This window comes from Streptomyces sp. 142MFCol3.1 (genome assembly GCF_000424945.1).
Classification (GTDB): Bacteria; Actinomycetota; Actinomycetes; order Streptomycetales; family Streptomycetaceae; genus Streptomyces; species Streptomyces siamensis.
In genome coordinates, this window is record NZ_AUKV01000011.1 from 1 (window position 1) to 56,372 (window position 56,372).

The window sequence follows — 56,372 nt, forward strand, 5'->3', positions numbered from 1 at the left end:
GTTGATGCGGTAGAGCGACTGGAACTGCAGCCAGGTGCAGAATCCGACGCCGAAGAGCGTGCCGGCGTTGAAGGTGAGCCAGTACCAGCGCGGGAAGGTCGCGCGGGCGAGCAGGCTCATGCCGACGCAGACGACGATGCCGTACGTCACCAGTCCCAGCATCGGGTTGGGGAACCCGAAGGCGGAGGCCTGCTCGCTCTTCATGATGTTGCCGCAGGAGACGACCGGGTTCAGGCTGCACCCGGGCACGAAGTTCGGGTTCTCCAGCAGTTTGAACTTGTCGATCGTGATGACCCAGGCGGCGAGCAGCCCGGCGGCTCCGGTGATCACCAGCATCAGGGCGAACGCGCGGCTGCCGCCGGTCGTGCGGGGGGCGACGCTGTCTTCCCGGCCGGTCGAGACGTCCTTCACTGTCGTCTTGCTCATCACGCCGTTTCCGTAGTTCGAAGGGGGCCTGCGGGCACGGTCATTGTGCCGCACCCTCCCCCGTGTCCACCGTTCGATGGACATAAGGAGGTACGCGCGGAGGTCCCGGAACGTTCGGTTCGGGGGGAGGCTCGTCGGCATGCCGGCACACGCGAAGCACCCGCCGGCCCGCGGACGCCGGAGGGGCCGGTGCTCGGCTCCTCCGGCGTTCCGGGAGCGGGGTCCGGGGCCGGGGTCCCGGAAGGAGGTTCAGCCCAGCCGGGACGTCAGCTCGGCGACGAGGTCGTCGAGGCCCACCGCGACCTGCTCGCCGGACTCCATGTCCTTGAGCTGCACGACGCCCTCGGCGAGATCGCGCTCACCGGCCACGACCGTGTAACGGGCCCCGGACCGGTTGGCGTTCTTCATCGCGCCCTTCAGCCCCTTGCCGCCGTACGAGAAGTCGGCGGCGACGCCACGCCTGCGCAGTTCCGTCACCTTGGCGAAGAGCACCCGGCGGGCCTCCTCGCCGAGCGGCACCGCGAACACACTGGTCGACGCGGGGAGTTCGAGCGAGACGCCCTCGGCCTCCAGGGCGAGGACCGTGCGGTCGACGCCCAGCGCCCAGCCCACCGACGGCAGCGCGGGACCGCCGATCATCTCGGAGAGACCGTCGTAACGGCCGCCGCCGCCGACCGCGGACTGGGAGCCCAGGCCGTCGTGGACGAACTCGAAGGTCGTCCGGGTGTAGTAGTCGAGCCCGCGCACCAGCTTCGGGTCGTCCTCGAAGGAGACGCCCGCGGCGGTGATCAGCTCGCGCACCTCCTCGTGGTACGCCTTGCACGCGTCGCACAGGTAGTCCCGCAACAGCGGCGCGCCGACCAGCTGCTTCTGCACGTCGTCCCGCTTGTCGTCGAGGACGCGCAGCGGGTTGATCTCCGCACGGCGCAGGGTGTCCTCGTCCAGGTCGAGGCCGCGCAGGAAGTCCTGCAGGGCCGCCCGGTACACGGGGCGGCACTCCTTGTCGCCGAGCGAGTTCAGCAGGATCCGGAAGTTGCGCAGCCCGAGCGACCGGTAGGCCTGGTCCGCCAGGATGATGAGCTCGGCGTCCAGAGCCGGGTCCTCGGCACCGATCGCCTCGGCACCGACCTGCGAGAAGTGCCTGTAACGGCCCTTCTGCGGGCGCTCGTAGCGGTAGTAGGAGCCCGAGTACCAGAGCTTGACCGGGAGGTTGCCCGCCTTGTGCAGGTTCGCCTCCAGCGCCGCGCGCAGTACGGAGGCGGTGCCCTCCGGACGCAGGGCCAGTCGGTCGCCGCCCTTGGTCTCGAAGGTGTACATCTCCTTGGTCACGATGTCGGTGGACTCACCGACGCCGCGCGCGAACAGTTCGACGTTCTCGAAGCCGGGCGTCTCGATGTAGCCGTAGCCGGAGTTGCGCAGCGGTGCGGCGATGGCCTCGCGGACGGCCAGATACGTCGCGGACTCCGGCGGGATCAGGTCGTACGTGCCCTTGGGGGCCTTGAAGGTGCTCACGGAAGGTCTCTCGTCACATTCCTCGTCGGGGAGCGTCCACGCTCCCTGGGCCGGCGGCCACCTGCCGCAGATACGGATTGGTGGCGCGCTCCTGGCCGATGGTCGTCTGGGGGCCGTGGCCGGACAGCACCACGGTCGAGTCGTCGAGCGGCAGGCACACACGGGCCAGCGAGTCGAGCATGTCGGCCATGTCGCCGCCGGGCAGGTCGGTGCGTCCGATGGAGCCGGCGAAGAGCAGATCCCCGGAGAAGAACACGGACGGGATGTCCGCGGCCTCCGGCATCCGGAACGTCACCGACCCCTTGGTATGGCCGGGCGCGTGCGCGACGGAGAGGTCGAGGCCGGCCAGCTCCAGGCGCGCTCCGTCGAAGAGTTCCTCGACGTCGTCGGGCTCCCCCACGGTCAGCTCGCCCATCAGCGGCATGCCGATGGAAAGGCCGAGCGCCTTCTCCGGGTCGCTCATCATGTACCGGTCCTCGGGGTGGATCCAGGCCGGTACGTCGTGCGCTCCGCAGACCGGGACGACCGAGGCGACGTGATCGATGTGGCCATGGGTCAGGATGACCGCGACGGGCTTGAGCCGATGCTTCTTGAGTGCGTCCTCGACTCCCTGGGCGGCCTGATGGCCCGGGTCGATGATCACGCACTCCTCACCCGCGGCGGGGGCGACCAGGTAACAGTTGGTCCCCCAGGCCCCGGCGGGGAACCCGGCAATGAGCACGATCGTCCTTCGTGGTGGCGTACGCGCTGGTGTCGTACGGGGTGGGCGGCTGTGGTCAGAGCCTACCGGCGCTGCCGATTCCTCAGCGAACCCATATACGGTACGGGGCACACGCAGGCGGTCGGCTCACAAGACGCACGCGTCCCACTTGACGTACGAGACGCATGAGGAGAAAACCCGGTGGTCAGCCAGGAACAGCGGCGGCGTCAGCTCGCCCGGGAGAAGTTCTTGCGACAGCAGCAGCGGCGTACGGCCGCACGGCGCAAGACGCACACGCGCAACGCGATCGTCGCCTCGGTGCTCGGCGTGGTCGTGGTGGGCAGTGTCGTGTCGTACGCGACCGGGGTCTTCAAGAACGACGACAAGAAGGCCAACGCGGGCGCAGAGGTGACGCCGACGCCCTCGGCGACGAGCAAGGCGCCCGACCCGTGCGAGAAGGCCCCGGAGGGCAAGGTGAAGCAGCTGAGCTGGAAGAAGGAGCCGGCGCTCACCATCGACAAGTCCGCGGACTACACGATGAAGATGGCGACGACGTGTGGTGACATCGACATCGCGCTGAAGGCCTCGGCGGCTCCGCACACGGTCAACTCGTTCGACTTCCTCGCCGGCAAGGGCTACTTCGACCACACCAAGTGCCACCGGCTCACCACCGACGGCATCTATGTGCTCCAGTGCGGCGACCCGCAGGCCACCGGCGCCGGTGGCCCCGGGTACACCATCCCGGACGAGAACCTGAAGGACAAAAGCCTGAAGGACAACGTGTATCCGGCGGGCACCGTCGCGATGGCGAACCAGTACAACCCCCAGACGCAGAAGGGCCGCAACACCGGTGGCAGCCAGTTCTTCCTGGTCTACCAGGACAGTCAGCTGCCGCCCGACTACACACCGTTCGGCACGGTGTCCGAGGCGGGGATGAAGGTTCTCAAGAAGATCGCCGCCGCCGGTGCGCAGCCCGCCGATCCCCAGACCGGCAACACCGCACCGAACGCGACCGTGGTGATCGACAAGGCGACCATCACCAAATCCTGACCGTCAACAGGGGAACTTCGGTCGCGCGGGATGCGGACAGGCAACCCGCTGGTCGCCTATGTTGGCGGTGACGAAACTGTGGACGATGCCAGGGGGCTACGACGCCCCTCGCAGGCATCATGTGGAGGAGGCGCTGTGAGCAGCGACCCGTGGGGCCGCGTCGACGAGACGGGGACCGTGTACGTGCGTACGGCCGACGGCGAGCAGGTCGTCGGTTCCTGGCAGGCCGGCTCCCCCGAGGAGGCGTTGGCCTACTTCGAGCGCAAGTACGAGGGCCTGGTTGTCGAGATCGGCCTCCTCGAGAAGCGAGTGAAGACCACCGACCTGTCGGCGAAGGACGCCCAGACCGCCATCGATCACATCCGCGGGCAGGTGGACGCCCACCACGCGGTCGGTGATCTGGACGCGCTGCGCGGACGGCTGGACAAGCTCGTCGAGACGGTCGAGTCGCGTCGCGAGGAGCGCAAGGCCCAGCGGGCCAAGCAGTCCGACGAGGCTCGGCACGCCAAGGAAGCGCTGGTCGTCGAGGCCGAGGAGCTCGCGCAGAGCGACCAGTGGCGGGCGGCCGGCGAGCGGCTGCGCGCGCTGGTGGACACCTGGAAGGGCCTGCCGCGGCTCGACCGCAAGTCGGACGACGAGCTGTGGCACCGCTTCTCGCACGCGCGCTCGGCGTTCTCCAAGCGCCGCAAGGCGCACTTCGCGTCGCTGGACGCGCAGCGCGAGGAGGCCCGCAAGACCAAGGAGAAGCTGGTCGCGGAGGCCGAGGCGCTGTCCGGTTCGACGGACTGGGGTCCGACGGCCGCCCGCTACCGCGAGCTGATGGCGGACTGGAAGGCCGCGGGCCGGGCGCAGCGCGAGCACGAGGACGACCTGTGGAACCGCTTCCGCGGTGCCCAGGACGTGTTCTTCGCGGCCCGCAGCTCGGTGTTCGCCGAGCGCGACGCGGAGCAGTCGGAGAACCTGAAGCTCAAGGAGGAGCTGGCCGAGGAGGCCGAGAAGCTCGTCCCGGTGACCGACCTGAAGGCGGCCCGCGCCGCCTTCCGCTCGATCAACGAACGCTGGGAGGCCATCGGTCACGTGCCGCGCGACGCCCGCCCGAAGGTCGAGGGCCGGATGCACGCGGTGGAGCGGGCTCTCCAGGAGTCCGAGGAGGCCGAGTGGCGCCGGACCAACCCGGAGGCACGCGCGCGTGCCGAGGGGCTGACCGGACAGCTCCAGGCCGCCGTGGACAAGCTCCAGGGCCAGATCGAGGCGGCACGCTCCGCGGGCAACACCGCGAAGGCCGACAAGCTCCAGAAGGAGCTCGACGGCCGTCAGGCGCTGCTCGACCAGGCCCTGAAGGGTCTGCAGGAGTTCGGCGGCTGACACATCGGCGACACGAGGGGGGCTCCCGTACGGTGCGTACGGGAGCCCCCCTCGTGTGCCGTCCGGGCGCGGCCCGGCGTTACGGCCTGCGGGCCGAGGTCACGCGGTAGACGTCGTACACGCCCTCGACGCCCCTGACCGCCTTCAGGACGTGACCCAGGTGCTTGGGGTCGCCCATCTCGAAGGTGAAGCGCGAGGTGGCTACCCGGTCGCGGGACGTCTGCACGGCCGCCGACAGGATGTTCACGTGCTGGTCCGACAGGACGCGGGTGACGTCCGACAGGAGCCGCGAGCGGTCCAGGGCCTCGACCTGTATGGCCACCAGGAAGACCGAGGACTGCGTGGGCGCCCACTCGACGTCGAGGATGCGCTCCGGCTCACGGGACAGCGAGTCGACGTTGACGCAGTCGCTGCGGTGCACCGAGACGCCGCTGCCGCGCGTGACGAACCCGATGATGGGGTCGCCCGGCACCGGCGTACAACAGCGGGCGAGCTTGACCCACACGTCCTCGACGCCCTTGACGACCACCCCGGGGTCGGCGTTGGAGCGGCGCTTGCGGCCACGTCCGCGGGCCGGCGGAACGGCCTCGTCCATCTCCTCGGTGGCCGCCTCCTCGCCGCCGAGTGCCTGGACCAGCTTCTGCACGACGCTCTGCGCTGTGACGTGGCCCTCGCCGATCGCCGCGTACAGGGACGAGATGTCCGGGTAGCGCATCTCGTGCGCGAGGGTGACCAGGGAGTCGCCGGTGAGGATGCGCTGGATCGGCAGGTTCTGCTTGCGCATCGCACGCGCGATGGCGTCCTTGCCGTGCTCGATCGCCTCGTCGCGGCGCTCCTTGGAGAACCAGGCGCGGATCTTGTTGCGGGCGCGCGGCGATTTCACGAAGCCGAGCCAGTCCCGGGAGGGGCCCGCGCCGGTGGCCTTGGAGGTGAAGACCTCCACCAAGTCGCCGTTGTCCAGGGTGGATTCGAGCGGTACCAGGCGTCCGTTGACGCGTGCGCCTATCGTCCGGTGGCCGACCTCCGTGTGGACCGCGTACGCGAAGTCGACCGGTGTGGCACCCGCCGGGAGCGCTATGACGTCGCCCTTGGGGGTGAAGACGAAGACCTCGTTGCGGGACAGGTCGAAGCGCAGGGACTCCAGGAACTCGCTCGGGTCCTCGGTCTCCTTCTGCCAGTCGAGCAACTGGCGCAGCCACGCCATGTCGTTGACCGTGTCCTGGCCGGCGCTGCCCTTCGCGGCCCGGGGCACGTCGGTGCGGATCTTGGAGGTGCCGGCGACGGTCTCCTGCTTGTACTTCCAGTGCGCGGCGATGCCGTACTCGGCGCGGCGGTGCATGTCGAAGGTGCGGATCTGCAGTTCGACCGGCTTGCCGTTGGGGCCGATCACCGTCGTGTGCAGCGACTGGTACATGTTGAACTTGGGCATCGCGATGTAGTCCTTGAACCGGCCGGGGACCGGGTTCCATCGCGCGTGCACGGTGCCGAGAGCGGCGTAGCAGTCCCGGACGGTGTCGACCAGGACGCGGATGCCCACCAGATCGTAGATCTCCGCGAAGTCACGGCCACGGACGATCATCTTCTGGTAGACGGAGTAGTAGTGCTTCGGGCGGCCGGTGACCGTCGCCTTGATCCGGGCCGCCCGCAGGTCGGACTGGACCTCGTCGGTCACTATGGCGAGGTACTCGTCGCGCTTGGGGGCGCGCTCGGCGACCAGGCGCACGATCTCGTCGTACATCTTGGGGTAGAGGATCGCGAAAGCGAGGTCCTCCAGCTCCCACTTGATGGTGTTCATGCCCAGGCGGTGGGCGAGCGGCGCGTAGATCTCCAGGGTCTCGCGCGCCTTCTTCTCCTGCTTCTCGCGCTTGAGGTAGCGCATGGTGCGCATGTTGTGCAGACGGTCGGCGAGCTTGATGACCAGGACGCGCGGGTCCTTGGCCATGGCGACGACCATCTTGCGCACGGTCTCGGCCTGCGCGGCCTCGCCGAACTTGACCTTGTCGAGCTTGGTGACGCCGTCGACGAGGAGGGCGACCTGGTCGCCGAAGTCGCGGCGCAGGGTGTCCAGGCCGTACTCGGTGTCCTCGACGGTGTCGTGCAGCAGGCCCGCCATCAGCGTCGCCGGGTCCATGCCGAGCTCGGCGAGGATGGTGGTCACGGCGAGCGGATGCGTGATGTACGGGTCGCCGCTCTTGCGCTTCTGGCCGCGGTGCCAGCGCTCGGCGACCTGGTAGGCCTTCTCGATCTGCCGGAGAGTCGCCGTCTCGATCTTCGGGTCGTTGCTGCGCACTATCCGCAGCAGCGGCTCCAGGACCGGGTTGTACGGGTTGGAGCGCTGGACGCCGAGACGGGCGAGGCGGGCGCGTACGCGGTTGGAGGAACCGCCGCTGCGCGCGGGCTGGCCCGGCGCGGGGCGCACCGCCGACGTGCCGGAGGGGCGCTCGGGGGGAGCGGGCTTGGGACGTGACTGCTCGGCCGCCTTGCGGTCGGGCGCCGCCTGGGCATGCTCGACCGGCCCGCCGGTGGTGTTCTTGGCGGGCCTGTCCGCGGGCGCCGAGGCACGCTCGGGCTTCGCGGACGGGGTGGCTCCCAGGCGTTCGGCGCTGGGAGCGAGTGGCTGGGCCTCGTCTGGCAAGAGGGCTCCTCGTGCACGTTCCGGGTCCCCCGGTCAGGCTCCGGAGACCCCATGGTAGCGATCCTGGGCGTCGGACTCGCTGTCGGCCGTTGGGACGGCCTCATACACAAGCAACGCAAGAGGCGGGCGCCGGATTCCTCCGGGCCCGCCTCCGCGGTGTCCTACGGGTGTCTCAGGGCTTTCCGGTGCCTTTCCCAGGGGTTTTCCCACGAGGTGGCCGGGCTCGGAGTCCTGGGTCCGCTCAGACCTTGAGGAGCGCCTCCAGCGGAGCTCCCTGGAGCGCCGGCTCCAGACGGCCCCGGCCGCCCAGGAAGCCGAGCTCCATCAGCACGGCGACGCCCGCGGTCTCGGCGCCCGCCCGGCGGATCAGCCGGATGGAGGCCTCGGCGGTGCCGCCGGTGGCGAGGACGTCGTCGACGACGAGCACGCGGTCGCCCGCGCTCAGGTCCTCGGCGTGCACCTCGATCTCGGCGGAGCCGTACTCCAGGTCGTACGCCTGCGACAGCGTCGCACCGGGGAGCTTGCCCGCCTTGCGGACCGGGATGAAGCCCAGCCCGGCACGGATGGCGACCGGAGCGCCGAGGATGAAGCCCCGGGCCTCCAGGCCGACGATCTTCGTGGCGCCGTGGCGCACGGCGATGCCGGCGAGGGCGTCGGTGAGCGCCCCGAAAGCGGCCGGGTCCGCCAGGAGCGGGGTGATGTCCTTGAACATCACACCCGGCTCCGGGTAGTCGGCCACATCGCGGATGCGGCTGAGCAGCAGTTCTTCGATGCCGGTCATCGGCGCTTCCCCGAGGGACGGCCACGGCCGCGGTTGCGGGACGCGGGCTGGTTGCGCGGGCCGACGACCGCCGCCGTGACATCGTCCGGCTCGTCGTCCAGCGGCGCTCCGGCGGCCTGGGGCTCCAGGGACTCGCCCTTGGCGGCGGCCTGGGCCCGCTTGGCGAGGACCCGCTTGCGCAGGGCCTTCATCTGCGGCTCGCGCTCCTTGAGGTCGGCGACGAGCGGCGTGGCGATGAAGATCGACGAGTACGCACCGGCGGCGAGGCCGACGAACAGCGACAGCGAGATGTCGTTGAGCATGCCGGCGCCGAGGACACCGCCACCGATGAACAGCAGGCCCGCGACCGGGAGCAGCGCGACCACAGTGGTGTTGATCGACCGGACCAGCGTGCCGTTGATGGAGCGGTCGGCGACGTCGCTGTAGGTGAAGCGGGTCTGCTTGGTGATGTCCTTCGTCTGCTCCTTGAGGCTGTCGAAGACGACGACCGTGTCGTAGAGCGAGTAACCGAGGATCGTCAGCAGACCGATCACGGTGCCCGGGGTGACCTCGAAGCCCACCAGGGCGTAGATGCCGACCGTGATGGTGATGTCGTGGATCAGGGCCACCAGCGCGGCGACGGCCATGCGCCACTCGAAGGCGATGGCCAGGTAGATCACCACGAGGACCATGAAGATCGCCAGGCCCTGCCAGGCCTTGTTGGCGATCTGGTCACCCCAGCTGGGGCCGACCAGGTCGGCGTTGATCTTCTCGGCGTTGACGTTCAGGTCCTTGGCCAGCGCGTCCTTGATCTGGTCGGACTTGTCGGTGTCGATGCCGGCGATCTGGATGCGCAGGCCGCCGTTGCCGAGCTTCTGGACGATCGCGTCGTGGCCGGATGCCTCCTCCGCGAACGTCTCCGCCTGCGTGACCGACACGCTGGTCTTCTCGGTGGTGAAGACGGCTCCGCCCTGGAACTCGATGCCCATGTTCAGGCCGCGCACCGTCAGGCCGAGGATGGCCGTGATGGTGATCAGGATCGAGATGCCGTACCAGATCTTGCGCTTGCCGACGAAGTCGTAGCCGATCTCGCCGCGGTGGAGCCGGGCGCCGAGGGTGCCGAGTTTCGACATCTCACGCCTCCTTCGTGTCGACGGGGGCGGACGCGCGACGGGTGCGGCGCAGCGGCGGCTTGGCGCCCAGTCGCTTCGGGTCGAGACCGGACCAGCTGTGACCGCTCGCGAAGAACTTCCTGCGGGCGAGGATCGTCATCAGCGGCTTGGTGAAGAAGAAGACGACGACCACGTCGAGCAGGGTGGTCAGGCCGAGGGTGAAGGCGAAGCCCTGGACCTTGCCGACCGTGACGATGAAGAGCACCGCGGCGGCGAGGAACGACACGAAGTCGGAGACCAGGATGGTGCGCCGCGCGCGCGGCCAGGCGCGCTCGACGGCGGGCCGCAGCGTACGGCCCTCGCGGATCTCGTCACGGATGCGTTCGAAGAACACGATGAACGAGTCCGCCGTGATACCGATCGCGACGATCGCACCGCAGACGGCCGGCAGGTTCAGCGCGAAGCCGATGGTCGGGCCGAGCAGCGACATGATCACGTAGGTGAGGACCGCCGACACCAGCAGTGAGGCGATCGCGATGAGCGACAGGCCCCGGTAGTAGACCACCAGGTAGATCACGACCAGGCCGAGGCCGATCGCACCGGCGATCAGACCGGCGTGCAGCTGCTCACCACCGAGCGCGGCGGTCACGGTGGTGACGCTCGCCTCCTTGAAGGTGAGCGGCAGGGCGCCGTACTTCAGCATGTTGGCCAGGTCCTGGGCCTCGGTCTGGCTGAAGCTTCCGGAGATCTCCGCGTTGCCGCCGGTCAGCGCCTGGTTGACGTACGGGTCGGAGACGACCTCACCGTCGAGGACGATGGCGAACTGGTTCTGCGGGGACTGGTTCTGGGCGAGCTTGCCGGTGATGCTGGCGAACTTCTTGGAGCCACCGGACGTGAAGTCCATGGTGACCTTCCAGCCCGCGGCGCTCTGCGTGTCGTAGACCGCGGCGGCCTTCTTGATGTCCGTGCCGGACACCTCGGCCGGGCCGAGGATGTACTTCTGCCACTGGCCCGACGAGTTCTGGCCGCAGGCCACGGTCGGGTCGGTCGGCTTGACGCCGTCACCGGCCGTGGCGCGGACCGCCTTGTCGGTGCAGTCGAGTGCGGCGTACTGGGCCTGGAGCTTGGCCGTGCCCGGATCCACGCTGCTGCTCGCCGACGGCGAGGCGCTGGAGGAGGGCGACGTGCTCGCGGAGCCGCTCGCGGACGGCGTGGTGTCGGCCTTCAGGGCGTCGCTGACCACGCGGCCCTGGGAGGTGGCGCCGGCCGACGGCGTCGCGGAGCTCGACGACGTCGCCTTGTCCGTCGCCTTGTCGGTGGCCTTGTTCGACGAGCTGCTGCTCGGCGACGGGCTGGCCGACGCGTCGGTTCCGGAGACCTCGGTGGTCAGGACCGGACGGAAGTAGAGCTTTGCGGTGGTGCCGACCTGCTCCCGGGCCTGCTTGGAATTCGTGCCCTTGGGAATGTTGACGATGATGTTCCTGTCGCCCTGCGTCTGGACCTCCGCCTCGGACACGCCGAGACCATTGACACGGCGGTTCATGATGTCGACCGCTGTGTCCATGTTGGTCTTGTTGATCGCGTTGGGCTGACCGGGCTCGTTCTTCGCCTCGAGCGTGATGCTGGTGCCGCCGGCGAGGTCGATGCCGAGACGCGGGGTGGGGTGCCCGGAGAGGAACATCCCCCCGGTGAGCGCCGCGATGGCGATCAGGATGAGGGCCAGCGAGCGCCCCGGCCTGCTCTGGGCGCTCGCGCTCCGGCCCTTCTTCGGTGCTGCCACCTTCTCGTACTCCCTCTCGGGCCACCGTGCGCCGGGTCAGCGCGTGGGCGGCCATGACATGGTGTCGGGACTCCGTGCGAGAACAGCACGTCCCGGATGCGCGGGGCACGAGCGGGTCGCGCCGCGCTCCCGGGGCGTGACTACTTCGCGTCGGCCTCGCCGTCGGTCTTCTTCAGCTCCGCTGCGGCGTCGTCGGCCTTCGCCTCGGCGGGCTTGTCGGCCGGCTCGTCCGCCGCGTCCTTCTTGCCGAGGTCGAGGGGCTTGTCGTCGGAGGCGTCGGAAGAGGCGTCGGCGGCGGGCTCGTCGGTCTCGGTGAGGGAGGAGGCGTCGTCCGGGACGACGGCACCGTCGGCCTTCAGGTCGTGCTCGATGCCGTGGACGATGCGGTTGTACTCGTCGTCCGTGAGGACGGCGCCGATCGCGTTCTTCGCGAAGAGCAGGTCGACCCCCGGGGCGGCGTCAAGGAGGACCGTGTCCTCGTTGACCTCCTTGACGGTTGCGTACATGCCACCAATCGTGCGGACACCGGAGCCGGGCTGCATGTCGTTGCGCATCTGCGCAGCCTGCTGCTGCTTCTTCTTGGCCGACCGGGTCATCAGGAACATGGCCCCGATGAGCACGATGAACGGGAGGAGGGTCACGAGACTCACGGGTCGGAACTTCCTTCTACGACCGCAATGGGGGGCGGCCTGATGGTTGGGGGTATGTATGCCGTCGACAAGGGCGGCATCGGCGGAGTCTAAGCGAGTCCGCGCTCAGTGAACAACGCTCAGCATGGCACCGGGGTTCCTGCCCCGACACATCTCCGCGCCGTCACGCCCCGAACAAGTCCTGTTGTCCGTTTCCACCCGTGGCCTGGCGGGGCGGGGTGAGGCCGAGATGCGCCCATGCCGCCGGTGTGGCCACCCGGCCACGGGGCGTACGGGCGAGCAGTCCTTCCCGGACGAGGAAGGGTTCGGCCACCTCTTCCACCGTCTCACGCTCCTCCCCCACCGCGACGGCGAGCGTCGAAAGGCCCACCGGGCCGCCGCCGAAGAGCTTGAGCAGGGCCTCGAGGACACCGCGGTCCAGGCGGTCCAGGCCGCGGGCGTCCACCTCGTACACCTGGAGGGCCGCCGCCGCGATCTCCCTGGTGATCACTCCGTCCGCCTTGACCTGGGCGTAGTCGCGCACGCGGCGCAGCAGGCGGTTGGCGATGCGGGGCGTGCCCCGGGAACGTCCGGCGATCTCCGCGGCACCGTCCGGGTCGATCTCGACGTCGAGGAGGCTCGCGGAACGGTGGATGACCCGCTCCAGCTCGGCGGGCTCGTAGAACTCCATGTGAGCGGTGAAGCCGAAGCGGTCGCGCAGCGGGGGCGGCAGCAGGCCCGCGCGCGTGGTGGCGCCGACCAGGGTGAACGGAGGCAGTTCCAGCGGGATGGCCGTGGCGCCGGGGCCCTTGCCGACGATGACGTCGACCCGGAAGTCCTCCATCGCCATGTAGAGCATCTCTTCGGCGGGCCTGGACATGCGGTGGATCTCGTCGAGGAAGAGCACCTCGCCCTCCTGGAGGGAGGACAGGATCGCGGCGAGGTCCCCGGCATGCTGGATGGCGGGACCGCTAGTGATGCGGATCGGGGCGCCCATCTCGGCCGCGATGATCATCGACAGGGTGGTCTTGCCGAGTCCCGGGGCCCCCGAGAGGAGCACGTGGTCGGCGGTGGCGCCCCGCGCGCGTGCGGCACGCAGGACCAGGTCGAGCTGCTCACGGACCTTCTCCTGGCCGATGAATTCGTCCAGGTCCTTCGGGCGCAGCGCGGCCTCGACCGCCTGGTCCTCGCGGTCGGCGACCGAGTCCACCAACCGCTCCTCGGCGGGGCCGGCGTGCCGCTCGGCGGCGGACGCGTCGGTCGTGTCGTCCCAGTTCATGTGAAGTGCCTCGGGGTGTGGTGGGGGTGCCGGCGGTTCAGCGGGCGCGGTTCAGGGTCTGCAGGGCGGCCTTGAGGAGCTGTCCCACCTGCGGGGCGCCCTCGGCAGCCTCGGCCTGCGGGGCGACTGCGCTGACTGCCTCGTCGGCCTCCCGGGTCGCGTACCCGAGACCGATGAGCGCGGCGTGCAACTGGTCGCGCCACCCGGTGGTCACCGCCGTCCCGATGGCGGGGCCTCCCGTGCCGAGCGGCTCACCGAGCCGGTCCTTCAGCTCCAGCAGGAGCTTCTGGGCACCCTTCCTGCCGATGCCGGGGACGGCGGTGAGCGCCTTCTCGTCCCCGGTGGACACCGCGCGGCGCAGGGCGTCGGGGCTGTGCACGGCGAGCATCGCCTGGGCCAGCCGGGGGCCGACGCCGCTGGCGGTCTGCAGCAGCTCGAAGGTCTGCCGCTCGTCGTCGTCCGCGAAGCCGTAGAGCGTGAGGGAGTCCTCGCGGACGACGAGGGAGGTGGCGAGCTTGGCCTGCCGACCGGTCCGCAGCGCCGAGAGGGTGTTGGGCGTGCACTGGACGGCGATGCCGATACCGCCGACCTCGACCACCGCGGAGTCGGGGGCGAGGGCGGCCACGGGGCCGCTGACGAAGGCGATCATGCGGTACGGCCTTTCGATGTGTGGGGCTGTGCGTGGGGCTGCTGGTGCTCGGCGGCGGCCTGCTGGAGCCGGTTGCGTGCGGCGGCCTGCTGGAGCCTGTTCTCGGTGACTGCCTGCTGGAGCCTGTTCTGGGCGGGCGCGCGCCAGATGTGGCAGATGGCGAGGGCGAGGGCGTCGGCCGCGTCGGCGGGCTTGGGGGGTGCGTCGAGCCGGAGCAGGCGCGTGACCATGGCACCGACCTGGGCCTTGTCCGCCCGTCCGTTGCCGGTGACGGCGGCCTTGACCTCGCTCGGGGTGTGCAGGGCGACGGGGATGCCCCGGCGGGACGCGCACAGCATGGCGACCGCGCTGGCCTGGGCGGTGCCCATCACCGTGCGTACGTTGTGCTGGCTGAAGACGCGCTCCACGGCGACGAATTCGGGCTCGTGCTCGTCGAGCCACCGCTCGATGCCCTGCTCGATCGCGACGAGGCGCAGTCCCAGTTCGGCGTCGGCCGGGGTGCGCACGACACCGACGCCGCGCAGGGCCAGGGGCCGGCCCGCGACTCCTTCGACGACTCCCACACCGCACCGGGTCAATCCGGGGTCGACGCCCAGCACCCGCACCCAGCCCCCTCCTTCGATCCGGCCCGGCAATCGCCGGGGGTCCGCCCCCAGTTCGTGCAGGCTATCGGGTGCCGCTGACAAAGCGACGGGCCGACGGGGTGTGTTCCCGTCGGCCCGTGGCCCAGCCTGTGCGATCAGGCGTCGACCTTCTCCATGACGTCGTCGCTCACGTCGAAGTTGGCGAAGACGTTCTGCACGTCGTCGCTGTCCTCCAGGGCGTCGATCAGCTTGAAGATCTTCCGGGCGCCCTCCTCGTCCAGCTCGATCTGCATCGTCGGGACGAAGTTGGCGTCGGCGGAGTCGTAGTCGATGCCGGCCTCCTGGAGCGCGGTGCGCACCGCGACCAGGTCGGTGGCCTCGGAGATGACCTCGAAGGACTCGCCGAGGTCGTTGACCTCTTCGGCGCCCGCGTCGAGCACGGCACCCAGGACGTCGTCCTCGGCCAGCTCGCCCTTGGGGACGATCACGACGCCCTTGCGGTTGAACAGGTACGAGACGGAGCCCGGGTCGGCCATCGAGCCGCCGTTGCGGGTCATCGCGACGCGGACGTCCGAGGCGGCACGGTTGCGGTTGTCCGTGAGGCACTCGATGAGCACGGCGACACCGTTCGGGCCGTAACCCTCGTACATGATCGTCTCGTAGTCGGCGCCACCGGCTTCGAGACCGCCGCCGCGCTTGATCGCGGAGTCGATGTTCTTGTTCGGAACCGACGACTTCTTCGCCTTCTGCACGGCGTCGTAGAGGGTCGGATTTCCGTCGAGGTCCACGCCGCCCATGCGCGCCGCGACCTCGATGTTCTTGATCAGCTTCGCGAAGAGCTTGCCGCGCTTGGCGTCGATCACGGCCTTCTTGTGCTTCGTCGTGGCCCATTTAGAGTGGCCGGACATCTGCCTGTCTCCTTCGCGTAACCCATCTCCGTATGAACGCCAGAGATCCTACAAGGACTCCGGTGTCCGGTTCGCGCGCACCATGTCGACGAACAGCCCGTGCACACGGTGGTCGCCGGTCAGTTCCGGGTGGAAAGACGTGGCGAGCGCGTTGCCCTGGCGTACGGCGACGATGTGGCCGCCGTGCTCGGCGAGCACCTCGGTCTCGGCGCCCACGGACTCGACCCAGGGGGCGCGGATGAAGACGCCCTCTACAGGATCGCCCTCGACACCGCGGACGTCGACCGCCGCCTCGAAGGACTCGTTCTGACGCCCGAAGGCGTTGCGGCGCACGATCATGTCGATGCCGCCGAAGGTCTCCTGACCGGACCGCGGGTCGAGGATCTTGTCGGCGAGCATGATCATGCCGGCGCAGGTGCCGTAGACGGGCATGCCGTCGCGCACGCGCGCGCGGAGAGGCTCCATCACTCCGAAGAGGACGGCCAGTTTGGAGATGGTGGTGGACTCGCCGCCGGGAATGACGAGGCCGTCCACCTCCGCGATCTCTTCGGGACGCCGCACCGGCCTGGCCACGGCGTCGGCCGCGGCCAGGGCGATGAGGTGCTCCCGTACGTCGCCCTGGAGAGCCAGGACGCCTATGACAGGAGTGTTCATGAGGTGACTACCAGCCGCGGTTGGCGTAGCGCTCGGTCTCGGGGAGGGTGTCGCAGTTGATGCCGACCATGGCCTCGCCCAGGTTGCGGGACGCGTCCGCGATGATCTTCGGGTCGTCGTAGAAGGTGGTGGCCTTCACGATGGCGGCGGCGCGCTTGGCCGGGTCGCCCGACTTGAAGATGCCGGAGCCGACGAAGACGCCCTCGGCACCGAGCTGACGCATCAGAGCGGCGTCGGCCGGGGTGGCGACACCTCCGGCGGAGAAGAGGACCACCGGGAGCTTGCCGAGCTCGGCGACCTCCTTGACGAGCTCGTACGGGGCGCGCAGCTCCTTGGCGGCGGCGTACAGCTCGTTGTTGTCGAAGCCGCGCAGCTTGGCGATCTCGTTCTTGATCTGGCGCAGGTGGCGGACGGCCTCGACGACGTTGCCGGTGCCGGCCTCGCCCTTGGAGCGGATCATGGCGGCGCCCTCGGCGATGCGGCGCAGGGCCTCACCGAGGTTGGTGGCGCCGCAGACGAAGGGGGTGGTGAACGCCCACTTGTCGGAGTGGTTGACCTCGTCGGCCGGGGTGAGGACCTCGGACTCGTCGATGTAGTCGACGCCGAGGGACTGGAGCACCTGCGCCTCGACGAAGTGGCCGATGCGCGACTTGGCCATGACCGGGATCGAGACGGCGTCGATGATGCCCTCGATCATGTCCGGGTCGGACATGCGGGCCACTCCGCCGTCCTTGCGGATGTCGGCGGGGACCCGCTCCAGGGCCATGACGGCGACGGCGCCCGCGTCCTCGGCGATCTTCGCCTGCTCCGGCGTGACGACGTCCATGATCACGCCGCCCTTGAGCTGCTCGGCCATGCCGCGCTTCACGCGGGCGGTGCCGGTCTCGGGCGTCTGGGCGGGGTTGGAGAGCGTGCTCGACACGGGTTGACCTCACTCATTGAAAGAGGGTTTGTGCTGCACCGAGGAAACGTGAGGCGACCAGGCCACTGCAAGGGCCAATGGAGAGGCGGTGGATTCTTTTCGCCGGTGCCACGGCGTGGCCGGACCGTCGCGGTCCGTCCGGATCAGGCCGCCTGGCGCTCCGCCAGCGCCGTCGGGGGCTCGTCGTCCATCTCGAAGGCCATGGGGAACGGCGCGTGGCCCGCGAGGCGGAACCAGCGCACCTTGCGGTGCCGGCGCAGGGCCCTCGCGGCACGTACGGCGTCGTTGTGGAACCGCCGGGCCATCGGCACTCGGCGCACCGCCTGCGCGAGCTCGTGGGCGGCCTCCTCACCGCCCGGCGCCTCGCGTACCGCGTCGACCTGCTGCGCCTCCCCGAACACGGCGCGCAGTGCCTGGCTCAGCTCGCTCTCGGCCACCTCGCGCTGGTCCTCCTCGGCCTGCCGGGCCTCGTGGGCCGCCTCGTACAGCACGATGGATGCGGCCGGATCGAGCACCCCGGACGTGGCCAGTTCCTGCGCCACGGAGGCGCGGCGCAGCAGCTGCGCGTCGAGGGCCGCACGGGCGGCGTCGATGCGGGCGTGCAGCCGGTCGAGCCGGCCGGCGGTCCAGCTCAGGTACAGGCCGATCGCGACGAGGCCGACGACGATCCAGATCAGGGTTGCGGTCACGGGCGGCAAGGCTACCTCTGCGCGGTAACGGCTCCCGACGGTCCCGGGCACGGTCCGATGCGCCGGGTCCGGTCGCGCAGCCGTACGCCTTCAGGTGTCGGTCCGCGCGACGCCGTGCGGCGACGGCGGGCCGGCGCGTAACGCTCCCGGACCGCCGCGACGGACCGGACGCGGCCGCACCCCGCCCGGCAGGTCGACAGGCTCGTCGGTCGCAACCGGGCCCGCGCGCCCGACGAATGCGGCAGGCTCACCGGGCGCGGCCCGCACGCTCACCGGACAGACACAGCAAGCTCACCGGTCGCGGCCCGCACGCTCACCGGACAGACAGGTGCAGCAAGCTCACCGGTCGCGGCCCGCACGCTCGCCGGACACCCGCGGCACCCTCGTCGGTCCCGTCCGGCACCGTCGCCGCCCGCGACCGGGCCGGTCAGTCCCGGGCGAGTCCGAAGCGCGCCCGGAGCCCCGTGCGTTCGTCGGCGGCCACCGCCGCCGCCCCGTCCGTCACGGTCTCGTACACGGACAGGATGTCGGCGCCGACGGTCGACCAGTCGAAGCGCCGCACGTGGCTGCTCCCCCGCTCGCGCAGTTCGGCGCGGCGCGCGGGGTCGCCCAGGAGCCGAACCGCGGCGGCGGCCAGCGCGTCCGCGTCCTCGTTGGCGAACAGTTCGCCCGCGGCGCCCTGGTCGAGGACCTGGGCGAACGCGGGAAGGTCCGACGCGAGCACCGGTGCCCCCGCGGACATCGCCTCGACCAGGATGATCCCGAAGCTCTCGCCCCCGGTGTTGGGCGCGACGTACACGTCGACGCTGCGCAGGAAGCGGGCCTTGTCCTCGTCGCTGACCATGCCGAGGAACTCGACGCGCGAGCGCATCTCGGCGGGCAGGGACTCCACGGCCTCCTTCTCGTCGCCGCGTCCGGCGATCAGCAAACGGGTCTGCGGACGCTCGGCGAGGATCTTCGGGAGGGCCTTCACGAGGACGGGCAGGCCCTTGCGCGGCTCGTCGATGCGGCCGACGAAGCCGAGGGTGTCGCCCTGCCACTCGGGCTTGGGCTTGGCCCGTGCGAAGAAGTCGACGTCGACGCCGTTCGGGATGACGACGGCGTCGCCGCCCAGGTGCTCGACGAGAGTGCGCCGTGCGTACTCGCTCACCGCGATCCGCGCGCTGATCTTCTCCAGTGCCGCCTGGAGGATGGAGTACGCCGCGACCATCGCCCTGGAGCGCGGGTTCGAGGTGTGGAAGGTCGCGACGATGGGGCCCTGCGCGGCCCAGCACGCCAGCAGACCCAGCGAGGGGGAGGTCGGCTCGTGGATGTGGATCACGTCGAAGGTGCCGTCGTGCAGCCAGCGCCGTACCCGGGCCGCCGACAGGAAGCCGAAGTTCAGGCGGGCCACGGAGCCGTTGTAGGGCACCGGGACGGCGCGGCCGGCCGAGACGACGTAGGGCGGCAGGGGCGTCTCGTCGTCCGCCGGGGCGAGGACGGAGACCTCGTGCCCGAGGCCGATGAGGTGCTCGGCGAGGTCACGGATGTGGAACTGGACGCCGCCCGGGACGTCCCAGGAGTACGGGCAGACGATGCCGATCCTCACGGGGTCACCTCCCCGGGATCCCGACCAACGCCGTCGCTCGGGATCGCCGCGGGGTCCTTGGCGGGATCCAGGTCCTTCAGCCACAGCCGTTGCAGCATGTGCCAGTCCTCCGGGTGGTCGGCGATCCCCGAGGCGAAGGCGTCGGCCAGCGCCTGCGTCATGACAGACGTCTTCTCGGCACGGGTACCTGTCTCGGGAATTTCGACGGGGGGATGCACACGGCCCTTCATGACGGGCGAGTCGTCGTACCAGAGTGTCACGGGCAGGAGCAGGGCGCCGGTCTGCTGCGCGAGCAGTGCCGGTCCCGCGGGCATCCGGGTGGCCTCGCCGAAGAACTGCACCTCGACGCCGGACGAGGACAGGTCGCGCTCGGCGACCAGGCAGATCAGCCCGCCGTCGCGGAGCCGCCGGGCCAGCGTGCCGAAGGCGCTGCCGCCGCTGTGCGGCAGTACCTCCATGCCCAGGCCCTCGCGGTAGGCGACGAAGCGGTCGTACAGCGATTCCGGCTTGAGGCGCTCGGCGACCGTCGTGAAGGGCGTACGGAGCTTCGTGGTGACCCAGGCGCCGGCGAGGTCCCAGTTGCCCATGTGCGGGAGGGCGAGGATCACGCCCTTGTCGGAGGCGAGCGCGTCGGTGAGGTGGTGCACGTCCTTCGGGTCGAAGCCCGTCTTCACCCGCTCCTCGCTCCAGGCGGGCAGCCTGAAGGACTCCATCCAGTAGCGCAGGTAGGAGCGCATGCCGGCCTTGGACAGCTCGGCCAGCCGCTCGGGCGCCGCGTCGGGCACCACGCGCGCGTAGTTGCTCTCCAGACGCTGTATGCCCTTGCCGCGGCGCTTCCAGGCGATGTCGGCGATCGTGCGGCCGAGCCGCTCGGCGACCGGCTCGGGGAGCTTCTTGACCGTGCTCCAGCCGAGTGCGTAGGCGCCGTCGACCAGCCTGTCCTGGACCCTGGTCACGAGGTGGCCTCGCTGTTGTGGGCCGCGGCCTCGGCGTCCGCCTCGGCGGACTCCCGGCGCACCGTGACGACGCGCTGGATCAGCGTGACGAGGCTGCCGACGGCGACGATCCACAGCGCGATGGGCAGAAGCACCTGGATGCCGGGCACGCCGAACTTGTGCAGACCCGCGAAACCGGCCGCGACCAGCGAGATCACGAGTCTCTCGGCCCGCTCGACCAGGCCGTTGACCGCCACCGGCAGGCCGATCGACTCGCCGCGCGCCTTGGTGTACGAGACCACCTGGCCGCTGGCCAGGCAGAAGATCGAGACGGCGCACAGGATGTTGTCGTCGCCGTTGCCCGCGTACCAGAGGGCGAAGCCGCCGAAGATCGCGCCGTCGGCCACCCGGTCGAGTGTCGAGTCCAGGAAGGCGCCCCAGCGGCTGGAGCGGCCGAGCTGGCGCGCCATGTTGCCGTCGACGAGGTCGGAGAACACGAAGAGCGTGATGACGACCGTGCCCCAGAAGAACTCTCCGCGGGGGTAGAAGACCAGCGCGCCCGCCATGACTCCTGCCGTGCCCAGGAGGGTCACCGTGTCGGGGCTTACGCCCCGGCGGATGAGAAACGCGGCGAACGGTGTGAGGACACGCGTGAAGAATGCACGCGCGTACTTGTTCAGCATGGCCTTCCCGAGGGTCGGTGTCGCCGCGCGGCCCCTGCTGGCCGCCGGCTGGCCCATCGTAGCCACGCGCGCGCGTGTGCGACGGTCGGGCACCCGCACGCCCCCTGTCATGACGGGATGCCGTCGGTGGCACGGCGGGATCGCGTCCTCTGTATGGACGCACCGTGACACGAGTGCCAAGCTCGAAGACACCGCGGGCGTCATCGGAGCCGCCACCGCACGCGGATCCGTAACGCCCGCGCCCACAGAGACCTCACCGTGCACGGGAGGCAAGGCCATGGGCGACAAGGCGAATGCACACCCCGGAGCCGCCGGCAGGGCTACGGCGGCCGACCACCCCGCGTCCGTACGGAATGTGGTGCTGGTCGGCCACAGCGGATCGGGCAAGACGACTCTGGTGGAAGCTCTCGCGCTGACGGCGGGAGCAGTGAACCGGGCGGGCCGCGTCGAGGACGGCGGCACCGTCTCGGACTACGACGAGATCGAGCACCGGCAGCAACGCTCGGTGCAGCTCTCGCTGGTCCCCGTCGAATGGGACGGGTACAAGATCAACATTCTGGACACCCCCGGATACGCCGACTTCGTGGGGGAGCTGCGGGCCGGTCTGCGAGCTGCGGACGCGGCCCTTTTCGTCGTCTCGGCCTCGGACGGCGTGGACGGCTCGACGCGCATGGTGTGGGAGGAGTGCGCGGCCGTGGGGATGCCACGGGCCATCGTGGTCACCCACCTCGAATCGGCGCGGGCGGACTTCGAGGAGATGACGCGGATCTGCGCGGAGGCCTTCGGCGCGGACGACCCCGACGCCGTCCTGCCCCTGTACCTGCCGCTGCGCGGCGCGGAGGCACCCGACGGGCACGCGCCCGTGACGGGACTGATCGGGCTGCTGTCCCAGCGGCTCTTCGACTACGCGTCCGGGGAGCGCAAGGAGGCGGAGCCGGGTCCCGAGCAGCTGCCGCTGATCGAGGAGGCCCGCAACCGGCTGATCGAGGGGATCATCGCCGAGAGCGAGGACGAGACCCTCATGGATCGCTATCTCGGCGGCGAGGAGATCGACCTCAAGACGCTGGTGGAGGACCTGGAGCGGGCCGTGGCCCGCGGGACCTTCTTCCCGGTGCTGGCCGCGGCTCCGGCCGCCGACGGCGCCCGTCAGGGGCTCGGCACGGTCGAACTGCTCGAACTCGTCACGGGAGGCTTCCCCACCCCGCTGGAACGCGCGGCGCCCGTCGTGACCACACCGGACGGCGCGGCACGCGAGGTGTCGGCCTGCGACCCGACCGGGCCGCTGGTGGCGGAGGTCGTGAAGACCGCGTCCGACCCGTACGTGGGCCGGGTCTCCCTGGTCCGTGTCTTCTCGGGCACGCTGCGACCCGACGAGACGGTGCACGTCTCCGGGCACGGGCTGTCCGACCGCGGTCACGAGGACCATGACGTCGACGAACGCATCGGCGCCCTGTCCACGCCGTTCGGCAAGCAGCAGCGCGTCCTGTCGCACTGCATCGCGGGCGACCTCGCGTGCGTGGCGAAACTGAACCGCGCGGAGACCGGGGACACCCTCTCCGCCAAGGACGATCCGCTGCTCATGGAGCCGTGGCAGATGCCCGACCCGCTGCTGCCGCTCGCCATCCAGGCGCACAGCAAGGCCGACGAGGACAAGCTGTCGCAGGGGCTCGCCAGGCTGGTCGCCGAGGATCCCACGATGCGCCTGGAGCAGAACCAGAACACGCACCAGGTCGTCCTGTGGTGCCTGGGTGAGGCCCACGCGGACGTCGCCCTGGAGCGGCTGCGCAACCGGTACGGCGTCCAGGTCGACGTCGTGCCGCACAAGGTGTCGCTGCGGGAGACGTTCGCGGGCAGGTCCGGCGGGCGCGGGCGCCATGTGAAGCAGTCCGGCGGGCACGGCCAGTACGCGATCTGCGAGATCGAGGTCGAGCCGCTGCCGAACGGCTCGGGCATCGAGTTCGTGGACAAGGTCGTCGGCGGCGCCGTACCGCGGCAGTTCATCCCGTCCGTCGAGAAGGGCGTGCGGGCCCAGGCCGCCAAGGGTGTGGCCGCCGGCTATCCGCTCATCGACGTGCGGGTCACGCTGCTCGACGGCAAGGCGCACTCCGTGGACTCCTCGGATGCCGCGTTCCAGACCGCGGGCGCGCTCGCCCTGCGCGAGGCCGCGGCCGACGCCAAGATCCACCTGCTGGAACCGGTGGCCGAGGTGACCGTCCTGGTCGGCGACGACTACGTGGGCCCCGTCATGAGCGACCTTTCGGGCCGCCGCGGCCGGGTCGTGGGCACCGAGCAGGCGGGCGGCGGGCGCACCCTGGTACGGGCCGAGGTCCCGGAGATCGAGATCGGGCGGTACGCCGTCGATCTGCGCTCCCTCTCGCACGGCACCGCGCGCTTCAACCGCAGCTACGCACGGCACGAGCCGATGCCGCCTCAGGTCGCCGAGAGGATCCGTGAACAGGCCCGCGACACCTGAGGGTTCGCCGGTTCACACGTCGGCGGACGGCTTCGGCCGTCCGCCGACGAATGTCGGCCTGGGCCGATACTCTGAGAACCTGATCAAGGCAATGACCTGATCAACAGGTGTGCGAGGGGCGGAAGTCGGGAAAAGCCGCAGCAGCGGACGGCGGCGATGGGGGCGGAAGTGGCATTCGACGGTTTCGATTTCACTCCCGGGGCGCAAGTGCCGCTCACGGGCTCCGCGGGCCAGACGGCGGCGACCTTCGCCCTGGCCTCCGCGGCCTACCGGGACAATGGCGTCGAGGAGATCCTCAAGGCCGACAACGAATGGCACAAGTCGACCGTCAAGACGGGCAAGATCAAGCTGTTCGCGCCGAATCTGGGCGAGGCGTTCGCCCGGGCCGTGGTGGACCGGATGCTGGGCGCCGGCCGCAAGCCGCTCATCCAGTCCTTCGGCACCGAGCCGCAGGTCGTGGTGGAGCACTGCCTGGCGGCGAACAACATCCGCCGCGAGCGGGACAACTGGCTGGCGGCCGTGATGGTGCTGTGCGGGCTGCTCTTCCTGCCCGGACTCGTCGTCTGGCTGCTCGTCTTCCAGATCCGCACCCAGATAGCCAAGCGCGAGGACAAGCGCGCCTCCGCCCTCGGCACCACGCTCCTCGTGGCCGTCGGCGCCCTCGCGGTGCTCTTCCTCCTCCGTATGCCCTTCTCCGGCTTCTGGGCCTGGTACGGGCGCGCTTCGGTCGTCCTGCCGGTCGTCGGCTGGCTGTGGGCCCGGCAGATCTGTGAGCGCACGGCCAAGGACCTGCGCGACCGCTGGGACGGGCTGCTGTCCGGCGGCGGCATCGGCGCGAAGATCCCCGAGGCGGTGCCCGGCAGCCCCGGTGAGACGGCGGCGGAGCGGCTGCGCCAGTCCCTCGCCCGGCTCAGCGCGGAGCAGCAGTCCAACTCGGTCTTCTACGCGGGCCCCAAGGGCATACTCGGCATGGGCACCCGGTGGGGCAGCTGGCAGCTCGCCGAGGAGCTGGTGCCGCGCGACGCGGACAAGGAGATCCACCCGTTCCGCAGCTGGGACGTCATCCGCTCCATCCACGACCAGCTGCGCATGCTGGAGCGCGGTCCGCTCAACACCGGTGGTTTCCCCGCCCCCTCGATCAAGCACTGGATCGTCACGCCGATCGGTGAGAACGCGAAGGCGGTGTCCCGGCCGGCCGGCACGGACGTGGACGCGTACACGATCAAGACCCACGCGATACAGGACATCTGCAACAAGCAGCAGTTCGGCAGCGGTGACCGGCACTACCTCGGGGTCCAGTGGACGCTCTGGGACGGCCAGTTGATCATCACGATGCTGATCACGGTGACCGTGCTGCACGAGACGCTGCGCATCGAGGTCACCGGGCATGCGCTGGGTCCGGTGAATCCGCTGTTCACCACCAAGCCGGAGGCGCCCACGAAGGAGGTCGCCAAGGCGGTGAAGTTCTGGGAGACCCGCAAGGTGAACCTGCCGCTGGTCACCACGGACGAGGTCGTGCGGCTCGCGGCGCGGGCCCCCTTCACCTGGTACCCGCCCTTCCTGAACTGGCTCGGCGGCACCGTGGCGCTGCCCGAGCCGTTCGGCCTGCGCCACGCCTGGGCCGACCAGCCGTGGCGGCACCGGTTCATGGCCGACGACGCCCTGCGCGCCGCGACCCCCGTGCTGCGGGTGGTGCACGCGGCGGCGATCAAGGTCCTCGAAGAGAACGGCGTCGACACGGAGAAGTTCGGCAACCGCTCGGCGTTCCTCAGCACGGCGGTCCAGGACCCGATGCCGCGGAAGGCGGACGTGTACGACGCGTAGCCGCGGACCGGCGGGGAGAGCGGTGCGCCGCTCTCCCCGGACGGCTTCCGCTCCGGAGCCCGGCGGGCCGGGCGGCGCACGATGCCGAGCGGTGACACGACGCGACGGGGCGTGGCGACGGGCCGGCCCCTGCCGGAGCCGGGCGGCCGGCGGCCTCAGGCCGCCGGCCAGGCCTCCGCAAGCATCTTGCGGGTGTCGGCGAGCAGCTGTGGCAGCACCTTGGTGTGCCCCACGACCGGCATGAAGTTCGTGTCGCCGCCCCACCGGGGCACGATGTGCTGGTGGAGGTGGGCGGCGATGCCTGCGCCCGCGACGGTGCCCTGGTTCATGCCGATGTTGAAGCCGTGGGCGCCCGAGGCGGTGCGCAGGGCGGTCATGGCCTGCTTGGTCAGCTCACCGAGCTCGACGGTCTCCGGGCCGGTCAGGTCCGTGTAGTCCGCGACGTGACGGTAGGGCACCACCATGAGATGGCCGCCGTTGTACGGGTAGAGATTGAGCACGGCGTAGACCTGCTCGCCACGCTTCACGATCAGCCCGTCCTCGTCGGACTTGGCCGGAATCGAGCAGAACGGACAGCCGTCATCGGCCCCCGGGCCGGTGGGCTTGTTCTCGCCCTGGATGTAGGCCATCCGGTGGGGTGTCCACAGGCGCTGGAACGCGTCCTGCGTTCCCACTCCGATCTGCTGCTCCGGCTCGCTCGTCATGAAGTGCAGCATATGGCTTCGCCCGTTCGCGGCGTGTCGTCGGGGCGGCACGAGGGCGCTCAGCGGCCAAGCTGGGCCGGTGGACGATGACAGCCCCGAGGCCCGCTGGGCGGAACGCACCGAGGTCGCTCTCTTCGCGGCGTCGCTGGTGTTCATGGCCACGTACGCGACGATCGTCCTGGCCACCGACCTCCCGCCCTCGTGGCGGGACCTGTGCCATCTGGTGCTGCTGGTCCTCTGGTTGCTGTTCGCCGCGGACTACGTGGTGCACTGGCGGCTCAGCGGACAGCACTGGTGGCGGTTCGTCCTGACCCACGGGGTGTCCACGGTCTCGGTCGTCCTGCCCCTGCTGCGCCCGCTGCGGATGGTGCCGTTGTACGAGGTCCTCCAGAAGAAGCGCGGCGAGCCCCGGCTGTCGCTGTACGCGCGTGTGATCTCCTACGCGGGTCTGTCCACCCTGCTGCTCGGATTCGCCGGCTCCCTCGCGGTCTACCAGCAGGAGCGGGGGGCGCCCGGCGCGACCATGCGGACCTTCGGCGACGCCGTCTGGTGGGCCTGCTCGACCCTGAGCACGGTCGGCTACGGCGACATCACCCCCGTGACCCCGCTCGGCAGGACGATCGCGTCCGGGATGATGGCCGGCGGGCTGGCCCTGCTGGGTGCGGTGACGGGGTCGTTCTCGTCCTGGCTGCTGCAGTCCTTCACCCGGGACGACGAGAGACCGCCGGGACGCTGAGCGTCCCGGCGGCGTGCGCGTCCGCAGCGTCCCGGATCAGACCTGGGCGCGCTCCTCGACGATCTTCGCGATCTTGGCGACCGCCTCGTCGACCGGAATGCCGTTCTCCTGCGAGCCGTCGCGGTAGCGGAAGGACACCGCGCCGTTGGCCATGTCCTCGTCGCCCGCGATGACCATGAAGGGCACCTTCTGCTTCTGGGCGTTGCGGATCTTCTTCTGCATGCGGTCCGAGGAGGAGTCCACCTCGACGCGCAGGCCCCGCTTCTTCGCCTCGGCGGCGAAGGTGTGCAGGTAGTCCACGTGGGCGTCGCCGATCGGGATGCCGACCGCCTGGACGGGGGCGAGCCAGGCCGGGAAGGCGCCCGCGTAGTGCTCCAGGAGCACGGCGAAGAAGCGCTCGATGGAGCCGAACAGGGCGCGGTGGATCATGACCGGGCGCTGCTTGGAACCGTCGGGGCCGGTGTACTCCAGGTCGAAGCGCTCCGGCAGGTTGAAGTCGAGCTGCACCGTCGACATCTGCCAGGTGCGGCCGATGGCGTCCTTGGCCTGCACGGAGATCTTCGGGCCGTAGAACGCGGCGCCGCCCGGGTCCGGGACCAGCGGGAGCCCCTGCTTCTCGGCGACCTGCCGCAGCGTCTCGGTGGCCTCCTCCCAGACCTCGTCGGAGCCGACGAACTTCTCCGGGTCCTTGGTGGACAGCTCCAGGTAGAAGTCGGTCAGACCGTAGTCGCGCAGCAGGTTCAGGACGAAGGTGAGCGTCTTGTCGAGCTCCTCCGCCATCTGCTCCCTGGTGCAGTAGATGTGCGCGTCGTCCTGGGTGAAGCCGCGGGCGCGGGTCAGACCGTGCACGACGCCGGACTTCTCGTACCGGTACACGGTGCCGAACTCGAACAGGCGCAGCGGCAGCTCACGGTAGGAACGCCCGCGCGCGTCGAAGATCAGGTTGTGCATCGGGCAGTTCATGGGCTTGAGGTAGTAGTCCACGCCCTCGTCGAGCTGCATGGGCGGGTACATGCCGTCGGCGTACCAGTCCAGGTGGCCCGAGGTCTCGAAGAGCTTTCCCTTCGTCGCGTGCGGGGTGTAGACGAACTCGTAGCCCTCTTCCTCGTGGCGGCGCCGCGAGTAGTCCTCCATGACCCGGCGGACGATGCCGCCCTTGGGGTGGAAGACGGCGAGGCCGGAGCCGATCTGGTCCGGGATCGAGAAGAGGTCCAGCTCGTTGCCCAGCTTGCGGTGGTCGCGCTTCTCGGCCTCGGCGAGGAAGTCCAGGTGCGCCTTCAGCTCGTCCTTCGAGGGCCAGGCGGTGCCGTAGATGCGCTGGAGCATGGGGTTCTTCTCGCTGCCGCGCCAGTACGCGGCGGCGTTGCGCATCAGCTTGAACGCCGGGATGTTGCGGGTGGTGGGCAGGTGGGGACCGCGGCAGAGGTCCTTCCAGCACAGGTCACCGGTCTTGGCGTCCAGGTTGTCGTAGATGGTGAGCTCGCCCGCGCCCACCTCGACGTCGGCGCCGTCGTCCGAGGACGCGGAGCCCTTGATGCCGATGAGCTCCAGCTTGTACGGCTCGTCGGCGAGCTCCTCGCGGGCGGCCTCGTCGGTGACGACGCGGCGCGAGAAACGCTGACCGCGCTTCTGGATCTCCTGCATCTTCTTCTCGACGGCCTTGAGATCCTCGGGCGTGAAGGGGCGCTCCACGTCGAAGTCGTAGTAGAAGCCGTCCTTGACCGGCGGGCCGATGCCGAGCTTGGCCTCGGGGAAGAGCTCCTGCACGGCCTGGGCCATCACGTGCGCGGTGGAGTGGCGCAGGATGTTGAGGCCGTCCTCGGAGGAGATCTCGACGGGCTCGACCTCCTCGCCGTCCCGCACCTGGTACGCGAGGTCCTTCAGCTCGCCGCCCACGCGGGCCGCGACGATGGTGCGCTCGCCTGTGAAGAGGTCGGCGGCCGTAGTGCCCGTCGTCACCACGCGCTCTTCCCGCTCGGAATCGCGTTGGATGATCACACGGACGTCTGACACCGGACTCTCCTGCCTGAAGGGGACGTGCGCATCGTCGGTCGCGCACGCAATACAGGCGATCGTACCGAGCCGGGGGTGCCCTCCGCGAAATGGTTCCGGCCGGTGCCGCCGGGAAACCGTCCGCGCCGGCCGTGGCCCGCCGCGACGCCGGCCGGGGTCCTCGCTCCCCCGCGCCCCGTCAGTCCGTGCTGCACGCCTCCTCGAAGAAGTCCAGGTTCTCCTGGAGCGACTTCATCAGCCGGTCCCGTTCGGCCGCGTCGACCTGCACGGGCGCGATCCCGGAGGCGTCGGTGAGCCTGCGGAAGCCGCCGCGGCTCTCCAGCCGTCCGTGCACCCGCACCGGCAGACCGACCAGATGGGCGTGGCCCGCTGTCCGGTAGTCCTCCTCGTCGAGCGTCATACGGACGTGCGGCACGTCGGCGCCCGCGAGGACGCGCAGCCGCACGGTGCCCTCCCCGCGCGGTCCGGAGCGGCGCATCCGCACCACCGCGCCGGTGAGGCGCACCGGGACGGAGGGCTCCTCTCGCAGGTAGCGCGCGCCGGCCTCGCGCAGCACGGGCAGGTCGCCGGGCGAGAACTCGACAGGTTCGGCAGGGGTCGCGCCGCCCTCGGGGACGCCTGCGGAGGGCGCCCATTCGACGGCGATCCTGGCGCCCTCGGTGCCCCGGACGAGGGCGACCAGGGCCTCCATGAGCTCGTGGCTGACGCCCGCCTCGACGGCGGCGTCGAAGGCGTCCATGCCTCCGGTGGCCCGCCGGTAGTCGATGGCCTCGCGGGCGGCGTACAGCGCTTGGTGCAGCCGTACGGCGAGCGGCCGGCCCGTGGTGACGGGCACGAAGGCGGTGAGCCGGCGTCCGCCCGGTTCGGCGCCGACCAGGACGTTCTCCAGGGAGGCCGCGGCGGACCTGCGGTGGCGGGCGCCGTAGTAGCCCGCACGCGCGCGGGTGGCGAGCGCGCCGGCGAGGAGCATCTGCCGGGCCGCGGCGCGCAGCTGTTCCTCGACGGTCCACGGCGCCGCGCCCGCGGGACCGGTCTGCACGTCGCGCCACCAGCGGATCTCGTCACTCGGGACGGCGAGCGCGACCAGCACGTCACGGGCGGACGGGGAGCCGCTGCGGGAGAGCGCGACGAGGGCTTCGCCGAGCAGGTCGTCGCTGTCGGGAAAGGCCCGGCTCTCCGGCACCAGCAGGCTGGTGCCGCCGCCACCGGGCCCGGGTGGGGTCCACCGGCCGTACCGTCCCGCGGCTCCGCCGCGCCGCTGCCAGCCGTGCCGGTGCAGCAGCGCGCTGAGGACCGTCGGGTCGACCTGGTCGGGGGTCGGAGGGTCGTTCCAGAGGGCGTCGACGGGATGCGGCCTGACCGGTCGCGGCGACTCGTCGAGGGGGCGGTGGGTCATGGTCTGCCTCCCGTCCCGACCCGGGTCATGATCTCGCAGAGCGCCCGGTCGTCGAAGATGCGGGCCGTCGGTATGCGCACGGTGGTCCTGCGGCGGCCGGTGACGGCGTGCCCGGCGAGGTTGATCCAGTAGCAGCAGTGGCGCAGGTCGAGGCGGTCGTGGCTGGCGCGCAGCCAGTCGTCCTGTGAGCGCGGCACCAGCATCACGACCAGGATCTTGTGCACCGAGACCGGGGTGCGGGCGAGCTTCGCCAGGTGCTCGTTGTCGAGAGTGAAGGAGAAGGCGGGCCCGGGCGGGTTCGGCGGGATCTGGTACGTGCACTTGAGCTGCACCTTGATGGTGACTTCGTCGTCGACCGTGTGCCCGGGGGCGCTGTGGCTGACGTGCCAGTCGATGCCGTTGTCCGGGAAGGGCTGGGACAGCGAGCAGCCCGCCGCCGCGGCGACCGCGTGCAGATAGCCCACCTGCAACGTCTCCATGCAGGCGGTGGTGGCGAGTGAGCCGCGATGGGGTGCCGTCCGCTGGGGCAGCAGCCCGCCCCGTTCGGGCTGGGCGAGTGCCATGAGTCCAACAGCCTTCCAGACCAAGAGATTCCCCGTGACGGGCCGCTGAACTGCAAAGACCCGTACCTCTGTTGTCTCCTTCCGGCGTACGCCGCAAACAGCCCGGGTATCACCAAACGGGCAGAAGACGGTGCGTCAGCTGCCGTGGGCGAGAGAGGAGTTGTGTACGTATGACGTGCTGGTACGAGGGCCCTTTGGCCGCGTTCGACACGGAGACCACGGGCGTGGACGTCGAGACCGACCGGATCGTGTCGGCCGCCGTCGTGGTCCAGGACGCCCCGGGTTCCCGTCCGCGGGTGTCCCGGTGGCTGGTGAATCCGGGGGTGCCGGTGCCCGCGGGGGCGACGGAGGTGCACGGTCTCACCGACGAGCATCTGCAGCACAACGGCCGCTGGCCGTCGCCGGTGATGGAGGAGATAGCCCGGGAGCTGGGCGAACACGCGGCGGCCGGGCGGCCGCTCGTGGTGATGAACGCTCCGTTCGATCTGACGCTCCTGGACCGGGAGTTGCGTCGTCACCGGGCCTCGTCGCTGGACCGGTGGTTCGCGTCGACGCCGCTGACGGTGCTCGACCCCCGGGTGCTGGACAAGCATCTGGACCGCTACCGCAAGGGCCGCCGCACCCTCACCGATCTTTGCGCGCACTACGGCGTGGCGCTGGAGGGCGCGCACGACGCGGCGGCCGACGCGCAGGCCGCGCTGGATGTCGTACGGGCGGTGGGGCGCCGTTTCGCGGCGCGTCTGGAGCGGCTCTCGCCGGCCGAACTGCACACGCTCCAGGCGGTGTGGCACGCAGCACAGGCCCGCGGGCTCCAGGCGTGGTTCGCGCGCAGCGGCTCGGAGGAGGCGGTGGACCCGGCGTGGCCGCTGCGTCCGGAGCTGCCCGCGGCGGCGTGAGGACGGACCGTCGGCCGGGAACAGGCAGCGCGGAGGGACCGGGAATGCGGAAAGGCCGGTCCGTCTGTGACGGACCGGCCTTCTCCCGGTGGGCGATACTGGGTTCGAACCAGTGACCTCTTCGGTGTGAACGAAGCGCTCTCCCACTGAGCTAATCGCCCGGGAACGGACTGAACAATACAGGTCCCGGCGGGTGTGGTTCAAACCGCTTGGAGACAAGCCGTCAGTCCCCGGCGTCCGGCGCGCATCATCAGGGCGTGGTTGGCCCGGAACAGCGGCCGTCCGGGCACCGCGAGCCGGCGCAGCAGCGGCTTGCGCACGTCGACCTCCTGGTCGTACCGGGCGCGCGTGCCGGTGCCGTGCGCGGTGAGCGTCCAGCGCGCCCAGCCCTCCATGTCGCCGGACAGCGCGATCTCCAGGACGCCGCACGCCGGATCACGGCGCACCTCGCGCGCGGTGAATGTCATGCCGTACGGGAGGAGCGAGCGGACCCGGATGAGGCCGCTGCGGTCGTCGATGCGGGTGACCTCGCGCACCTGGGGCCACCAGTGCGGGTAGTCCTCGGCGTGCTCCAGCACGACGTAGACGGCGGCGGGGGGTGCGGGCAGCTCCCACTCGCTGCGGAAGCGGTAGTGGCTCCAGTCCATGGGGGGAGTGTGCCCGCTCGCGGATCTGAGTACGTCGTGAGTACGCGCACTCATGCCGGGAAGGGTGACCGGGACCACACTCCCAGGCATGACTTCGATCCCGCCCCCGGCTCAGGAGCTGCGGCTCCTGGACGCCGAGCTGCGGCAACTCGACGCGCGCCGGGCTCTGTTGCTGACGCGCCGTGCCTGGCTGATCAGCGTCCTCCGAACGGCTCCGGCGCCGTCCGGCCCGCCGCCGGCCGCCGCTCCCGGACCGTTCGCCGCCCCCGCGCACCGGCCGGAGACCACGGCTCCCGGCGTACAGAACGTGCTCCTGCTGCTCGGCGGCGTCCTGCTGGCCGTGGCCGCCGTCGCGTTCACGGTCGTCAGCTGGGGACACCTGGGGATCGCGGGCCGGGCGCTGGTGCTCGCGGCGCTGACGCTGACCGCCCTCGGCGCACCGCTGCCCCTGCTCCGGCGTGGGCTGCGCTCGACGGCCGAGGCGGTGGCGGGCCTCGGCCTGGCGCTGACGGTGCTGGACGCCTACGCGCTGTACGAGGTCGCCGTCCCGGACGCCGACGGGCTCGGGTACGCCGCTGTCACGTCGGTGGTGCTGGCCGCGGTGTGGGCCGCCTACGGTCTGGCCGTGGGCACGCTGCACCTGCCGGCGGGACCTTCGGCGGTCACCACCCCGGGCGAGAAGCCCGTGGGCGCCGGCGAGGGACTGGCCGGCACCCGGGTCCGTCTCCCGCTGCGGCTGCCTCTTCCGGCGGCGCTGGCCACGGCCCAGTTGCCGCTGCTGCTGTGGGTGACGGCGGCCGACGGGGGCGCGCACGCCGTCACCGGCGCGTTGCTGGCGACCGCCGCGTTCGACACGGCTGTCGCGCTCCGCGTCCCCGTGAAGCCGGTCCGTGCCGTCGCCGCCGTGGGCGCGTACGGACTGGGCGGGTGGGGCGCCTTTGCCGCCGGCTGGCTGTCCTGGACGGCCTCCGGCCCGAGCGCCGCCGCCCGTGCGGCGGCGCTCCTCCTCCTCGCCGCGTCGATCGCCCTCGTGGCGGCGTGGCGCACCCCGAAGCCGGGCGTCGCGGCCGGTGGCGCGCTGGCGGGGGGTCTGCTCACGGTCGCCGCGGTCGGCGGCGTGCTGCGTGCCTCGCTGCCGGCGGACTGGACGGTGGTGGCCCATCTCGTGTGTGCCGTCGCCCTGTTGGGCGCGGTGCGCACGCCACTCGCCGAGCCGATGAAGCGGGGCCTCGCGTGGGCTTCGGGCGTGGTGCAGGCCGTCGCGGTGGTGTGGGCACTGCCTCCGGTCGGCCTCGCCCTGCTGGGCCCGGCCGACTGGGCCGGCCGGATCTGGTCCGGGGCCCCGGCGACCGCCCGGGAAGCGGTCACGGCGGACGTCCCGTGGCCCGCGCACGCGATCACGGCGCCCCTCGTGCTCGCGCTGGCGGCCGGCGTCCTCGTGATGGCGGTCCGCGGGGCGGACCGGCGTCCGCAGGCCCTGGCCGCCGCGACGGCGCTGGTCTGGGCCGCGGTGTCCGTCGTCCCGGCCTCGCTCGAACTCCCCTACGAGGTGAGCCTGTCGGTGCACGCTCTGACGGCGGTGGCGGCCCTGGCCCGGGCCACCCGTGCGCGGCCCGTGGTGACGCCTCTCGTGCTCGCGGTCCTCACGTCCGCGAGCCTCGCGTTCCTCTCCCTGGCTTCCGAGGGTGCGACCCTCACCGTCCTCGGGGCGCTGGTCCTGTTGTTCGCGGCCGCCGCCCTGCGGCCGGGCCTCGGTCCGGTCGCCGCACCGGTCTCGCTCGTGTACGCGACCGCGCTGGCCTGCGCCGCGGGCGCGTCCCTGGACCTTCCCGCGCATCGGATCGCCCTGCTGGTGCTCGTGGTGCCGGTGGCCGCCGCGGTGTCGGCGGCGCGTACGGACGACGCGGCGACGACGGTGTCGTCCGAGGTGGCGGGGGCCGCCGCCGGGCTGCTCGCCATCGGTCTCGCGGTGGCCGATCCGCCGACGCTGGCCCTGGTCCTGGCCCTGTGCGGGGTGATCGCCGCGGGCACGGCCGTACGGGAGGACCGGCGCCCGGTGGGGTACGCGGCCGCGGCGCTGTCCGTGCTCGCCGCCTGGGTCCGCCTGGCGTCCTGGGACGTCGGCTCTCCGGAGGCGTACACGGTCGTGGTGAGTGTTCCGGCGCTGGTCGTCGGCGTGGTCCGGCGCCGCCGGGACGGGACGGTCTCGTCGTGGACGGCGTACGGGCCGGGCCTGACCGCGACGCTGGTGCCGAGTCTCTTCGCGGCATGGGGCGACACGCACTGGCTCCGCCCGCTGCTTCTCGGCACCGCGGCCCTGCTGGTCACCCTGGTGGGTGCCCGGCACCGTCTCCAGGCGCCGCTCGTGGTGGGCGGCACGGTCCTGGCCCTGGACGCGCTGCACGAACTCGCCCCGTATCTGGTGCAGGTGGTCGGCGCGCTCCCCCGTTGGGCGCCTCCCGCACTCGCCGGTCTGCTGCTGCTCGCGCTGGGTGCCACGTACGAACAGCGGATCCGCGACGCGCGGCGAGTGCGGGAGGTGCTGGGGAGGATGCGCTGACGGCCGGGGGGCTACGGCATCCTGTCGCCGAGCAGCGCCAGGTTCTCGATGGCGGCGAGCCCGTAGAGCGCGGTGTCGTTCGTGTACACCCAGTCGGCCTCGCTGCCCGGCACCAGGGTGACCGGACCGCTCAGCTTCGTGGTCCTCCAGGGCGAGGACTCGGTGTAGCCGTCCGAGCTGTAGAACTTCGTCCACGCGCGCGTGGCGAGCTTCGCGTCACCGGTCTGCACGGCGGCGTACGCGTCCAGTCGCGAGTGGCCCTGGAAGAGCAGCAGGGAGCCGAAGTCGGAGCCGTAGCGCGCCGCCTGTTCGGCCTTGGTGGCGTTGAAGTAGCGGCAGTAGTCGAGGTAGGCCTCCTTGAAGGCGGGCATGTCGACGAGGTCGATGAGCTCGGCGCACAGTTCGTTGAGGCCGAACACCGCGGAAAGGTGCGACACGCCGACCGCGGGCGCCGCGGCGACGGCGAACCTGCCCGTGTCGAGGTCGTACAGCCCGGTGCCCTGGACGAAGCCGTTCGGCTGGGCGGCGATGGTCTCCATCGTCGACAGCACGCGTGCCTTGGCCTTCTCCCACTTCGGGCCCTTGCGCTCCCACTCCGTCAGCCAGGCGGACACGAGTCCGCTCCAGTCCGTGCCGAAGCCGATGGACAGCGCGTGCCGGTCGGGTGTGTAGGGCTCGGTGCGGATCTTGCGGATCGGGTCGAGGACCAGGAACGTCTCGTCGGAGTCGACGTTGGCGTGCATGAGGTCGCCGACGCGTTCGTCCGCGGTGAGGAAGTAGTAGTAGCGCCGGTACGTGGTGTTGGCGATGCGCTGCTGTTTGGCGCTGTCGGCGTAGTGCTGGACGCCGTGCCGGGTGCCGAGGCCCGCCCACTGGCCGAGGTGGTAGACGTCGACCTCGCCGGTGTGCCGGGTCATCGCCTCGGCGAAGCGGAAGATGTCCGCGCGGCCGCTGCGGAGGTAGGCGAACCAGAGCCAGAGGTCCGGTGACAGCTCGGAGTTGTCCCAGGCGTAGCCGCCGACGTCGTAGCGCCACTGGTGTCTGACCGGATCGTAGGAGTGCATGATGTCGCCGTAGTCCCAGAAGCCGTACCAACGGCGCATCTCCACCTGATCCTTGTAGTAGGTGAAGAGGAAGTCGAGGTGGTCCTCGATCCTGGCCTTGGCGGGCGTGGAGCGGTCGGGCTCCGAGTAGAGGCCCGGGCCGAAGACCTTCGCCCCGATGAGCTGCTTGGGCGGTGCGGCCAGTTGCGGCAGCACACGGACGGCCGCGACCTGTTCGGCGAGCTTCTCCGGCGCGGGTGTCGACCCGTTGGCCCAGAAGAGGAGTTCGGAGGTGCGGGCGATGCCGTACGGGGTGCCGAAGCCCGGCTCGTAGTCCTCGTAGGTGATGTTGAGGCCTTCGAGCTGTTCGGCGTACGTGTCCTGGCCCATGCCGTCGTGGTAGAAGCGCAGGTCCATGGGCTGTGCCTCGGGCGACCAGAGCCACAGGGTGACCTCGGCCTCGTCGGTGTGGGCGTCGCGGATGTCGAGCTGCGCGGGGTGTTTCTCCCAGAAGTCTCTGAGGCCGAAGGAGAGTCCGCCGCTGGGACCGCCGACGTAGCCGAAGCCGGAAGCACGCCGGCCGCCGCCCGCGCCGATCCAGCCGTGTCCCTTCTTCGTGCGCTTGCGCAGGGTGAAGCCGTCGGCGGACAGCTGAGAGAGGGTGTAGTCGCCCCATTCGGGGATGTACTGGAGCCGGGTGGTCACCCGCTGGTCCCAGGTGGACGGGTCGGGCAGTTTCTGTCCCGCGAACTGGGCGGCCTGCACGGCGGCGCCCGGGTCGCGCCGCAGTCCGGTGACGCCCTTGACCGCCTCGCGCAGCAGACCGCTGTCGTCGCCGCCGATCCTGATGTGCCGGTCGTAGGACGCGTCGCGCATGGGAACGCCGAAGCGCACGCCCAGGCCGCGGATGAAGTCGCCGCTCGGCTTCCCCGGTTCCTGCTTCCCGTCGAAGGTGATGGTGTGCACCATGCGGAAGGAGTCGGCGCCCGCGTAGAAGTACAGCCGGATCGAGAAGGGCAGCCAGCTCCGGTCGCCCTTGCGGTGCTTGCCGTCGATACGGACCACGGCGCGCACCGGGCCGTCCTGCTCAACCTCGGTCCGGGAGATGGCGCTCTCGAAGCGCTCGTACTTCTCCGCGCCCTGGTCGTCGTCCTCGAGCTCCGGCTGGCGGACGAGGACCAGGCGGCCGTTCCTGGCGATCTCCGTGGAGCCCCGGGTCACGGACTTGACCAGGACCGAGCCGCTCTTGCCGATCTTCGCCGCGATGACGCCGGTGGACACGTCGACGGTGGCGCCGTTCCTGTCGACGGTCACCTTCTTGTCGGGGGCGGCCGGTGCGCCGGCGGTGAGCGTGTACTTCCCGGCGTCGGAACTCACCGCGTGTGCGGTCCACTTGAGAGTGCCGTCCGGCCAGTAGGCGATCGGCCAGGTCTGCACGGGGACGGCCTTGCCGTCGGCGTCCGTGAGCGCGAAGGTCTGGTCCTCCTGGTGGACTCCCTTCGGCCAGGGCACGCCGACGGTGGAGCCCGGGGCGGCGCCGAGGCCGCCGTCCTCCAGCCACTCCAGGGTGACGGGGCCCGGACCGGTGGCCGCGGCCGCGGGCGCGGCCTGAGCGCCCTGGGTGCCCAGCGCCCAGCTGAACTGCGCGGCGGCGCCGGCGACGGCGGCCGCCTTGAGGAGGGATCTGCGGGGAATGGGAGACATGGCCTTTCCTTTCCGATGGGGTAGGTCAGGGGCATGACAGATAGAGCGCGACGCCCGGGGCACCGGCCGTGCGAGGGGTTCCCGGTGCCGTCGCGAGGCGCGGCACGGGGCGTCGGGCGTGCGTGACGTTCCCGGCGCCGTCGCGGGGCACCGGCCGTGCGTGACGTTCCCGGCGCCGTCGCGGGGCACCGGCCGTGCGTGCGGCTGTTCTCCGGGCCGTCGGTCAGCGGCGGTGCCGGTGCCGCTCCTCCACCGCGACGGCCGCCGCCGCGACGAACCCGAGCACGGGCACCGCGAGCGGCGCGACGAACCAGGCGGACGAGGCCACCAGGGCCAGTCCGCCGACGAGCAGGAAGGAACCGGCGGGATCGAGCACGGTGCGCCGGCCGGCGGCCGCGAGCAGCTCGCGCCAGGACTCCCCCGGTTCCCAGGACGCCGCCGCGCGCAGTCCGGCGACGGCACCCGTGATCAGGGCGAAGAGGCCGACGGCCCCGACGACCGGTCCGCCGGGCAGCCCGGCGCGCGCGGCCTGGACGTCCACCCAGACCGCGGCCGCCCCGGCCCATCCGGCCAGGCCGGCGATCCAGCCGCCCCGGACGGCCGCCCGGAAGTCGGCGGCGAACTCCTTCCATCCGCCCGCTCGGTGGGTCGTTCGCCGCCGCAGATGCCGGGCCCCGGCTGCGAAGGCTGCGGGGTACGTGACCAGGGGCAACGCGGCCACCGCGATCCACACTCCGATGAGCAGGCACTCCGCGAAGACGGCGAAGCGTTCGGCGAGGACGGGCTCCTCGGGCGTACGCCCCGCGCGGGCCCCGGCCCGCGCCCTCGGCTGGGTGGTGGCCATGTCAGCCCTTCAGTCCGGACGTCGCCATGCCGTCGATCAGATACCGCTGGAAGGCGAGGAAGAAGAGGAGCACCGGCAGCAGCGCCACCAGCGACATCGCGATCATCCCGCCGTAGTTGGCGACGCCCTCCTGGTCGCGGAACATCATCATGCCCAGCGAGACCGTGTACTTGCTCGGCTCGTTGAGGTAGATCAGCGGGCCCATGAAGTCGTTCCAGGCGTTGATGAAGGTGAAGATCGCGCTGGTGATGAGGGCCGGACGGCACAGCGGCAGCACGATCGACCAGTAGATCCGCAGGTGCCCGCAGCCGTCGAGCCGGGCCGCCTCGTCCAGCTCCCGGGGCAGGTTCCGCATGAACTGCACCATGAGGAAGACGAAGAACGCCTCGGTGGCCAGGTACTTGCCGATCAGCAGCGGCACGTAGGTGTTGACCAGTTCCATCTTCTGGAACATCACGTACTGCGGGATGAGCAGCACGTGGTACGGCAGCAGGAGCGTACCGATCATCAGCGAGAACAGCAGGTTCCGGCCGGCGAACCGGATCTTGGCGAAGGCGTACGCCGTCAGCGAGCAGGAGGTCAGGATGCCGACGACGGAACCGAGCGCGTAGAAGAGGGAGTTCTGGAAGAAGGTCGCGATGGAGATGTCGGCGATGCCGTCGGCCAGTCCCTCGAAGTTGGCCAGGATGGGCCGGGCCGGGAACAGGTCGAGGCTGCCGATGATCTCCCGGCCGGGTTTGAACGAGGCCCCGACGACCCAGACGACGGGATAGAGGACCACGGCGAGGACCAGCAGGGCACCGAGGTGCCAGGCGAGCGATCCGCCGTGCCTTCGTCCGAGCCGCAGGGGCCTGCGCGCGGTGGTCGTGGTGGTGCTCATCGGGCGTCCTCCTCGTAGTGCACCCACCGTTTCTGCGACCAGAAGAGGACGGCGGTCACCAGCGCCACGGCCAGCAGCAGCATCCAGGCCATGGCGGACGCGAAGCCCATCTGGGACTCCTTGAAGCCCTTCTGGTACAGGTAGCAGGTGTAGACGAGCGTGGCGTCGGCCGGTCCGCAGGTGGCATTGGAGACCACGTACGCCGACCCGAAGATCTGGAAGGAGTGGATGGACTCCAGGAGCACGTTGAAGAACAGCACGGGCGAGATCATCGGCAGGGTGATGTTCCAGAAGCGGCGCAGCGGTCCCGCGCCGTCGACCTCGGCGGCCTCGTAGAGTTCCTTCGGGACCTGCTTGAGCCCGGCGAGGAAGATCACCATGGGCGCGCCGAACTGCCAGACGGTCAGGGCGACCAGGCTGTAGAGCACCCAGTTCGGGTCACCGACCCAGCCGCCCGTGTGGAAGCCGAGGAAGGACTGCGTACGGTCCACGACGGCGTCGTCGGAGAACAGCGCGCGCCAGACGAAGCCGACGGAGACGCTCGCGCCGATCAGCGACGGGGCGTAGAACGCGGCGCGGTAGAAGGCCTGGCCACGGCGGCTCTGCGCGAGCAGCAGGGCGACCCCGAGCGCGAGGAGCAGTTTGAGCGGGGTGCCGATGACGACGTACTTGGCCGTCACCTCCACCGACTTCTGCCACCGAGGGTCGTCGAACATCTTGGTGAAGTTGTCGAAGCCGATCCACCGCGGCGAATTGAAGAGGTTGTAGTCGGTGAACGCGAAGTAGAGGGACGCGGCCATCGGGCCGGCCGTCAGCAGCAGGAAGCCTGCGATCCACGGGGACATGAAGAGATAGCCGGCGAGGTTCTCCCGGCGGCCCCGCCGTTTCCCGGTGGCGGGGGCCGCGGGGCGCTTGTCCGGGGCGTCGGGCGGAGAGTCCTTGACGAGCGTCACGGCGGTTCCCATCAGGCGGCGAGGGCGGTCTTCGCCTCGGAGAAGAACTGCTTCACCGCGTCGGAGACCTTGGTCGTCCCCTGGGACATGTCGCCGCCTATGCGCAGGAACGCGGCCTCGACGGTGTCGGCCCCGGCCGGGTGCGGGGTGATGGCGCCGAGGACCTTGGCGCCGGCCACATCGGTCTCGTACTGCGCGATCGCCTTGTTGGGCGCGTCGGTCGGCTTGTACGCCTCGAACTGCTCGGTGGTGGCGAGGATGCCGCGGTCGTAGCCCATGACCCTGCCGACCTCGGGGTCGTGGACCATGAAGTCGATGAACTGTGCGACCTCCTTGGGGTGCTTGGTGCGCGCGGACGCGCTGAGCATCAGGGAGGCGAGGTACTGCCCGGTCTGCTTGCCGTCGGTCGTCGGGATCGGGGCGAGGCCGTAGCTGCTGTCGCCCTCCGCCGTGTAACGGACCGTGAAGTTGTCCCAGGTGAACTCGGAGGCGGCGTGGCCCGCCGAGAGCGACGACTTCGGCTTGTCCTGCTCCACCCGCTTGGGGTCGGTGACGATCCCGGCCTTGACGCGGTTGTAGCCGTCCGTCCACCACTCCGTCAGATCGGCCTCGTCGAACCCGAGTCCGTCCTTGGTGAAGAACGCCTTGCCGTTCTGCCGGAGGTAGAGGTCGTAGAGGTACATGATGCTGAAGTAGCCGGTGTCGCCCGGCACTTTCTGGGTGTCGTGGATCTTCTTGAGCGCGGCGAAGTACTCGTCCCAGGTCCAGCCCTGCTTCGGCTTGATTCCCGCCTTCTCAAAGACCTTCTCGTCGATGACAAGTGACATGGTGTTGGATCCGACGGGAATACCGAGCTGCTTTCCGTCGACCTGCCCGACCTTCTCGACTCCGGCGCGGAAGTTGTCCAGGCTCAGATTTCCCGCGTCGATCTGCGATCTGAGGTCGAGCAGTACGCCCCTCTTGTCGTACTTCCGAAGAAATCCGACGGCGTTCTGGAAAACGTCCGGCGGATTCCCGCCCGCGGCCTGAGTCTGGAACTTCTCCCAGAACGCCACATAATCCTGGAAGTCCGTCTTCACCTTGATCTTCGGGTACTTCTTCTCGAAGAGCTTGATGGACTCGTTGATCCTCTTCGCCCGCTCGTCGGCGCCCCACCAGGCATAACGGATGGTGACCGTCCCGTCCCCGGCGCTGCCGCCGTCCCCACCGCAGCCCGTCGTGGCGGCCAGCCCCAGCGTGGCCAGCGAAGCTCCGGCCGCCTTGAGCACCGTCCGCCTCTCAACACTCCCGTTGTCTCCCACAGTCGGGCCTCCCCGCAGCGTCGTCTCCGCCTGCCTGAATCGTTTCAAGTAAGCGCTTGCTGGCACAAGGTACGGAGGGCTTCGGGGCGCGTCAATGATTCGGACAGGAATTGATGTGCCGCGGTCCTCCGGCTCGACGGCAGGCGTGCCGCGACGGAGCGCGAAGGGGCACCTGACCTCGCAGGTCGCACGCCCGCGGCCGACCCGTCGAACACGACGGGGCTCGTGCGGCGGGTGGTGAACGAGGCCGCGAGAAAGTGTTCCGGACGGCGCCGAGAAGGCACTGCGGCCCGGCCCGTCGAGGGGCGGCACTGCGGCCGGGCGGGGCGCTGAGTGCGAGGTGCGACGGTGGCCGGCCGGCAGGCCGTCGATGCCCGGGGTGCGTCACGGAGGGACTCACCGCCGCCGAGGCCGAGGGCGGGACGCCCGCCGCCGCCGGAGGCGAGCCCGTGCGAGGGGTCCTGCCGTCGGAGGTGGGTTCATGGAGGGGCTCCCGCCGTCGCGGGGCGCCTCTCCGCGGAGCGGTGCGCCCGGATTCGCCGAGGCGTGCCCACCAGCGCCGGAACGCTTCACGGGCCCATCAGCGACTTCGGCAGCACTTCGTCGGCAGGTCACTGGCGGGGGCAGCCGGCACTCCTGACCGCGCCTCCCACCTCCGACCTCCCGCCTCCCGCAGCCCGCAGGCCGCAGCCGGCAGGGGCACGCTCCTGGCGCGAGCTCGCGCAGCCGCCGAAGCACGCTCCCGACGGGCGCTTCACGGCCCCGACAGCACGGCACCGACAGACACCCCCACCCCGCCGGGAACACGAGCCCGGCAGTCACCCCCACCCCGCCTCAAGAACGAACCCGGCAGGCACCCACCCCGCCTGAAGCACGAACCGGCAGGCACCCGGGCTCCTCCGGAGCGAGCCCGGCGAGCGCCTCGCCGTCCCGACAGCACGGCACCCACGGGCTCCCCACCCGCGCGCCAAGGGGGCACGTCCCGGCCAGGTCGCTCCGGGTCGTCGAGCGCAGCCCTGAGGGGCGCACAGCGCCGCCGTCAGGAATGTCCGGCCCGGACCCGTCGGCGATCAGGCGCCGGAGCACGGCTCGGGCGGCTCGGGCAGACACTCGGCAACGTCAGGGCCACGGGCCGGGCGGCTCGACCCGCCCCGGTGGCTGGATTCGAGCGGCCATGGCCCGTCCCGTCGAGCCCTCGGCTGCCGAGGCCGTCCGGCGGCGACCGGCATGTCACTCCCCGTATGCCGATCAGCTGACGCGAAGGGCTCCACGGAGGCGCCGACAGGCACGCTCATGAACCGAACAGGCACGCTCATGAACCGATCGGGCCCGCGCACCGGCACCGCGGCGCGGGCCCCGCCCGGCCCTCGCCGACCCCCACCGACTGCCCGCCCGTCCGCGCGAACGCGCAGGTGGCGGGGGTCGTGCCCGGCGCGACGCGGGCGCACGGGAACGGCGAAGGCGGCCGGGCCCACGTCGTGCGTGGACCCGGCCGCCTTTCGTACTGGTGGGCGATACTGGGTTCGAACCAGTGACCTCTTCGGTGTGAACGAAGCGCTCTCCCACTGAGCTAATCGCCCGGGCGCAGAGAGAACATTACCCCATGTCAGGGGGTGCCCCGACCGGCGGGGAAGCGCCGGAACGACGTCCGGGCGAGCCTCGTCACTCCTTGATGTTCCAGGGCATCTCGATGCCGAACTTCCACACGTAGACGCCGACGAGCACGGCCACGATCACGAGCCCGACGGTCGTCAGGATGATGTTGCGGCGCCGCACCTTCGGGTCGAGCGCGCGCTGCGCCGCCTCCGTGACCTTGCGCTTCGTCCAGCGGAGCACCAGCTGCGCCCAGACGAACTCGGTCGCCCAGATCGCCATGCCGCCGAAGATCACCAGCCAGCCCGGACCCGGCAGCGGAAGCATGATCACGCCCGCGACGACCACCGCGAGCCCGACCACGAAAACGCCGACCTGCCAGCTCAGGTGCAGTGCACGGCGCGCCTTGATGAATTCCGGCGCCCGCGAACCGAGCGGTCGCTCGGAGTTCTCCCCGTCGTCGGCCGTGGCGATCCCGCCTGGCCCGTCACTCCCCGTATCCATACGACCAAACCCTACCGGAGGGAAACCGGTCACCGGAATGGCCCTATCCGGCGAACGCACTCTCGGCCGGATGAGTTACGTAAAGACACGCAAAACACTCAGAGGGGTTTACAACGGCACCGTAGGTGGCATGTCGATTTCGCCGACGTGCGAATCCCCGAGCGCACACTGAGCGAAAGGCCCTGGCGCTTATGAACACCACGGTCAGCTGCGAGCTGCACCTGCGCCTCGTTGTGTCGAGCGAGTCCTCACTGCCTGTACCCGCAGGACTGCGGTATGACACGGCCGATCCCTACGCCGTGCACGCAACCTTCCACACCGGAGCCGAGGAAACCGTCGAGTGGGTGTTCGCCCGCGACCTCCTCGCCGAGGGCCTGCACCGGCCCACCGGTACCGGAGACGTCCGAGTCTGGCCGTCCCGGAGCCATGGTCAGGGCGTCGTATGCATCGCCCTGAGCTCCCCGGAGGGCGAGGCCCTGCTCGAAGCCCCGGCGCGGGCCCTGGAGTCGTTCCTGAAGCGGACGGACGCCGCCGTGCCCCCGGGCACGGAGCACCGGCACTTCGATCTCGACACCGAGCTCTCCCACATCCTGGCGGAGAGCTGAGGAGGCCCCACAGAGCCGCCCGGCGCCGTCCACTCGGGGAGACGGCTCGGGCCTAGACAACCGCATAGGGCACACACCGGCGCCGTCGCCGTGGGACCACCACGGAGGCGGCGCCGGTGCGCGTCCGCGGCCCTGCACAGCCCGCCCCCGCCGCCATCACCGTGCCGCACCGACCGGTGACACGGCGTGATGCACGATCGGGGCCGCACGGCTCCCCCGCTCCCGGCCGATTCCCCCGCCCCCGACGCCCCGTGCCGACTCTCCCGCGCCTGAACGCACTACCATCGGCCTGCATCGGGCGGGCGCCGGCCCGACCCCCAGGCCAGGGAGCGAAACGTGCTGATCACCCACGACACCCGGTGCGCTCTCGACGCCGTGGTGGATCTGGTGAACTCCGCGCCGGACGAGGAGACGACGGACACGCTCGCGGATGTCGCGTCCCTCGCCGATTTCGTACGAAAGCACGAAATCAGTGACGTCGGGGTGCTGTCGGAGCACGACCTGGCGGCCGTGCGCAAGATCCGCGACCGGTTCGCGGGGATCTTCGCCGCCGGCGATCCGCGGACCGCCGCCGCGCTGATCAACGAACTGGTCGCCGCGGCGGGCACCACGCCCCGGCTGACCGATCACGACGGCTACGACTGGCACGTGCACTACTTCGCCCCGGGCGCCTCGGTCGCCGACCACCTCGCGGCGGACTGCGGCATGGCGCTGGCCTTCTTCGTGGTCGCCGGGGAGCAGGAGCGGCTGCGCCGCTGCGAGGCCCCGGACTGCCGGCGCGCCTTCGTGGATCTCTCCCGCAACCGTTCGCGCCGCTATTGCGACAGCCGCACCTGCGGGAACCGCCTGCACGTGGCCGCCTACCGGGCGCGTCGCAAAGAAGCGGCGAGCTGACCGGACGCTCACGCGCCACAGGTCCGGACGCAAGGATGCGACGGCCCGCTCGGACATGGACGCTCCCTGACGGCCGGGCTGCGGCGGGGGTGGACTGACGGAGCCCTCGGCGGGTGGCGCCAGGGGCTCCGTGTACGGCTCAGAGCAGCAGCAGGTCGTGCAGCGAAGCCATGAGCAGCAAACAGCCGATCACCGCAAGGAAGATCATCAGCGGCGGCTGGGAGAGCGCGAAGAGACAACCACGCCGCTCCTCGGGAGGAGCGGCGGGGTCGCTCTGTGTTGTGTCCAGCATCTCGCGGCGATGATGACCCAGGCGGCGCCCCTCGCGCGATCAACACGCCCGGAATGTACGGGAGTTCGCTGGATCATGTTACGAGCGGATCCGAACGTGATCGGTTCCGCGCCGGACGCGTACCGCCTTGTGTCGTTTCAGCCGGTCATATGCCGTGCTTCTTGAGTATCGCCTCGATGTCGCTGAAGTCGTCCGCCGAGGAGCCGGCGGCGGGCTTCGCCGCGGGACGGGCGGCCTGGCCGGTGCTCGGCGCCAGCGACGGCGCGGACGCCGCGGGGGCCACCGCGTCGCGCTGGGCGGCCTTCGCCGCCTTGCGCTCCTTCCAGGTGCCGCCGCCGCGCCGCTCCACGGCCCGCGTGGTCGTGAAGAGCAGCCAGGAGACTCCGAGCACGGCGAGGCCGGCCCACGCGGTCGGGCTGAACGCGGTGTCGGCCAGCCAGCCCACTACGCCCGTCATCACGAGCCCGAGCGGCACCAGCGAGTACGCGGCGATACGGGCGGCGGACAGGAAGCGCTTGCGGTAGGCCGTGACCGCGGCGATGCCCAGGCCGGCCGCGGCGACGGCGGAACAGACGGTCTCGGCAATCATCCGGGCCTCCAGGCGGGCATGCGTGTCGGGCAGGGCGGTTCGTCCCTTCCATCGTGCACCGCCGGGTGCCCGATATGCCATGGTCCGGGTGCACCTCAGGGACATCTCCGGGTCGCTGTCCTCCCCAGGTCCCGGTCGGGAGCCCTACGGGTGCGTGGGGTCCCGGTCGGTACGCCCCCGCCGGGGCTGGGAGACTGGCCGTCATGAACGACTCCTCCTCCGCGCGCCCCGTCGTCCTGGACGTCTGGTGCGAACTCCAGTGCCCCGACTGCCGCGGCGCCCTCGCCGACCTGCGCGCGCTGCGCGACCGCTACGGCGACCGCCTGGAGCTGCGGCTGCGGCACTTCCCCCTGGAGAAGCACAAGCACGCCTTCGCCGCGGCCCAGGCCGTCGAGGAGGCGGCGGAGCAGGGCCGCTCCTGGGCGTACGTCGAGGCGGTGCTCGGCCGCGTCGAGGAGCTGGACCGCAAGGGAGAGCCCTTCCTGATCGAGGTCGCCCGGGAACTCGGCCTGGACGCGGAGGAGTTCGACACGGCGCTGATCGACGGCCGGCACATCCTGATCGTCGACGCCGACCAGGCCGAGGGCAAGGCGATCGGGGTCACGGGCACTCCCACGTACGTCATCGGCGGTGAGCGTCTCGACGGCGGCAAGAGCCAGGAGGGCCTGCGCGAGCGCATCGAGGAGATCGCCGACCGTCTGCTGGCCGAGCGGCAGGCCTGACGCCGAAGGCCCGGCGAAGGGCCCTGCCGGAGTGCCGGCCCGGGCGGGACACCCGGCCGGGTGGCTCCGAGCCTGTGGACGTGAAGCGTCCGCAGCCGGCCCTCGCGCCTGAGGCAGGCTCTTGCACCTACAGCAGGCTCTTGTAGAGGTAGTGCGTCGTCGTCCCGTAGCCGAGTGACGCGTAGAGCCGCTCGGCCGGGGCGTTCCCCGCGAACACGTTGAGGGCGATCCGGCGGTCCCCGGCGGTCACCGCCTGGGCCTCGGCGAGGAGCATGAGCGTACGGCCGTGGCCCAGGCCGCGACGGGCCTCGTCCACCTCGACGTCGTAGACGAAGGCGTTCCCGGCACGCCTGCCCAGCCAGAGGTTTCCGACCGGCACGCCGTCGTGTTCCAGGACGCTGAGCCGCATGCCGTCGGTGGCTGTCCCCTGCGGCAGCAGAAGGTCGTGGTCCCGGTGCGCCTTGGCGTACGCCTCGCCCTCCGGCATGCCTCGCCGGATCCAGTCCTGCGCGTAGGCCTCCCGGCGTGCCCGGTCGCGGACCTCGTACTCGGCGGCCGTCATGGGGCGGCCGGCGCTCCCCGCGGGCAGCTCGGGCGGGGTGTCGCCGAGCCCCTTCTCCATGGTGCGGTTGCGCGTGACGTACCCGAGCGCCCCGGCGAGCCGGAGCGCGGCCGTGGCCTCGCCGGGAACGGCCACCTCGATCTGCTCGCAGCCCCAGCCGCGCAGCACTTCCTCGGCGGCCAGCGCGGCCACGGTCCCCCGGCCGCGGCCGCGGTCCGGCTCCTCGATGCAGAGGTCCCGGATCACGGCCACGGACGGGACGAGAGGGTCGGTCGCGAGGTGGATCGCCCCGACGGGACGACTGTTCACGCACACGTTGTAGTGGCGTGAACGCGTCCCGTCGGCAGAGCGCTGAAGCGGCTCGGTCGGCCGCAGGGTGGTCGTCATCACGGGTGTTCTACCCGTTGCCGCGACCGGGAGCAGCCGATTTTTCTCAGGCGGGGTCGAGGTCGTGCCCGGCCCGCTCGTCGAAGATCCGCATGGCCTTCGCGGTCACCGGTCCCGGCGCGCCCGGGAGTTCACGGCCGTCGACCCGTCGCACGCCCTGCACGTCGCGCAGGGTGGAGGTCAGGAAGACCTCGTCGGCGCGCTCCAGGACGTCGAGCGGCAGATCGGTCTCCTTGGCGCCGGTCCACTCGACGGTGAGCGCGCGGGTGATGCCGGCGAGGCAGCCGGAGGCGATCGGCGGGGTGTGGATCTCGCCGTCCAGGACGACGAAGACGTTCGAGCCGGTGCCCTCGCACAGCTGCCCCACCGTGTTGCCGAACAGCGCCTCGGTGGCGCCCTGTTCGCGGGCGCGGGCCAGCGCGACGACGTTCTCGGCGTACGAGGTCGTCTTCAGGCCGGTGAGCGCGCCGCGCTCGTTGCGGGTCCAGGGGACCGTGACGACGGCGGTGGTGTCGGGGCGCCGGGTGGACTCCCCCACGGCGACGACGAGGGTCGGGCCGTGCTCGCCCCGGTCCGAGCCGAGGGGACCGTGCCCGCCGGTGTAGGTGATGCGCAGCCGGCCGAGCGGCATCGGATTCGCGTCGAGGACGGCTTCGCAGGCTCGGCGCACCTCGTCGCGGTCGGGCTCGGGCAGGCCGAGTCCGTGTGCCGAACGGGCGAGCCGGTCGAGGTGGCGCGTGAGCGCGAACGGTCGCCCGTGGACCGCCTTCACGGTCTCGAAGATGCCGTCGCCCACGGTCAGTCCGTGGTCGAAGACGGAGACGCGGGCGGACTCGGTGTCCTGCAGCCCGCCGTCGAGCCAGATCTTCACGAAAGGGTCCCTCCACTTGCCTCGTACTCACCCGACGCTACCGCGAGCAGGCGGGCGGCCTTCAGTTCGGTCTCCCGCCACTCCCCGTCGGGGTCGGAGCCCCAGGTGATGCCCGCGCCGGTGCCGAACCGCAGGACGCCTTCCTCCCGGTCGACCCAGAAGGAGCGGATGCCCACGGCGAGCTCGCCGGTTCCGCGGTCGGCGTCGACCCAGCCGATACCGCCGCAGTAGGGGCCCCGGGGCGCGGTCTCCAGGGAGTCGATGATCCGCAGGGCGCTCGACTTGGGGGCGCCGGTGACCGAGCCGGGCGGGAACGCGGCGTCGAGGAGCTCCGGCCAGCCCGCGTCGTCGCGCAACTCGCCGTGCACGGTGGAGACGAGGTGGACCAGCCCCGGGTGCTTCTCCACGACGCAGAGGTCCGGGACGCTCACGGTGCCGGTGGCGCAGACCCGGCCGATGTCGTTGCGGACGAGGTCCACGATCATCACGTTCTCGGCGTAGTCCTTCTCCAGGAGGTCGGCCTCGGTGCGGCCGGTCCCCTTGATCGGACCCGACTCGACACTCCGGCCGCGGCGGCGCAGGAAGAGCTCGGGGGACGCGGTGGCGATCTCCACGCCGTGCGTGGACAGCCGAATCGTTCCGGCGTACGGGGCCGGGTTGCCGCGCGCCAGCAGTGCGGTGAGCGCGTCGACGTCGGCGTCGGGCGCGACGGGCGCGGTGAGCACCCGGCAGAGGTTCGCCTGATAGACCTCGCCGGCCGCTATGTGCTCGCGGATGCGGCGCACGCCCGCCGTGTACGCGGCGCGGTCGAGGGACGACGTCCAGTCACCGGCGGCGGGTCCCCGCCAGCGGCCCGGCACCGGGGCGGGTACGGGCTCCTCTCGTACGTCCCGGAAGCGGGCGCAGGTCAGACGGCCTTCGAAGTCGGCCGAGACGGCCCAGAAACCGGTGGAGTCCAGGGCGGCCGGGTCGCTGGTGACGTCGATGAGACCGGTCGCGACGAGGCCGCCGAAGCGGGCGAGAGGAGGAAGGTCGAGCACGCTGACGAGTCTAGGGCGGGTGACCTGCGGGTGCCCCGACCATGTCCTCGGGCGGTCGGACCGCAGCACGCTGCACAAACGCGTTTTTGTGCTGGCCCGGGAATCCGCTAGAGTTCAACACGTCGCCGGGCCGCGCAAGCGGAACGGAAACGACAAGCGGACGTAGCTCAGTTGGTAGAGCGCAACCTTGCCAAGGTTGAGGTCGCCAGTTCGAACCTGGTCGTCCGCTCGCAGGAAGTGGGGGATCTTCCCGAACCCCCGACTCCTGGTGGAGTGGCCGAGAGGCGAGGCAACGGCCTGCAAAGCCGTCTACACGGGTTCAAATCCCGTCTCCACCTCCAAGGACGATTAGCTCAGCGGGAGAGCGCTTCCCTGACACGGAAGAGGTCACTGGTTCAATCCCAGTATCGTCCACTGGTCCGCAAGGATCCCCCGCGCGATTAGCTCAGCGGGAGAGCGCTTCCCTGACACGGAAGAGGTCACTGGTTCAATCCCAGTATCGCGCACGCAGTATCAGCAGAGGCGTGGCTCCGGCCGCGTGACCTGCGCGATTAGCTCAGCGGGAGAGCGCTTCCCTGACACGGAAGAGGTCACTGGTTCAATCCCAGTATCGCGCACCAGCCGAAGCCCCCGGCCGTCTCGTACGGTCGGGGGCTTCGTCGTGCACGCACGGGGAGGGGCCCCTCGGCTCAGGAGAGGGGCCCCTCCACCGGCAGATCTCCCGCGGCCCCGCGCGTCCCGGACGAGAGAGGCTCTCTCGTCCGGGACGCGCGGGGCTCGGGAGACGGCAGGGGTTCAGGACGAGAAGAGCATGTGCCCGAAGCTCTTGTGGCGGTGATGGCCGCCGTAGTGACCCCCGTGGCCGCCGTGCTGCGGGGCGCCCCAGGCGGGCGCGGGCGCGGACGGGTAGGCCTGCGGCGCGGCCGGGGGCGGCGCGGGCTGCGACCACTGCGCCTCCACGCGCGTCAGCGCCTCCAGCTCGCCGTAGTCGAGAAATATCCCGCGGCAGCCGCTGCACTGCTCGATCTGGACGCCGTTGCGGTTGTACGTGTGCATCGGCGCGTGGCACTTCGGACACTGCATGCTCGGCTCAACTCCTCGCCGCTCGGTACTGCTTTCGCCAGGACAGACACCACCCGGCCTCGGTCGGTTGCACCTTACGACGCGAAACCGCCTGCCAACTCCGGCGGGACGGCGCCCATTCGGTCACAGGCATCGATCACCGCCTGCTGCACCTCGTCCAACGGCTGCCCCGCGGCCACCGATTTGGCGATCGCCAGGGCCGCCGTCTGCACGGTCAGCGCGCGGGCCGCGACGTCCAGGGCGGGCCAGGGATCGCCGTCCGCCGGGACGGCCGGGCCGCCGTGCCGCCGGTAGGCGGCCAGGAAGCGGAGCCACTCGTCGGGCGGCAGCAGGCCGCACGCGTACCACGCGGCCGGTCGGGCCAGGTCCCAGGCCGGGACGCCCACGCCCAGGTCGTCGACGTCGATGAGCAGCCAGGGTCCGACGGGCGCGGGCCGGCGCACGAGCTGGCCCAGGTGCAGGTCTCCGTGGCACAGGGTCGTCGTGTCGGGCATGGCCGCTTCCGCGCGGGCCCAGCCGGGCAGTGCGGCCCACGCGCGCAGGACCGGTGCGGCGGCCGGGTGCGGGCCGGCCGCTCGGAGCCGCGCGACCGCGCGGGCCGCCTTCGCGGGGCCCCGCATCGGCGGCAGCCCCGCGGGGGCCCATGCCCGGTGCAGGCGTGCGAGGAGGGCACCCACGGCCTCCCAGGGGGCGGCTTCGGGTGTCTCGGGGTCCACCGGAGTGCCGTACGGCCAGAGGGTCACCGCGCGGTCGTGCACGCGGGCCGGCGTCGGCGACAGCGGGGGGAGGAGGACGTCCGGGAGCGCGGCGGCCACGGAGACGCGCAGGGCGAGCTCCTCGGGGTCGGTACCCGGGCCATGGGCCTTCGCCACGGTGTCCCCGTGCCGGAGGACGGTGCCGTCGTCACGATCCGCGAGAAGCGTGTCCGTGACCCCGCAGGAGCAGTCCTCGGCAGCGGGATGCGCCGCACGGCGCGCCTGCGCGGCGAGCGCGGTGGGCAGAGCGTCTGTGGTCACGGATCCCCCTGGCTGGTGCGATTCCGCCGCCGAGCGTACGCAGCCGTCGCGCGGGCGGTCGCACCGCACCGGTCGCCCGCCGCGTCCGGTGGGCCGACGCGAGCATCACGCGGTACGCGCAGGCCGGTCCCCTCGGCGGAGGAGAGTCCGTCGGCGAGCAGGGCGGCGGACGGGGCGAGCGCCAGGGGGTGTCGTTCGGATCAGGCCGCTGCGTCCGGTGCGGAGGGGGCTCGTCGCGCGCCGCCCGGACGCGGGGAAGAGAACGCGCCGCCGGGACGGGGGAAAAGAAAATGCCCGCGCAGCTCCCCAGCTGCGCGGGCATTTGTGCCGTCCGCCGCACCCCCGTCCCCACGGGGTTTCATGGCCGGATGTCCCCGCCCGGACCGCTCTTCCGGGCCTGGGGCGCCGCTCAGCGCCCCAGCATCACGCCCACGGACGACGCCTGTGTGACCACTGCGTCCCAGCCGCCGAAGACGACCACGAGCAGGGCCGCCAGAGGAAGGACCATGGCTGTCGCCACCAGCGGGTGGCGGCGGCCCTGGCGGCTGTCGCCGAACGCCGCGGCGTACGCCTTGCGTCCCTGCGTGCGGATCGCTGTCCGCGGTGCCGTGTGGGCCATGGTCCCTCTCCTGACCGAGTTTCTGTTGTGGTTGGCAGCGGCGGGCGTCTGACCTCGGGGGACGAGTGCTGCACCCGCCGCTTGACCTCAAATCTAGGGGCGCGGCACCCCAGGGGTCGTCATGCCTTCGTACCGATTGCCGGGCCTCCCGGAGGATGAGCGATGACCTGCGGTGTACTCCCCAGGGTGGAGATGAGGACCTAGGACTCAGGGTCTTCCCCGAGGGGACGTCCGGTCTGCCCCGACTGTTCCGAGCTGTCCTCCCTGGGGACCGGCTGCTCCACCAGAGCCAGCACCCGGGTCGCCATGAAGCGGGCGGTACGCACCACCGATCCGCTTCGGGTGACTTCGCTCACTTCCACCACACCTCGGCGTACCGCCGTCTCCACCCGGCGGCCCGCCCTGCTCGCCACCACCTCGTACGTACGCGTCGTGTCTCCGGCGTCCACGACTATCTCCACACGGTCACCCTTCACGGACCCAATCCCCCTTGTTCGACGGATGGTTGGGATCACGGGCAGCCCAAAGCGGTGCTGTCCGCAAGCTCCCTGACCACCCTTCAAGTTTCCCACCCGGCACTGACAATCGATCGGGCCGAGAGGGCGCGGCCTCTGCGCGCACCCGGCCGCGGAAACGTAAGCTGTGGCTCGTCAAACGGACAGGGCAGCGGGGATGGACATGGCGATGATGCGCCTGAGGCGCGAGGACCCGCGTGTCGTCGGCTCGTTCAGGCTTCACAGGCGGCTCGGCGCGGGCGGGATGGGCGTTGTCTACCTGGGCTCCGACCGGCGTGGCCAGCGGGTCGCACTGAAGGTGATCCGGCCGGATCTGGCGGAGGACCAGGAGTTCCGGTCGCGTTTCGCCCGCGAGGTCTCGGCGGCCCGGCGCATCAGGGGCGGCTGTACGGCACGGCTCGTCGCCGCCGACCTGGAGGCGGACCGCCCCTGGTTCGCCACCCAGTACGTGCCCGGCCCCTCGCTGCACGACAAGGTCGCCGAGGAAGGTCCGATGGCGGCCGCGGACGTCGCCGCCGTGGGCGCCGCGCTGTCCGAGGGCCTCGTCGCCGTGCACGAGGCGGGTGTCGTGCACCGCGACCTCAAACCGTCCAACATCCTGCTGTCCCCGAAGGGGCCGCGGATCATCGACTTCGGCATCGCCTGGGCGACTGGCGCCAGCACGCTCACGCACGTCGGAACGGCGGTCGGCTCCCCCGGCTTCCTCGCCCCCGAACAGGTGCGCGGCGCCGCGGTCACCCCGGCCACCGACGTCTTCGCGCTGGGCGCCACCCTGGCCTACGCCGCGACCTCCGACTCACCCTTCGGTCACGGCAGTTCCGAAGTGATGCTCTACCGGGTGGTGCACGAGGAGCCCCATCTCCAGGGTGTCCCGGACGCCTTGGCCCCGCTGGTCAGGGCCTGTCTGGCAAAGGACCCCGAGGAGCGGCCCAGCACGCTCCAACTGTCCCTGCGGCTCAAGGAGATCGCGGCCCGCGAGGCCCAGGGCATGACGGACGCACGGCCGCCCGCGCCCCGCACGGACCCCGACCGGCCGACCGGCCGCCTGGCGGAGCAGTACGCCGAGCAGCGCACCCAGCGCCGTACGCAGGGCACTCCCCCGCCGCGCACCGGTGGCACGAACGGCGGCTCCCGGCCGGGCTCGCGGCCGACGCCCGCGCGCAACACCGGCCGCTCGGGGGCCAGGCCCGCCCCGCGCAGCGGTGCCGGGCGCCCCGCGCCCCGGACCACCGGCACCGGCAGGCGGCCCGCCAACCCGCGGCTGCTGCGCCAGCGGCTGTTCGTGTTCGTCGTCGTGACCCTGCTCGTGGCGCTGGGCATCGCGGCGGCGCAGGGCTGCCAGGGGCCCGCCCGGGGCCTGGACGGCGACGCCGGGCGCAAGGACGTACGGCAGGAGCAGGCGGTACCCCCGGCGCTGTCCGCCGGAGGGGCGCCGGCCGAGCGGTACCACGAGGACGCCTGACCGGTGCGGCGCGCTGTCCTGGAGTGACAGGGGGCCGCACCACGGTCAGGGGCGAACGTGCGGTGGGTCCGAGGGCGTCAGGCCTGGGGGCGGCCCGTGGCCACCGCGTAGAAGGCGACGGCCGCCGCGGCGCCCACGTTGAGGGAGTCGACGCCGTGGGCCATCGGGATGCGGACCCACTCGTCGGCGGCCATCAGGGCCTTCGTGGACAGGCCGTCGCCCTCCGCGCCGAGCATCAGGGCGACCCGGTCCATGCGGTGGGGGGCGGCCTCGTCGAGGGACCTGGCCTTCTCGTCCGGGGTGAGGGCGAGCAGCGTGAAGCCCGCGTCGCGCACCGACTCCAGGCCCTTGGGCCAGGAGTCGAGGCGTGCGTACGGGACGGAGAAGACGGCACCCATCGAGACCTTCACGGACCGCCGGTACAGCGGGTCCGCGCAGTCCGGCGAGAGCAGGACCGCGTCCATGCCGAGGGCGGCGGCGGAGCGGAAGATCGCGCCGATGTTGGTGTGGTCGTTGACCGATTCCATGACGACGACGCGGCGCGCCGACCGCAGCAGTTCCTCGGCCGTCGGCAGCGGCTTGCGCTGCATGGAGGCGAGCGCGCCCCGGTGCACGTGGTAGCCGGTGACCTGCTCGGCGAGCTCCGGGCTGACCGCGTACACGGGTGCCGGTAGCTCGTCGATGACGTCGCGCATGACGTCGACCCACTTCGCGGACAGGAGCATCGAGCGCATCTCGTACCCGGCGTCCTTGGCCCGTCTGATGACCTTCTCGCCCTCGGCGATGAACAGGCCTTCGGCGGGTTCGCGCTTGCGGCGCAGCTCCACGTCCGTGAGGCCCGTGTAGTCGCTCAGGCGCGGGTCGTCGGGGTTCTCGACGGTGATGAGATCGGCCACAGGGTGATACTGCCTTGTCCTGGGTTCGGTGCCAACGGCTGGGAACGGGTCGGGTTACCCGTGGTTACTCAGATGTCTTCGGGGAGCTCTGCACGCCCACGTTCACGACCTCTCCGACGACGATCACCGCCGGGGGCTTCACGTCCTGCTCGCGGACGGTCTCGGCGACGGTGGCCAGGGTCGCGTCGACGCGGCGCTGCGCGGCGGTCGTGCCCTCCTGGACCAGGGCGACGGGGGTGTCGGCCGGCTTGCCGTGCGCGACGAGGGTCTCGGCGATCCGCCCGATCTTGTCGACGCCCATCAGGATCACAAGGGTGCCGGTCAGCTTGGCCAGGGACGGCCAGTCGACCAGGGAGCGCTCGTCGTCGGGGGCCACGTGCCCGCTGACCACGGTGAACTCGTGGGCGACACCGCGGTGTGTGACGGGGATGCCGGCCGCGCCCGGCACCGAGATCGAGCTGGAGATGCCGGGGACGACCGTGCAGGCGATGCCCTCCTCGGCCAGCGCCTGCGCCTCCTCCATGCCGCGGCCGAAGACGAACGGGTCGCCACCCTTGAGCCGGACCACGGACTTGCCCAGCTTGGCGTGCTCGATCAGCGCGTTGTTGATGGCCTCCTGGGCCATGTAGCGGCCGTAGGGGATCTTCGCCGCGTCGATCACCTCGACGTGCGGCGGAAGTTCGGCGAGCAGGTCGCGGGGGCCGAGCCGGTCCGCGATGACCACATCGGCCTCGGCGAGCAGCCGACGGCCGCGGACGGTGATCAGGTCCGGGTCGCCGGGGCCGCCGCCGACCAGGGCCACGCCCGGTGTGCGGGTCCGGTGGTGCGGCGCGACCAGGGTGCCGTCGCGCAGGCCCTCGACCACGGCGTCCCGGATCGCGGCGGTGCGGCGCGGGTCGCGGCCCCGGGCGTCCGTCGTGAGGACGGCGACCGTGACGCCTTCGCTGTGACCCGTCGCCGGGGTCCAGGCGGTCGCCGCGTCCGCGTCGTCCGAGCGGACGCACCACACACGGTGCCGCTCGGCCTCGGCCGACGCGGCCGTGTTCGCCCGGTGGTCGCTCGTGGCGATCAGCGCGTACCAGGCGTCGGCGAGGTCGCCGTCCTCGTACGGTCGCCGCGTCCACGCGATCTCGCCCGCGTCGGCCATCGCCTCGACGGACGGGGTCGCCCGCGGGGACACGAGGTGGATGTCCGCGCCTGCCGCGATGAGCGCCGGGAGACGGCGTTGGGCCACCTGACCGCCGCCGAGGACGACTACGCGGCGGCCGGCGAGGCGGAGGCCTACGGGGTAGGCGGGGTGTTCGGCCATGGGAGGTGCGACTCCT

Annotated in this window: 51 protein-coding genes and 7 tRNA genes; 16 read left to right on the forward strand and 42 right to left on the reverse strand. The window is 71.2% G+C overall.

The features are described 5' to 3' along the window. The 3 genes from H305_RS0117345 to H305_RS0117355 all read right to left on the reverse strand — a co-directional run. On the reverse strand, nucleotides 1–426 hold a 426-nt coding region (locus tag H305_RS0117345; protein ID WP_028801731.1), incomplete at its 3' end, for a vitamin K epoxide reductase family protein. A gap of 249 nt (nucleotides 427–675) precedes the next feature. After that, a complete protein-coding gene (hisS, locus tag H305_RS0117350) occupies nucleotides 676–1,938 on the reverse strand; it encodes a histidine--tRNA ligase (RefSeq protein ID WP_028801476.1) in 1,263 nt (420 codons plus the stop codon). A gap of 13 nt (nucleotides 1,939–1,951) precedes the next feature. Then, a complete protein-coding gene (locus tag H305_RS0117355; RefSeq protein ID WP_028801477.1) occupies nucleotides 1,952–2,659 on the reverse strand; it encodes an MBL fold metallo-hydrolase in 708 nt (235 codons plus the stop codon). 180 nt (nucleotides 2,660–2,839) lie between these two features. Between H305_RS0117355 and H305_RS0117360 the strand changes: the two genes are divergently transcribed. Together H305_RS0117360 and H305_RS0117365 are read left to right on the forward strand one after the other, a co-directional pair. Further along, the gene (locus tag H305_RS0117360; protein WP_028801478.1) at nucleotides 2,840–3,688 is read left to right on the forward strand and encodes a peptidylprolyl isomerase; all 849 of its coding nucleotides are present in this window, start codon (nucleotides 2,840–2,842) and stop codon (nucleotides 3,686–3,688) included. Between the two features lie 135 nt (nucleotides 3,689–3,823). Further along, complete coding sequence (locus H305_RS0117365; protein ID WP_028801479.1) at nucleotides 3,824–5,053, forward strand: DUF349 domain-containing protein; 1,230 nt, start codon at nucleotides 3,824–3,826, stop codon at nucleotides 5,051–5,053. 79 nt (nucleotides 5,054–5,132) lie between these two features. Here H305_RS0117365 and H305_RS0117370 read toward each other — a convergent pair whose 3' ends face one another. From H305_RS0117370 to pgsA, 15 genes are all read right to left on the reverse strand, one after another. Then, a complete protein-coding gene (locus H305_RS0117370) occupies nucleotides 5,133–7,688 on the reverse strand; it encodes a RelA/SpoT family protein (RefSeq protein ID WP_028801480.1) in 2,556 nt (851 codons plus the stop codon). A 241-nt stretch (nucleotides 7,689–7,929) separates the two neighbouring features. After that, entirely contained in the window at nucleotides 7,930–8,469 is a 540-nt protein-coding gene (locus tag H305_RS0117375) for an adenine phosphoribosyltransferase (RefSeq protein WP_028801481.1), read from the reverse strand. Next, complete coding sequence (secF, locus tag H305_RS0117380) at nucleotides 8,466–9,581, reverse strand: protein translocase subunit SecF (protein WP_028801482.1); 1,116 nt, start codon at nucleotides 9,579–9,581, stop codon at nucleotides 8,466–8,468. The genes H305_RS0117375 and secF overlap by 4 nt, the downstream gene beginning before the upstream one ends. A 1-nt stretch (nucleotide 9,582) precedes the next feature. Continuing rightward, nucleotides 9,583–11,340, reverse strand: coding sequence for a protein translocase subunit SecD (secD, locus tag H305_RS0117385; protein WP_028801483.1), 1,758 nt, complete (start codon nucleotides 11,338–11,340; stop codon nucleotides 9,583–9,585). Nucleotides 11,341–11,480: 140 nt separating this feature from the next. After that, on the reverse strand, nucleotides 11,481–11,990 hold the full coding sequence (gene yajC / locus H305_RS0117390) for a preprotein translocase subunit YajC (protein ID WP_028801484.1): 510 nt from the start codon (nucleotides 11,988–11,990) through the stop codon (nucleotides 11,481–11,483). Between the two features lie 163 nt (nucleotides 11,991–12,153). Beyond that, nucleotides 12,154–13,248 carry a Holliday junction branch migration DNA helicase RuvB gene (gene ruvB / locus H305_RS0117395; RefSeq protein WP_028801485.1) on the reverse strand — a complete coding sequence of 365 codons (1,095 nt, stop codon included), beginning with the start codon at nucleotides 13,246–13,248 and terminating at the stop codon, nucleotides 12,154–12,156. 37 nt (nucleotides 13,249–13,285) lie between these two features. After that, complete coding sequence (gene ruvA / locus H305_RS0117400) at nucleotides 13,286–13,897, reverse strand: Holliday junction branch migration protein RuvA (protein WP_028801486.1); 612 nt, start codon at nucleotides 13,895–13,897, stop codon at nucleotides 13,286–13,288. Next, on the reverse strand, nucleotides 13,894–14,502 hold the full coding sequence (gene ruvC / locus H305_RS0117405) for a crossover junction endodeoxyribonuclease RuvC (protein WP_028801487.1): 609 nt from the start codon (nucleotides 14,500–14,502) through the stop codon (nucleotides 13,894–13,896). Before ruvC ends, ruvA begins: the two co-directional genes overlap by 4 nt. Nucleotides 14,503–14,636: 134 nt before the next feature. Further along, a complete protein-coding gene (locus H305_RS0117410; RefSeq protein WP_028801488.1) occupies nucleotides 14,637–15,389 on the reverse strand; it encodes a YebC/PmpR family DNA-binding transcriptional regulator in 753 nt (250 codons plus the stop codon). A 48-nt stretch (nucleotides 15,390–15,437) separates the two neighbouring features. Continuing rightward, nucleotides 15,438–16,043, reverse strand: coding sequence for a pyridoxal 5'-phosphate synthase glutaminase subunit PdxT (gene pdxT, locus H305_RS0117415; protein ID WP_028801489.1), 606 nt, complete (start codon nucleotides 16,041–16,043; stop codon nucleotides 15,438–15,440). Nucleotides 16,044–16,050: 7 nt separating this feature from the next. Next, nucleotides 16,051–16,965: a pyridoxal 5'-phosphate synthase lyase subunit PdxS gene (pdxS, locus tag H305_RS0117420; protein ID WP_028801490.1), complete on the reverse strand. Its 915-nt coding sequence runs from the start codon at nucleotides 16,963–16,965 to the stop codon at nucleotides 16,051–16,053. A gap of 143 nt (nucleotides 16,966–17,108) precedes the next feature. Continuing rightward, on the reverse strand, nucleotides 17,109–17,654 hold the full coding sequence (locus H305_RS0117425) for a membrane protein (protein WP_028801491.1): 546 nt from the start codon (nucleotides 17,652–17,654) through the stop codon (nucleotides 17,109–17,111). 427 nt (nucleotides 17,655–18,081) lie between these two features. Continuing rightward, a complete protein-coding gene (locus H305_RS0117430; protein ID WP_028801492.1) occupies nucleotides 18,082–19,242 on the reverse strand; it encodes a glycosyltransferase family 4 protein in 1,161 nt (386 codons plus the stop codon). Further along, complete coding sequence (locus tag H305_RS0117435; RefSeq protein ID WP_028801493.1) at nucleotides 19,239–20,198, reverse strand: phosphatidylinositol mannoside acyltransferase; 960 nt, start codon at nucleotides 20,196–20,198, stop codon at nucleotides 19,239–19,241. Before H305_RS0117435 ends, H305_RS0117430 begins: the two co-directional genes overlap by 4 nt. Beyond that, entirely contained in the window at nucleotides 20,195–20,917 is a 723-nt protein-coding gene (gene pgsA, locus H305_RS0117440) for a phosphatidylinositol phosphate synthase (protein ID WP_078629109.1), read from the reverse strand. Before pgsA ends, H305_RS0117435 begins: the two co-directional genes overlap by 4 nt. A gap of 220 nt (nucleotides 20,918–21,137) precedes the next feature. Between pgsA and H305_RS0117445 the strand changes: the two genes are divergently transcribed. Together H305_RS0117445 and H305_RS0117450 are read left to right on the forward strand one after the other, a co-directional pair. Further along, nucleotides 21,138–23,333, forward strand: a complete 2,196-nt coding sequence (locus H305_RS0117445; protein ID WP_028801495.1) for an elongation factor G-like protein EF-G2 — start codon at nucleotides 21,138–21,140, stop codon at nucleotides 23,331–23,333. 156 nt (nucleotides 23,334–23,489) lie between these two features. Then, complete coding sequence (locus H305_RS0117450; protein ID WP_028801496.1) at nucleotides 23,490–25,157, forward strand: membrane protein; 1,668 nt, start codon at nucleotides 23,490–23,492, stop codon at nucleotides 25,155–25,157. A gap of 155 nt (nucleotides 25,158–25,312) precedes the next feature. Here the strand turns inward: H305_RS0117450 and H305_RS0117455 are convergent, their stop codons facing one another. Continuing rightward, on the reverse strand, nucleotides 25,313–25,873 hold the full coding sequence (locus tag H305_RS0117455; protein WP_028801497.1) for an HIT family protein: 561 nt from the start codon (nucleotides 25,871–25,873) through the stop codon (nucleotides 25,313–25,315). A 67-nt stretch (nucleotides 25,874–25,940) separates the two neighbouring features. Between H305_RS0117455 and H305_RS0117460 the strand changes: the two genes are divergently transcribed. After that, entirely contained in the window at nucleotides 25,941–26,597 is a 657-nt protein-coding gene (locus H305_RS0117460; protein ID WP_028801498.1) for a potassium channel family protein, read from the forward strand. A gap of 36 nt (nucleotides 26,598–26,633) precedes the next feature. Here the strand turns inward: H305_RS0117460 and thrS are convergent, their stop codons facing one another. The 3 genes from thrS to H305_RS0117475 form a co-directional block, all read right to left on the reverse strand. Next, nucleotides 26,634–28,610: a threonine--tRNA ligase gene (thrS, locus tag H305_RS0117465; protein ID WP_028801499.1), complete on the reverse strand. Its 1,977-nt coding sequence runs from the start codon at nucleotides 28,608–28,610 to the stop codon at nucleotides 26,634–26,636. A gap of 178 nt (nucleotides 28,611–28,788) precedes the next feature. Next, nucleotides 28,789–30,006: a hypothetical protein gene (locus tag H305_RS0117470; protein WP_028801500.1), complete on the reverse strand. Its 1,218-nt coding sequence runs from the start codon at nucleotides 30,004–30,006 to the stop codon at nucleotides 28,789–28,791. Continuing rightward, nucleotides 30,003–30,569, reverse strand: a complete 567-nt coding sequence (locus tag H305_RS0117475) for a DUF4365 domain-containing protein (protein WP_028801501.1) — start codon at nucleotides 30,567–30,569, stop codon at nucleotides 30,003–30,005. The genes H305_RS0117470 and H305_RS0117475 overlap by 4 nt, the downstream gene beginning before the upstream one ends. Nucleotides 30,570–30,739: 170 nt before the next feature. On the opposite strand from H305_RS0117475, the gene H305_RS0117480 reads away from it, so the two are divergent. Continuing rightward, the gene (locus H305_RS0117480; protein ID WP_028801502.1) at nucleotides 30,740–31,465 is read left to right on the forward strand and encodes a 3'-5' exonuclease; all 726 of its coding nucleotides are present in this window, start codon (nucleotides 30,740–30,742) and stop codon (nucleotides 31,463–31,465) included. An 89-nt stretch (nucleotides 31,466–31,554) separates the two neighbouring features. Here H305_RS0117480 and H305_RS0117485 read toward each other — a convergent pair. Beyond that, a tRNA-Val gene (locus H305_RS0117485) sits at nucleotides 31,555–31,626 on the reverse strand. A gap of 39 nt (nucleotides 31,627–31,665) precedes the next feature. Beyond that, nucleotides 31,666–32,112, reverse strand: a complete 447-nt coding sequence (locus H305_RS0117490; RefSeq protein WP_028801503.1) for an SRPBCC family protein — start codon at nucleotides 32,110–32,112, stop codon at nucleotides 31,666–31,668. An 88-nt stretch (nucleotides 32,113–32,200) separates the two neighbouring features. Here H305_RS0117490 and H305_RS0117495 point away from each other — a divergent pair, with 88 nt between their 5' ends. Next, the gene (locus H305_RS0117495) at nucleotides 32,201–34,672 is read left to right on the forward strand and encodes an SCO7613 C-terminal domain-containing membrane protein (RefSeq protein ID WP_234020941.1); all 2,472 of its coding nucleotides are present in this window, start codon (nucleotides 32,201–32,203) and stop codon (nucleotides 34,670–34,672) included. A gap of 11 nt (nucleotides 34,673–34,683) precedes the next feature. On the opposite strand, the gene H305_RS0117500 is transcribed toward H305_RS0117495, so the two are convergent. From H305_RS0117500 to H305_RS0117530, 7 genes are all read right to left on the reverse strand, one after another. Continuing rightward, nucleotides 34,684–37,419: a hypothetical protein gene (locus H305_RS0117500; protein WP_028801505.1), complete on the reverse strand. Its 2,736-nt coding sequence runs from the start codon at nucleotides 37,417–37,419 to the stop codon at nucleotides 34,684–34,686. A 223-nt stretch (nucleotides 37,420–37,642) separates the two neighbouring features. Next, complete coding sequence (locus H305_RS0117505; protein WP_028801506.1) at nucleotides 37,643–38,263, reverse strand: hypothetical protein; 621 nt, start codon at nucleotides 38,261–38,263, stop codon at nucleotides 37,643–37,645. 1 nt (nucleotide 38,264) lies between these two features. Further along, on the reverse strand, nucleotides 38,265–39,143 hold the full coding sequence (locus tag H305_RS0117510; RefSeq protein ID WP_028801507.1) for a carbohydrate ABC transporter permease: 879 nt from the start codon (nucleotides 39,141–39,143) through the stop codon (nucleotides 38,265–38,267). Beyond that, nucleotides 39,140–40,108, reverse strand: a complete 969-nt coding sequence (locus tag H305_RS0117515) for a carbohydrate ABC transporter permease (protein ID WP_420708087.1) — start codon at nucleotides 40,106–40,108, stop codon at nucleotides 39,140–39,142. Before H305_RS0117515 ends, H305_RS0117510 begins: the two co-directional genes overlap by 4 nt. After that, the gene (locus H305_RS0117520; protein ID WP_028801509.1) at nucleotides 40,108–41,397 is read right to left on the reverse strand and encodes an ABC transporter substrate-binding protein; all 1,290 of its coding nucleotides are present in this window, start codon (nucleotides 41,395–41,397) and stop codon (nucleotides 40,108–40,110) included. Before H305_RS0117520 ends, H305_RS0117515 begins: the two co-directional genes overlap by 1 nt. Before the next feature lie 1,505 nt (nucleotides 41,398–42,902). Next, nucleotides 42,903–42,977, reverse strand: a tRNA-Val gene (locus H305_RS0117525). Between the two features lie 82 nt (nucleotides 42,978–43,059). Then, nucleotides 43,060–43,494: a TIGR02611 family protein gene (locus H305_RS0117530; RefSeq protein WP_028801510.1), complete on the reverse strand. Its 435-nt coding sequence runs from the start codon at nucleotides 43,492–43,494 to the stop codon at nucleotides 43,060–43,062. A 191-nt stretch (nucleotides 43,495–43,685) separates the two neighbouring features. Between H305_RS0117530 and H305_RS0117535 the strand changes: the two genes are divergently transcribed. Further along, nucleotides 43,686–44,099 carry an SsgA family sporulation/cell division regulator gene (locus tag H305_RS0117535; protein WP_003959770.1) on the forward strand — a complete coding sequence of 138 codons (414 nt, stop codon included), beginning with the start codon at nucleotides 43,686–43,688 and terminating at the stop codon, nucleotides 44,097–44,099. 336 nt (nucleotides 44,100–44,435) lie between these two features. After that, entirely contained in the window at nucleotides 44,436–44,993 is a 558-nt protein-coding gene (locus tag H305_RS0117540; RefSeq protein WP_028801511.1) for a CGNR zinc finger domain-containing protein, read from the forward strand. Between the two features lie 139 nt (nucleotides 44,994–45,132). Here H305_RS0117540 and H305_RS54040 read toward each other — a convergent pair whose 3' ends face one another. Together H305_RS54040 and H305_RS0117550 are read right to left on the reverse strand one after the other, a co-directional pair. Beyond that, nucleotides 45,133–45,285 carry a hypothetical protein gene (locus H305_RS54040; protein WP_194280740.1) on the reverse strand — a complete coding sequence of 51 codons (153 nt, stop codon included), beginning with the start codon at nucleotides 45,283–45,285 and terminating at the stop codon, nucleotides 45,133–45,135. A 145-nt stretch (nucleotides 45,286–45,430) separates the two neighbouring features. Then, nucleotides 45,431–45,874, reverse strand: coding sequence for a hypothetical protein (locus H305_RS0117550; protein ID WP_028801512.1), 444 nt, complete (start codon nucleotides 45,872–45,874; stop codon nucleotides 45,431–45,433). A 203-nt stretch (nucleotides 45,875–46,077) separates the two neighbouring features. Here H305_RS0117550 and H305_RS0117555 point away from each other — a divergent pair, with 203 nt between their 5' ends. Next, complete coding sequence (locus tag H305_RS0117555; RefSeq protein ID WP_028801513.1) at nucleotides 46,078–46,596, forward strand: DsbA family protein; 519 nt, start codon at nucleotides 46,078–46,080, stop codon at nucleotides 46,594–46,596. A gap of 127 nt (nucleotides 46,597–46,723) precedes the next feature. Here the strand turns inward: H305_RS0117555 and H305_RS0117560 are convergent, their stop codons facing one another. Genes H305_RS0117560 through H305_RS0117570 form a run of 3 tightly spaced genes read right to left on the reverse strand, consistent with a single transcriptional unit; the run spans nucleotide 46,724 to nucleotide 49,456 of the window. Then, a complete protein-coding gene (locus tag H305_RS0117560; RefSeq protein WP_037764428.1) occupies nucleotides 46,724–47,545 on the reverse strand; it encodes a GNAT family N-acetyltransferase in 822 nt (273 codons plus the stop codon). 46 nt (nucleotides 47,546–47,591) lie between these two features. Then, nucleotides 47,592–48,416 carry an aminotransferase class IV gene (locus H305_RS0117565; protein WP_028801515.1) on the reverse strand — a complete coding sequence of 275 codons (825 nt, stop codon included), beginning with the start codon at nucleotides 48,414–48,416 and terminating at the stop codon, nucleotides 47,592–47,594. Continuing rightward, a complete protein-coding gene (locus H305_RS0117570; RefSeq protein ID WP_028801516.1) occupies nucleotides 48,413–49,456 on the reverse strand; it encodes a chorismate-binding protein in 1,044 nt (347 codons plus the stop codon). The genes H305_RS0117565 and H305_RS0117570 overlap by 4 nt, the downstream gene beginning before the upstream one ends. Nucleotides 49,457–49,612: 156 nt before the next feature. Here H305_RS0117570 and H305_RS0117575 point away from each other — a divergent pair. The 5 genes from H305_RS0117575 (at nucleotide 49,613) to H305_RS0117595 (ending at nucleotide 50,076) form a co-directional block, all read left to right on the forward strand. Then, nucleotides 49,613–49,685 (forward strand) — tRNA-Gly (locus tag H305_RS0117575). Between the two features lie 38 nt (nucleotides 49,686–49,723). Then, nucleotides 49,724–49,797, forward strand: a tRNA-Cys gene (locus H305_RS0117580). Nucleotide 49,798: 1 nt separating this feature from the next. Further along, nucleotides 49,799–49,870: transfer RNA gene (locus H305_RS0117585), tRNA-Val, on the forward strand. 20 nt (nucleotides 49,871–49,890) lie between these two features. Next, nucleotides 49,891–49,962: transfer RNA gene (locus H305_RS0117590), tRNA-Val, on the forward strand. 39 nt (nucleotides 49,963–50,001) lie between these two features. Further along, nucleotides 50,002–50,076: transfer RNA gene (locus H305_RS0117595), tRNA-Val, on the forward strand. 175 nt (nucleotides 50,077–50,251) lie between these two features. Here the strand turns inward: H305_RS0117595 and H305_RS0117600 are convergent. From H305_RS0117600 to H305_RS0117615, 4 genes are all read right to left on the reverse strand, one after another. Then, nucleotides 50,252–50,539, reverse strand: coding sequence for a zf-TFIIB domain-containing protein (locus tag H305_RS0117600; RefSeq protein ID WP_028801517.1), 288 nt, complete (start codon nucleotides 50,537–50,539; stop codon nucleotides 50,252–50,254). Nucleotides 50,540–50,613: 74 nt separating this feature from the next. Further along, on the reverse strand, nucleotides 50,614–51,555 hold the full coding sequence (locus tag H305_RS0117605) for an aminoglycoside phosphotransferase family protein (RefSeq protein WP_028801518.1): 942 nt from the start codon (nucleotides 51,553–51,555) through the stop codon (nucleotides 50,614–50,616). A gap of 409 nt (nucleotides 51,556–51,964) precedes the next feature. Continuing rightward, a complete protein-coding gene (locus H305_RS0117610) occupies nucleotides 51,965–52,174 on the reverse strand; it encodes a hypothetical protein (protein WP_028801519.1) in 210 nt (69 codons plus the stop codon). Between the two features lie 200 nt (nucleotides 52,175–52,374). Then, nucleotides 52,375–52,650 carry a hypothetical protein gene (locus H305_RS0117615; RefSeq protein ID WP_028801520.1) on the reverse strand — a complete coding sequence of 92 codons (276 nt, stop codon included), beginning with the start codon at nucleotides 52,648–52,650 and terminating at the stop codon, nucleotides 52,375–52,377. Nucleotides 52,651–52,846: 196 nt separating this feature from the next. Between H305_RS0117615 and H305_RS46335 the strand changes: the two genes are divergently transcribed. Next, nucleotides 52,847–54,151: a serine/threonine-protein kinase gene (locus H305_RS46335; RefSeq protein ID WP_051370704.1), complete on the forward strand. Its 1,305-nt coding sequence runs from the start codon at nucleotides 52,847–52,849 to the stop codon at nucleotides 54,149–54,151. Nucleotides 54,152–54,228: 77 nt separating this feature from the next. Here H305_RS46335 and H305_RS0117625 read toward each other — a convergent pair whose 3' ends face one another. Together H305_RS0117625 and cobA are read right to left on the reverse strand one after the other, a co-directional pair. Continuing rightward, on the reverse strand, nucleotides 54,229–55,047 hold the full coding sequence (locus tag H305_RS0117625; protein WP_028801521.1) for a TrmH family RNA methyltransferase: 819 nt from the start codon (nucleotides 55,045–55,047) through the stop codon (nucleotides 54,229–54,231). A 64-nt stretch (nucleotides 55,048–55,111) separates the two neighbouring features. Further along, nucleotides 55,112–56,356, reverse strand: coding sequence for a uroporphyrinogen-III C-methyltransferase (cobA, locus tag H305_RS0117630; RefSeq protein WP_028801522.1), 1,245 nt, complete (start codon nucleotides 56,354–56,356; stop codon nucleotides 55,112–55,114). Nucleotides 56,357–56,372 lie beyond the last annotated feature (16 nt).

Excerpts from the sequence above, each read along its gene's own strand:
- pdxT (WP_028801489.1), bottom strand. The coding sequence starts at position 16,043 with ATGAACACTCCTGTCATAGGCGTCCTGGCTCTCCAGGGCGACGTACGG.
- ruvA (WP_028801486.1), bottom strand. The coding sequence starts at position 13,897 with ATGATCGCCTTCGTCAGCGGCCCCGTGGCCGCCCTCGCCCCCGACTCC.
- H305_RS0117500 (WP_028801505.1), bottom strand. The coding sequence starts at position 37,419 with ATGTCTCCCATTCCCCGCAGATCCCTCCTCAAGGCGGCCGCCGTCGCC.
- H305_RS46335 (WP_051370704.1), top strand. The coding sequence starts at position 52,847 with ATGGACATGGCGATGATGCGCCTGAGGCGCGAGGACCCGCGTGTCGTC.
- H305_RS0117510 (WP_028801507.1), bottom strand. The coding sequence starts at position 39,143 with ATGAGCACCACCACGACCACCGCGCGCAGGCCCCTGCGGCTCGGACGA.
- H305_RS54040 (WP_194280740.1), bottom strand. The coding sequence starts at position 45,285 with ATGCTGGACACAACACAGAGCGACCCCGCCGCTCCTCCCGAGGAGCGG.
- H305_RS0117560 (WP_037764428.1), bottom strand. The coding sequence starts at position 47,545 with ATGACGACCACCCTGCGGCCGACCGAGCCGCTTCAGCGCTCTGCCGAC.
- H305_RS0117505 (WP_028801506.1), bottom strand. The coding sequence starts at position 38,263 with ATGGCCACCACCCAGCCGAGGGCGCGGGCCGGGGCCCGCGCGGGGCGT.
- H305_RS0117450 (WP_028801496.1), top strand. The coding sequence starts at position 23,490 with ATGGGGGCGGAAGTGGCATTCGACGGTTTCGATTTCACTCCCGGGGCG.
- ruvB (WP_028801485.1), bottom strand. The coding sequence starts at position 13,248 with ATGAACTGGGACGACACGACCGACGCGTCCGCCGCCGAGCGGCACGCC.
- H305_RS0117470 (WP_028801500.1), bottom strand. The coding sequence starts at position 30,006 with ATGACCCACCGCCCCCTCGACGAGTCGCCGCGACCGGTCAGGCCGCAT.
- H305_RS0117480 (WP_028801502.1), top strand. The coding sequence starts at position 30,740 with ATGACGTGCTGGTACGAGGGCCCTTTGGCCGCGTTCGACACGGAGACC.
- H305_RS0117445 (WP_028801495.1), top strand. The coding sequence starts at position 21,138 with ATGGGCGACAAGGCGAATGCACACCCCGGAGCCGCCGGCAGGGCTACG.
- H305_RS0117410 (WP_028801488.1), bottom strand. The coding sequence starts at position 15,389 with ATGTCCGGCCACTCTAAATGGGCCACGACGAAGCACAAGAAGGCCGTG.
- secF (WP_028801482.1), bottom strand. The coding sequence starts at position 9,581 with ATGTCGAAACTCGGCACCCTCGGCGCCCGGCTCCACCGCGGCGAGATC.
- H305_RS0117490 (WP_028801503.1), bottom strand. The coding sequence starts at position 32,112 with ATGGACTGGAGCCACTACCGCTTCCGCAGCGAGTGGGAGCTGCCCGCA.
- H305_RS0117455 (WP_028801497.1), bottom strand. The coding sequence starts at position 25,873 with ATGCTGCACTTCATGACGAGCGAGCCGGAGCAGCAGATCGGAGTGGGA.
- H305_RS0117530 (WP_028801510.1), bottom strand. The coding sequence starts at position 43,494 with ATGGATACGGGGAGTGACGGGCCAGGCGGGATCGCCACGGCCGACGAC.
- H305_RS0117550 (WP_028801512.1), bottom strand. The coding sequence starts at position 45,874 with ATGATTGCCGAGACCGTCTGTTCCGCCGTCGCCGCGGCCGGCCTGGGC.
- pgsA (WP_078629109.1), bottom strand. The coding sequence starts at position 20,917 with ATGGGCCAGCCGGCGGCCAGCAGGGGCCGCGCGGCGACACCGACCCTC.
- H305_RS0117555 (WP_028801513.1), top strand. The coding sequence starts at position 46,078 with ATGAACGACTCCTCCTCCGCGCGCCCCGTCGTCCTGGACGTCTGGTGC.
- H305_RS0117495 (WP_234020941.1), top strand. The coding sequence starts at position 32,201 with ATGACTTCGATCCCGCCCCCGGCTCAGGAGCTGCGGCTCCTGGACGCC.
- H305_RS0117375 (WP_028801481.1), bottom strand. The coding sequence starts at position 8,469 with ATGACCGGCATCGAAGAACTGCTGCTCAGCCGCATCCGCGATGTGGCC.
- H305_RS0117535 (WP_003959770.1), top strand. The coding sequence starts at position 43,686 with ATGAACACCACGGTCAGCTGCGAGCTGCACCTGCGCCTCGTTGTGTCG.
- H305_RS0117475 (WP_028801501.1), bottom strand. The coding sequence starts at position 30,569 with ATGGCACTCGCCCAGCCCGAACGGGGCGGGCTGCTGCCCCAGCGGACG.
- H305_RS0117515 (WP_420708087.1), bottom strand. The coding sequence starts at position 40,108 with ATGGGAACCGCCGTGACGCTCGTCAAGGACTCTCCGCCCGACGCCCCG.
- cobA (WP_028801522.1), bottom strand. The coding sequence starts at position 56,356 with ATGGCCGAACACCCCGCCTACCCCGTAGGCCTCCGCCTCGCCGGCCGC.
- H305_RS0117610 (WP_028801519.1), bottom strand. The coding sequence starts at position 52,174 with ATGGCCCACACGGCACCGCGGACAGCGATCCGCACGCAGGGACGCAAG.
- H305_RS0117600 (WP_028801517.1), bottom strand. The coding sequence starts at position 50,539 with ATGCAGTGTCCGAAGTGCCACGCGCCGATGCACACGTACAACCGCAAC.